Raw genomic sequence first — 57,671 nt, 5'->3', positions numbered from 1 at the left:
TGTCAAAAACGATGAGTTACAAAAAATCCTGATTTCTTTCTTTTATTGATCTTGTTCGAGTGGAGTCCGCCGTGTCACTTTCGCTTTGGCAGCAGTGTCTTGCCCGATTGCAGGATGAGTTACCTGCCACAGAATTTAGTATGTGGATACGCCCCCTACAGGCGGAACTGAGTGACAATACTCTGGCGCTTTACGCACCTAATCGTTTTGTACTGGACTGGGTCCGTGATAAGTACTTAAACAATATCAATGGCTTGCTTAATGATTTTTGTGGTTCCGAGGTTCCTTTACTGCGTTTTGAAGTAGGGAGTAAACCGGCGGTAAGAGCACATAATCATCCAGTTACAGCCAGCGTTAGCGCGCCTGTTGCTCCGGTTATCCGTAGCGCACCTGTGCGTCCGAGTTGGGATAGTTCGCCCGCTCAACCTGAACTTTCTTATCGTTCGAATGTGAACCCTAAGCACACATTTGATAACTTTGTTGAAGGTAAATCTAACCAACTGGCTCGTGCTGCTGCACGTCAGGTTGCTGATAATCCGGGTGGTGCGTATAACCCCTTATTCCTTTATGGCGGCACAGGTTTGGGTAAAACTCACCTGTTACACGCGGTAGGGAATGGCATTATGGCCCGTAAAGCCAATGCCAAAGTGGTTTACATGCATTCGGAGCGTTTTGTGCAAGACATGGTTAAAGCCTTGCAGAACAACGCGATAGAAGAATTTAAGCGCTATTATCGTTCGGTTGATGCATTATTAATCGATGATATTCAGTTCTTTGCCAATAAAGAGCGTTCTCAGGAAGAGTTTTTCCACACCTTTAATGCCTTACTAGAAGGCAATCAGCAAATCATTCTGACCTCAGATCGCTATCCAAAAGAGATCAATGGGGTTGAGGATCGTTTGAAATCGCGGTTTGGCTGGGGCCTGACGGTGGCGATTGAGCCGCCAGAACTGGAAACCCGTGTCGCGATACTGATGAAAAAAGCGGATGAAAATAATATTCGCTTACCGGGTGAGGTTGCGTTCTTTATTGCCAAGCGTCTGCGCTCTAATGTTCGTGAGCTGGAAGGGGCATTGAATCGCGTGATCGCCAATGCCAATTTTACGGGCCGGGCAATCACCATTGATTTTGTGCGTGAAGCTCTGCGTGACTTGCTGGCATTGCAGGAAAAGCTGGTTACTATCGATAATATTCAAAAGACGGTTGCTGAATATTATAAAATTAAGATCGCTGACCTACTCTCCAAACGGCGTTCCCGTTCGGTAGCCCGTCCGCGCCAAATGGCGATGGCATTGGCAAAAGAGTTAACCAACCACAGCCTGCCTGAAATCGGCGATGCGTTTGGTGGCCGCGACCATACCACGGTGTTGCATGCTTGCCGCAAGATTGAGCAATTGCGTGAAGAAAGTCACGACATCAAAGAAGATTTCTCTAACTTAATCAGAACATTATCCTCCTAGCGCTATGAAATTTATCATTGAACGTGAGCATCTGCTAAAACCGCTGCAACAGGTCAGTAGCCCGCTGGGTGGACGCCCTACGTTGCCCATTTTGGGTAACTTGTTGCTGCAAGTCACGGAAGGTTCTTTGCTGCTGACCGGTACTGATCTGGAAATGGAGATGGTTGCGCGCGTGGCGCTATCTCAGCCACATGAGCAAGGCGCAACCACGGTACCCGCCCGGAAGTTTTTTGATATCTGGCGTGGTTTACCGGAAGGTGCAGAAATTACCGTCGCATTGGATGGCGATCGCCTGTTGGTGCGTTCTGGCCGCAGTCGTTTCTCGCTATCCACTTTACCTGCGGCAGATTTCCCAAATCTGGATGACTGGCAAAGTGAAGTCGAGTTCACTTTACCGCAAGCAACTTTGAAGCGCCTGATTGAGTCGACTCAGTTCTCGATGGCCCATCAAGATGTGCGCTATTACTTGAACGGCATGCTGTTTGAGACCGAAGGCGAAGAATTACGTACTGTCGCCACAGATGGCCACCGTTTGGCGGTTTGTTCCATGCCAATTGGCCAAACATTACCTTCACATTCGGTGATTGTGCCGCGTAAAGGGGTGATGGAGCTGGTGCGTTTGCTGGATGGTGGTGACACGCCACTGCGCCTGCAAATTGGCAGTAACAATATTCGCGCGCATGTGGGTGATTTTATTTTCACCTCGAAGCTGGTTGATGGCCGCTTCCCGGATTATCGTCGTGTATTGCCAAAAAATCCGGACAAAACCCTGAAAGCAAGTTGTGATTTGCTGAAACAGGCTTTTGCTCGCGCCGCGATTTTGTCCAATGAGAAGTTTCGGGGTGTTCGGCTGTATGTGAGTCAAAATCAGCTTAAGATCACCGCGAACAACCCTGAACAAGAAGAAGCGGAAGAGATTCTTGATGTTAGCTACGATGGGGCTGAAATGGAGATCGGTTTTAACGTCAGCTATGTACTGGATGTGCTTAATGCACTCAAGTGCGAAGAGGTGAGTTTGCTGCTGACCGATTCAGTTTCCAGTGTGCAGATTGAGGATGGTAATAGTCAGGCTGCGGCCTACGTCGTAATGCCAATGCGTCTGTGATCTATAGCGGGTATTTTACTTGTCGACGTGGGATTGGGCAGTGCGCTGTTCGCACCCAATCTGTCTGCGACAATGACGCCCGAGGTCAGGGATAAGGCGATAACGCCCTCGATTATAATAAGAAGCAGTTTCATGGCTTTGACGCGTTTACTAATTAAAGATTTTCGCAATATCGAATCGGCAGACTTGGCGCTGGCGCCGGGTTTTAATTTTTTAGTTGGCCCCAATGGCAGTGGCAAAACCAGTGTGTTAGAGGCAATTTACACCCTGGGTCATGGTCGCGCTTTTCGCAGTTTGCAGGCTGGCCGCGTGATCCGCCACGATTGCCCTGAATTTGTGCTGCATGGCCGGGTTGATGCTAATGAGCGCGAATCCTCCGTGGGGTTGAGTAAAAGTCGGTTGGGTGATAGCAAAGTGCGCATTGATGGTACTGATGGCCATAAAGTGGCTGAATTGGCGCAACTGTTGCCAATGCAATTGATTACCCCTGAGGGGTTTACGTTACTGAATGGTGGGCCAAAGTTTCGGCGCGCTTTTTTAGACTGGGGTTGCTTTCATAATGAACCCGGTTTTTTTATGGCCTGGAGCAATCTGAAAAGATTACTTAAGCAGCGCAATGCCGCGCTGCGCCAGGTGAGTCGCTATACGCAAATCCGGGCTTGGGATCAGGAAATTATCCCGCTGGCTGAGCGTATTAGTGAGTGGCGGGCGGCATACAGCGACGCAATGGCGGCAGATATTTCAGCCACATGCGCCCTGTTCCTGCCAGAGTTCGCCCTGAGTTTCTCTTTCCAGCGCGGTTGGGATAAAGAGAGTGACTATGGTGAGTTGCTGGAACGCCAGTTTGAGCGTGACCGCGCGCTAACCTATACCGCCGTCGGGCCACATAAAGCGGATTTTCGCATTCGGGCCGATGGTACGCCGGTAGAAGATTTGCTATCGCGTGGTCAGCTGAAGTTGCTGATGTGCGCACTGCGGTTAGCGCAGGGTGAGTTTCTCACCCGACAGAGCGGGCGGCGTTGCCTGTATCTGCTTGACGATTTTGCTTCCGAATTAGACACCGGCCGTCGTCGATTATTGGCCGAGCGTCTGAAGGCTACCCAGGCACAGGTTTTTGTTAGCGCAGTGAGCGCTGAACAAGTGGCTGACATGGTAGGCGAAAAGGGCAAGATGTTCCGCGTGGAACATGGCAAAATAGAGGTTCAACCACAGGATTAAAAATGAGCGAGAAACGTTGATGTCGAATACTTATGACTCCTCAAGTATCAAGGTATTAAAAGGGCTGGATGCAGTTCGTAAGCGTCCGGGCATGTATATCGGTGATACTGATGATGGTACCGGTCTGCACCACATGGTATTCGAGGTTGTGGACAACGCTATCGACGAAGCCCTCGCTGGCCACTGTAAAGAGATTGTGGTGACCATTCATTCGGATAACTCCGTTTCCGTACAGGATGATGGTCGCGGTATCCCAACCGGTATGCATGACGAGGAAGGGGTATCGGCCGCTGAGGTCATCATGACCGTCTTGCATGCTGGCGGTAAATTTGACGATAACTCTTATAAAGTTTCCGGCGGTTTGCACGGCGTGGGTGTGTCAGTTGTTAACGCCCTGTCTGAAAAACTGGAGCTGGTGATTCGCCGTGAAGGTAAAGTTCACGAACAGACTTACAGAATGGGTGTGCCGCAGGCACCGCTGAAAGTTGTGGGCGAAACCGACCAGACCGGGACAACTGTGCGCTTCTGGCCGAGCTTCCAGACGTTCACCAATAACACCGAATTCCAGTATGAAATCCTGGCAAAACGCCTGCGTGAGCTGTCGTTCCTGAACTCCGGGGTTTCAATCAAACTGAGAGATAAACGCAACGACAAAGAAGACCACTTCCATTATGAAGGCGGTATCAAAGCGTTTGTTGAGTATCTGAACAAAAACAAAAACCCAATCCACCCGAAAGTGTTCTATTTCTCCACCATGAAAGATGATATCGGTGTAGAAGTGGCTTTGCAGTGGAATGACGGTTTCCAGGAAAATATTTACTGTTTCACCAACAATATTCCACAGCGCGATGGGGGGACTCACTTAGTGGGTTTCCGTACGGCAATGACCCGTACCCTGAACAGCTACATGGATAAAGAAGGCTACAGTAAAAAAGCGAAAATTAGTGCGACCGGTGATGATGCCCGCGAAGGCTTGATTGCTGTGGTTTCCGTGAAAGTGCCAGACCCTAAATTCTCCTCACAGACCAAAGATAAACTGGTTTCTTCTGAGGTGAAAACGGCGGTTGAAACGCTGATGAACGAGAAGCTGGTTGAGTATTTGCTGGAAAACCCAACTGACGCCAAAATCGTTGTGGGCAAAATCATTGACGCGGCCCGTGCTCGTGAAGCTGCGCGCAAAGCCCGTGAAATGACCCGCCGTAAAGGAGCGTTGGACTTAGGTGGCTTGCCAGGTAAGTTGGCTGACTGTCAGGAACGTGACCCAGCATTGTCCGAACTCTACTTAGTGGAAGGGGACTCAGCGGGCGGCTCTGCTAAACAAGGCCGTAACCGTAAAAATCAGGCCATTTTGCCGCTGAAAGGTAAAATCCTGAACGTTGAGAAAGCGCGCTTTGATAAAATGCTTTCTTCACAAGAAGTGGCGACGCTGATCACTGCGCTGGGTTGTGGTATTGGTCGGGATGAATACAATCCGGACAAACTGCGCTATCACAGCATCATTATCATGACCGATGCCGACGTGGATGGTTCTCACATCCGCACCTTGTTGCTGACATTCTTCTACCGCCAGATGCCGGAAATTATTGAGCGTGGTCATGTGTATATCGCTCAACCGCCATTGTATAAAGTGAAGAAAGGCAAACAAGAGCAATACATCAAAGATGATGACGCGATGGAACAGTACCAGATGACATTGGCATTGGATGGGGCGGCACTGCACATCAATGAACATGCGCCGGCACTGTCTGGTGAGCCATTAGAAAGATTGGTTACTGAACATTACAGTGTCCAGAAAACCATCGCTCGAATGGAACGCCGTTATCCGCGTGCTTTGCTGAATAACTTGATTTACCAGCCGACACTGCAAGAAGAAGAGTTAAGCAATAAAGAGGTTGTGACGCAGTGGATTGAGTCACTGGTAGCCTTGCTGAATGAAAAAGAGCAACACGGCAGCAGCTACAGCGCTGTGGTGCGCGAAAACCGTGAACGCCAACTGTTCGAGCCAATTTTACGTATTCGTACTCATGGTGTGGATACTGATTATGAGCTGGACTTTGACTTCATTCACGGTGGCGAGTATCGCAAAATCTGTCTGCTTGGCGACAAACTGCGTGGCCTGATTGAAGAAGGTGCCTTTGTGGAACGCGGCGAGCGCCGTGTGCCGGTCACCAGCTTTGAAGGTGCGCTGGATTGGTTGGTGAAAGAGTCACGCCGTGGTTTGGCCATCCAACGCTATAAAGGGTTGGGTGAGATGAACCCAGAGCAATTGTGGGAAACCACGATGGATCCAGAAGGCCGCCGTATGCTGCGGGTGATGGTGAAAGATGCTATTGCTGCTGACCAACTATTCACTACCCTGATGGGTGATGCGGTTGAACCTCGTCGTGCCTTTATCGAAGAGAATGCGCTGCGCGCAGCGAATATCGATATCTAGCCCGTCAGATAGCGTCGTAATCTGATAGCAAAAGCCCAGAGCAGGAAACTGCCTCTGGGTTTTTTTTGCCCCTAATGGCGCTATGCCGAATTTTTATCTCAACAACCTTTGTGCCGAGCACGGACTCACTAGCATTTGAGAGCTGAATCGCGCTAGCATGAGGTATTGGCTTTATAAATGTGAGGACCTATGGCTATTGAGTTAATCGCTATTGATATGGACGGCACTTTGCTGAACCCGCAGCATGAAATTACGCCACGGGTAAAACAGGCTATTGATGCCGCTCGGGCGAAAGGTGTTTGTGTGGTCTTGGCCACCGGGCGGCCTTATATCGGGGTTCAACGTTATTTACGCGAATTGAATATGGAAAACAGTGGCGATTATTGCATCAGCAATAATGGTGCGTTAGTGCAAAAAGCGGCTACTGGTGAATGTATTTTGCAGGAAACCCTCAGTTTTGAGGATTATCTCTATTTTGAAGCTTTATCGCGTGAGATGGGCGTCGGTTTCCATGCCTTTGATTTTAATACCTTATATACCGCCAATAAAGACATCAGCAAATATACATTGCACGAAGTGATGTTAACCGGCATTCCATTGAAATATCGTGCAGTGGAAGAGATGGATTCAACCTTGCGCTTCCCGAAAGTCATGATGATTGATGAGCCAGAACAACTGGATCGCGCTTTAGCGCTGATGCCAGCCGAGGCCTTTGAGCGTTTTACCATCATGAAAAGCGCGCCTTTTTTCCTGGAGATTTTAAGTAAGCGGGTTGATAAGGGCGCTGGCGTAAAAATGCTGGCAGAGCATTTAGGTATCGCGCGGGAAAACATCATGGCTTTGGGTGACCAGGGTAATGATATCGCCATGGTGAATTACGCCGGTGTGGGTGTGGCGATGGGCAATGCTATCCCCGAGCTAAAAGAAATCGCGCAGTTTGTTACCGGCACCAATACTGAAGATGGTGTGGCGATGGCCATTGAGAAGTATGTATTTTGATTGACTGATTAATTTGGTGATTGGTTTCGGTTGCCTGGAAATCTCAGCTTACCTCTACGCAGGTAAGCTGAGTGATGAGACCTTAACCGCCGATTCAGCTATTTACACTTCAATTACCTCATTAAAATCCCTTTCACTATTTGTACATCCTGAATACCTAACCCGGTTAAATCTGTCAGGGTAATTTGCTGCTGATTATCTCTGAAAGGCCGGTTTTGCAGTAGAGCAGTGCCAATTTCCACCAAGGCATGCTGGGCTAACAAGCCTTGCTGAAATGCTAGCGAAATCTCACCAAATTCAGTGCATTGCGCTAAGGAATCCACCAGGATTTTATCGGCTTTGGCGACTAATTCAGGGGCCAGTTCGTGCTTGCCAGTTCCATCCGCCCCGACCGCGGTAATGTGGGTGCCGGGCTGAATATCTGCCGCCGGTAAAATGGCCTCTCGGCTCGGTGTGGTGGTAACAATAAATTGGCAGTGGCGGGCTAACTCTGCGGCATCTTGTGTGGTATTGACCTCAAAACCTGCGGCTTGTGCATATTGCCGGTATTCCTCTAATGCGGCTTCACTGCGGCCCCAAACCCATACCTGGCGGCATGAAATCACATTTTTCAAATGCATGAGATGTAACCGTGCCTGCATACCCGTGCCGACAATGCCAATGGCGCTGATATGCTGTGGGGCGCAAAGCTCGGCGGCAATGCGCCCTGCCAGAGCCGTACGCAGGGCGGTGAGCCAGCCTTCATCCAGTAATAAAGCTTGCGGCTCGCCAGTTTGGGCAGAAAACGCCATCATCAGCCCCTGATTACTGGCCAGTCCTTGGGCCGGATTATGATAAAAACCCGCGGAAACCTTCACCACAAAGAGGCTGTCGCCCTGCAAATAGCCACTTTTAATGCAGCAGTCGCCATTGGCGGGTTCAAACCATAAATGTTGCACCGGCGGCAGTTGCACCTGTTGTTGGCTAAAAGCAATAAAACCCTCTTTGAGCAATAACGTGATGGCATCTGCATCGAACTTGTCTAGAATTTGCTGTTTATTCAGGATAATCATTCGCTGACTGCTCCCAAATATTTCTCCAGTACAATATTCTTGCCACACAGTACCACCGCCACTTTCTTACCTTGCCATTGGGGAGCCAGCTTTAGCGCTGCGGCTAAGGCCACCCCTGCCGCTCCCTCAATCATCCAGCGGTCAGTGCGGGCAATTAAGCGCATGGCATCTTTGATTTCCTGCTCCGTCACCAGTACTTTTTGGTCGATCAACTGCTGGCACAGTGCAAAGGTGACCGCCCCCGGCTCTACCCCGCCAGCGGTGCCGTCAGACAGTGTTTCTTGCTCTGCGACCTCTTCAATATACCCTTGTTGCAAACAGGTATACATGCTGGTGGCATTGGCCGGCCAGCAACCAATTACCTGAGTTTTATCAGAAAGTTTCTTCAGCACGGTCGCAATACCGGAAATCAGCCCACCGCCGCCCACCGCCACAAAGACAGCATCAAGGTCGGGCTGTTGCTCAACCATTTCCATGCCGCAGGTACCTTGGCCAGCAATAACTTGTTTATCGTTATAAGGGGAAATATAGATTTTACCTTGTTGCTGTGCAGCGGCACTTGCGGCTAGCTCCGCATCTAGCGCATCACCTGGGATAAGTGTGATATCACCACCCAGAGCGCGAATGGCTTCCAACTTGATAGCCGCAGCGTGTTCTGGTGCATAAATGGTAGATTTCACCCCCGCCAGTTTCCCCGCCAGCGCCATAGCTTGGCCGTGATTACCGGTCGAGGCGGTGATAACTCCCCGCTGGCACTGTTCATCAGTTAATAACCGCAGCTTGTTGCTGGCTCCGCGAAACTTAAAAGAACCGGTATGTTGTAGATGCTCACATTTAAGATAAATTTCACAACCGCTGTGTTGTGACAGCAATGGGCTGTATTCCAGCGGAGTGACTCTCACTTGGGGGCGTAATACTTGGTGAGCTTCTTTGATGGCATTGAATAACGAATTCATATCGGTTCCTATAAGTTTTATATTTTTTTAATATTTTTCAATTGGTTGTAAACAGTGGCTCGGCCAATGCCCAGGATTTTTGCAACATAGCCCGCAGCATTTTTGCCGTTAAATGCTCCCTGCTGATAGAGCGCCTCAATTAACTTACGGCGGCTAACATTATTCAGTGCTGCCAGTGTGAGTTGCTGCTGTTGCAACCAGTTATGGATGTAAGTATTGATTCGCTCCTGCCAGTCATCTTGGAATAAGACATCAGGTTGTGGTTGCAATTGATGCCCTGACAAGAGCATATCCAGCGCCGCTTTAGCATTTTCAAAGACAGTTATATCCAGATTAATACAAAGCAAACCAACAGGTTGGTTGCTGTCATCTCGCAATACAGTGCTGATAGATCGCAGTTGCCGACCATCCCAGTTGCGCTTTTGATATGGGCCGATAACTTGTGATTGCTGGTCAAATTGCAGCTCACTGAGATTGGAGTCTTCGCCTAATTCCCGCTGTGAATAGTTATTAGCGATATAAACCAGTTTCTGACTGGCTAAGTCGTGAAGGGCAACTTCCGCATAAGGGGAGAAAAGTGTGGCAATCGCATCAGCAATTGGCTGGTATCGGCTAAGCATAGGTGTTTTTTCTGGAATAAAAAATCTATATTAGACTTTTTATTCTAAATTACCATCATTTGTTGCTGGCAGGATTTACAGTAATTGGAAGTGTGGATGATATAATTGAGTGTAATGAGTCATAACCCGTCGGAGCCCGCATGACCTGCCAAGAACAGCAACTCACCTTTGCCCCTCGAGGTCATCAGCTTACTAATATCAATGTTTGGACGCCTGATAGCCAATGGCTGGTATATGATGTGCGGCCCAATGGCAGCACTTTTAGCGGCTTAACCATTGAGCGGGTTAATTGTGTAACTCGTGATATTGAGGTTATTTATCGTGCTCAGCATGGGGCGCATGTTGGGGTGGTGACGGTAAGCCCAGATGAACCGGCGCGCTATGTGTTTATTCATGGCCCAGAGTATCCGGACAGTCATTGGCATTATGATTTTCATCACCGGCGTGGGGTCATTGTGACTGAGCCGGACAGAGAACTGGCGGTGACGCTGGATGCGATGGATATCAGCGCACCCTATACTGCCGGTGCATTACGCGGTGGCAGCCATGTGCATGTTTTCAGCCCTGATGGCAGCCGTCTGAGCTTTACTTATAATGACCACGTGCTGCATGAGTTAGATCCCGCGCTGGATTGCCGCAATGTCGGGGTGGCCTTGCCGCTGCAAGGGGTAAACCCTCCCAAACAACATCCTCGTGAATATGATGGCAGCCATTTTTGTGTCTTAGTCACGCGCACCACTCCCACGCCACAAGCGGGCAGTGACCAAATAAACCGAGCTTATGAAGAAGGTTGGGTCGGCACTCATGGTTATGTAAAAACGGATGGTAGCCGCCAACGTTGGGCGCTGGCCTTTATTGGCGATACTCTTTCAGAGCAAGGCGAGCGCATTCCTGAAATTTATCTGGTTGATTTACCTGAACGCTACCGAGATTATGCCCGAGCCGGATCTGACCCCCTTGAAGGGACAAAAACCACCTTGCCGGCCCCCCCGATGGGGGTGACCCAGCGGCGAATTACCTTCACTGCGGGGCGGCGTTTCCCCGGCCTGGCTACCACTCCCCGGCATTGGTTGCGCAGCTCACCTGATGGCAGTGCTATTGCGTGTTTGATGGCAGATGATAATGGCGTGGTGCAGCTGTGGTTGGTTTCTCCTAATGGTGGTGAACCACGGCAACTGACGGCGACTGAGTCGGGAATTCAGTCTGCATTTAGCTGGCATCCGCAAGGGCAGAGCCTGGCTTTTATTAGTGATAACAGTGTGATGCAGTGTGAAGTTGCTACGGGGCAGTTACAGCGGCTGACGGCACGCAGCCTTCAGGCACCTTTGGCGGATGCGGTGGTGTTTTCACCAGATGGCAGCAAAATAGCTTTTATGCGGGAAATAGCCGGATTCACTCAGATTTTTACTGTGAATACATCTGAGTGAGAAAATTGCCAATTCATTTATGACAAAACCGGGTAGAAATAGGTGTGATTATTGCGCCGTCACATCACTGGCGTGTGCGGCAGTGTGATTCTCAGCTTCAGATTGGCGAACACGTTCACGTGGTGAGCTGGCCATCTTATCTTGGTGGTCAGACCGTAAATAATCATAAGGCAGCAGCAGGGTATCCATCACCGCAGAGAAAGGCAGGTCTACCGCCAGCAGCGGGCGCAGCGCCCAGCCGGTATCATCATCTTTGAGCATTGCCACATTGGCCTCAGTACCTGAGTAATAACCCTGGCTGCTGCTGGTGTGCGTCATAATGCTGGAGCAGCCGCTGGATAAAAGCAGCGAACAGCCGGTAACAAAAGGGATAACTGTATTTTTCATTATTTTGTTCAGCTCTCATCATACCGGGTGATTAGTACTTTCTAGCGTTCAGCAATTTATAGTATTCAGTACATTATAGTGTTTAGCACATTACACGGGTTAATAGGTTACCAGTGTCAGGTTTTGTCATGATTTTTACATCATCTTACAGACAGTTCCTATGGCCAAAGATTCAATTCTCTGGCGCCACACTTTGTTAAGTGTAAGTTATAGAAACATATTTATCGAATTATTAGATTAATAAACGTCTGATTGGGAGGTTTCTCAAAAAAATTTTTTTATTTTGCTCTTGAAAAGAACAAGGTCGGGCCCATTTTATTATTAGGTCAGAGAGAATACGCCGACAGGGTATTCAGACCGCCAGCCTGTCCATCGTGGAAGGCTTAATACAAACATCCTTGCTAATCTATTTAGGAGGCAGTTTTATGCGTAATTCCGAGCTTGCACCACTGTATCGTTCAGCTATTGGTTTTGACCGGCTATTCAATTTATTAGAGTCTGGCCAGAATCAAAATAATGGTGGTTATCCTCCTTATAATGTCGAGTTGGTCGATGAAAATAATTACCGCATTACCATCGCGGTAGCCGGGTTCTCAGAGCAAGAACTGGAGATCGTAACACAGGATAACCTATTGATTGTTCGTGGTTCACATGCCGGTGAACCGGCACAGAAAACCTATTTATACCAAGGTGTCGCCGAGCGTAATTTCGAGCGTAAATTCCAGTTGGCTGAGCACATTAAAATTAAAGGTGCCAACTTAGTGAATGGTTTGCTGTATATCGATCTTGAACGAATGGTTCCAGAAAGTTTAAAACCACGTCGTATTGAGATCAAGTAATCTACTGAGTTGTGTTAGTTAGCTATATTATTGTTTAAAAGTTTCCTGCCGTAATCGGGGGATAACCGGTCACGTATTGATGGCAGTAAATAATATAACGCCAGTATTTTGCGTTAGGGTTTTTTATATCGAAAATTCGTGACCGTCGATTGTTTTATATCTTATCTCGCTTCAAAGAAGGAGTATATATATGCGTAATTATGATTTGTCACCTTTGCTTCGTCAGTGGATTGGTTTTGATAAATTGGCGAGCACCATGCAGGGGACAACCGAGGCTCATGGGTTCCCTCCTTACAATATTGAAAAAACTGACGATAACCACTATCGCATCTCACTGGCATTAGCCGGTTTTAAACAAGATGAGCTAGAAATTGAAGTCGAAGGCCCGCGTTTGACTGTGCGCGGTAAGCTGACACCGGCCGAAAAACAGGTTGAATACCTGCATCAGGGGCTGGTTCGCAAAGAGTTCTCTTTGACCTTTACTCTGGCAGAGCATCTGAATGTGAATAATGCTCAATTTGAGAATGGGATGTTGCACATTGATTTGTTGCGCGAAGTGCCAGAAGCACTGCAACCACAGCGCATTAATATTGGCAGCGGTGCACCTCAGGATCGCCAGGTTATAGAGAACCAGCAAGCAACTGAGCAACAATTTGATCAACAACATAATCAACAGCAGCAGTATCAACCTCAGCAGTAATTATGATGACCGGCACCTCTCACCGGGGTGTCGGTAAGATTTACCCTCTCCTTGTTGTGTCCTTTTAGCTTGATGCTTTTTATTTTTCACCGGAGAGATTCCCGCTCTCCGGTGCATTTTGTGGTGCATCCCACATTCAACCGCCCCCCCTTCTGCCAGAATCCTTACTAATTGTAAGAATTTAAGGCCATGCATGACATTGACACTATTCCACATGGCCGACCCATTTTTAAACTTAGGCAAGGAAGTGATTTATGAGTGCTATCGCCCTTACCGTCAGTATGTTGGCGCTGGTCGCCGTATTGGGGTTATGGATCGGTAATTGGAAAATATATGGTGTGGGGTTAGGTATTGGCGGGGTGCTATTTGGCGGCATTATTGTTGGCCATTTTGCACAAACTTATCAGTTAGTTCTCAATGGAGACATGCTGCATTTCATCCAGGAATTTGGTCTGATTCTGTTTGTTTACACTATTGGTATTCAGGTCGGGCCGGGGTTCTTCTCTTCACTGCGGGTCTCTGGGCTGCGGCTTAACTGCTTCGCCATTTTAATGGTGCTGGTGGGGGGGTTAGTGACCGCCATTATTCACAAACTGTTTGCCGTGCCGCTGCCTATTATTCTGGGCGTATTTTCAGGGGCGGTAACCAACACGCCGGCACTGGGGGCCGCGCAGCAAATCCTGACTGATTTGGGGTCGCCACCTCAATTGGTCAGCCAAATGGGGATGGGCTATGCCATGGCTTATCCATTTGGTATTTGTGGCATTTTGCTGGTGATGTGGCTGATTCGTTTATTCTTTAAAATCAATGTCGATCGCGAAGCAAAAGAGTTTGATACCAGCCACGGACAAACCCGTGAGTTGCTGCAAACCATGAATGTGGCAGTACGCAACCCCAACTTGCATGGTTTATCAGTGCAAGATGTGCCCTTGCTCAACAGTGATGATGTGGTCTGCTCGCGGCTAAAACGGGGCGATTTGCTGATGGTGCCATTGCCCGCCACTGTGATTGAGTTGGGGGATTATCTGCATTTAGTCGGGCAGCGCGAAGCTTTGGAGCAAGTGCGGCTGGTGGTTGGGGATGAGGTGGATGTGACATTATCTACCGCCGGTACCATCTTGCAAACCGCCCGAGTGGTCGTCACCAATGAGGCGGTATTGGGCAAGAAAATCCGCGACCTTAATCTTAAACAGAAATATGACGTGGCTATCACCCGCTTAAATCGTGCGGGTATTGAGCTGGTCGCCAGTAACAATGCCAGTTTGCAATTTGGTGACATTCTTAACTTGGTGGGCCGTCCGGAAGCTATCGAGGCGGTATCCGCCGTGGTGGGTAACGCGCAGCAGAAACTGCAACAAGTGCAGATGCTACCGGTGTTTATTGGGGTCGGTTTGGGGGTGTTATTGGGGTCAATCCCACTCTTTATTCCGGGATTCCCGGCCGCATTGCGCTTAGGTTTGGCCGGCGGCCCATTGGTCGTGGCGCTTATTCTTGGGCGTATCGGCAGCATCGGAAAACTGTATTGGTTTATGCCCCCGAGTGCCAATCTGGCCTTACGTGAACTGGGAATTGTGTTGTTCTTGTCGGTGGTCGGGCTGAAATCTGGCGGCGATTTTATCAATACGTTGGTTAATGGCGATGGGCTGGCGTGGATTGGTTACGGCGCAATGATAACCGCAATACCTTTGCTTACAGTGGGGATTTTGGCGCGCATGTTGGCCAAAATGAACTACCTGACCTTGTGCGGTATGCTCGCCGGTTCAATGACGGATCCACCGGCACTGGCATTTGCTAATGGTTTGCACCCAACCAGTGGTGCGGCGGCCTTGTCTTATGCCACGGTTTATCCACTGGCCATGTTTTTACGAATAATGTCGCCGCAGATACTTGCCGTGCTGTTTTGGACACTATAGCTACCCTTCGTCCTTGAAGTTGCAGGGGTGTTAGCTGCACGCACCCACCCGAATCACTTACTTGTGTAAGCTCATCGGGATGTGTTTGCTGGCTGCCTACCTGCAACTCCAATGCCTTTGGGTATGGTTTTATTTCGTTAGAAAATTACTGCGTTTCCTGGAAGGCCAACTCAATCTCTTCAGCCAGAATAGCCACGCCTTTTTCGATTTGTTCGGGGTCTGGCACATAGTTCATCCGCATGCATTGATGAGTATGTGGCCAGTCATATCCCAGACCAGGGAAGAAATAGTGGCCCGGCACCATCAATACACCGCGTTTTTTCAGGCGCTGATAAAGCAGTTCAGTGCTGATGGGCAAATCTTTAAACCATAGCCACAGGAAAATGGCCCCTTCGGGCTTGTGGATTAAGCAGCGTTCCGGCGGTAAGTATTTGCGCAGAATAGCAATTGTTTGCTGTACCCGCTCAAAATAAAAGGGCCGGATTACCTCGTTGGATAAACGTAATAAATCACCGCGCTCAATCATTTCAGCCGCCATTGCGGGCCCCATGCTGCCCGGCGACAGGCTGATGATGCCATTCATATTGGTGATGGCAGATATCACTTTCTCATCGGCAATCACAATTCCACAGCGCGAACCCGGTAAGCCCAGCTTCGATAAGCTCATGCACAAGATAATATTCGGATTCCACAAGGGAGTGGCATCGGTAAAAATGATACCGGGGAAGGGCAAGCCATAGGCATTATCAATCAATAGCGGAATATCACGCTGTTGAGCAATAGTATCAAGGCGGATTAGCTCTTCGTCAGTAATGACATTGCCGGTCGGATTGGTGGGGCGCGACACACATATCAAACCAATATCATCAGTCACATTAAGGTGCTCAAAATCGACGTGATATTTGAATTGCCCCTCAGGTAGTAGCTCAATATTGGGTTTGGCAGAGACGAATAAATCTTCATCCAGACCGGCATCGGCGTAACCAAGGTATTCAGGTGCCAGTGGGAATAAGACTTGGCGGCGGCTGCCATCCGCATAGCGGCCAGCAAACAAATTAAATAAGTAGAAAAATGCGCTTTGGCTACCATTTGTCAGTGCAATATTCTGTGGCTCAATTTGCCAACCCAGCTCGTCACGCAGCATTTTTGCCAGCGCCTTAAGCAGCACATCTTTACCCTGTGGGCCGTCATAATTACACAGCGCTTCAGTCAGTTGCCCGCGTTCCAGCATCTCCTGACAGAGTTGCTGGAAGTAAGCATCCATCTCTGGGATTTTGGCCGGATTGCCCCCGCCCAACATGATAGAACCTGGGGTTCTCAGACCGTCATTGAGGTCGTCCATCAGTCTGGTTATGCCCGCGTAGCGGGTAAATTTGTCGCCGAAAAGTGAAAACTTCATAGATGAAAATTTATTGTTATCCGTAAGTGAACAAGTACCATACTCGCAGATAAAAGCGGGCGCAATGCGGAAAGATTTCTTCCTGCCGTGTGAAAGTAGCGTGAAATATGTTTATTGCAGCATAATTAACTAAATTGAGTTTAATGGCAAACCGACATTTTCAGTGCTGTGTGAGCCGGGGCGGTGGCACTCAGGGGCGCTCCTGCGCCCCATGCAGCACCTTGCCTCTCCAATCAAGGTTGTCAGCAGTCGCGCCGAATTATTCTTGGTTGTCTCCGACCCAAACTACCAAGACTTTATCGTCTTGGTGTTGGCGGCTAAAAGCATAATAATCAGCAGTTTGCTGCGACTTTTGCACTCCAGCACCAATGGCAGGATGGCGAGCACGGAACTGGCTGATTTTTTGCCAATGTGCCAGCAGCGCGCCTTTTGCGCCGGTCAACTCGCTCCAATTCATATCTGACCGAGTACCTTGCAAGGGATCGGAGCCTGTTGGGCCAAATTCACGGCCGCTTTCATCGCCATAGAAGATTTGCACCGCACCGGGTGCTAATAGCAGCAGATCGCCCGCCCGCTGCTGCTTGACCAAAGATTGTTGGGCATCATCTTTAAAAAATAACCGAGTATCGTGAGATGAGATATAGCTCAACACATTGAAATCTTGCAGTTTGTCAGCCATTTGCTGATAAGTCCCATCAATGGATGAGAAGCAGGTAAGTGCTTGTTTGGCTTGATCTTGGAAATCAAAGTTAATCATGGCGTCAAAGCCATTTTGGTAGTAATCACTTTTCATCACGCCATGACCCCAGGCCTCTCCGGTCATCCAGAAGGGCAAGTTATCCAGCGCCTGTTCAGGATGAGCGGCTTTCCAGGCGGCCAGTGCGGCGGTGGTTTGCTGCTTGAGCTGTTGCCAAGCGGGCTTTTCAACATGCTTGGCGGTATCGACACGAAAACCGTCGATGCCGTAATCGCGAACCCACTGGCTCAACCATTGCGTCAGGTAATCACGCGGGGTGGCACCGGCAATTTCCCGTGCCGCTGTATCGGGTTTGTGGCGGTAAAATACCGGCAGGCCGCTGGGTTGGGTAGATTCGGTTTTAATGTCCGGCAGGAAAGCCAGTGACATGGTCAAATCGTCATAGCCGGGGGCGTCATAATCGCCAATATCGGTGCGGATCCATGCTTTACCCCACCAGTTATCCCAAGCTTTTTTATCACTGAAGTTGATGTAATCATTAAAACTATGCCAGGTTTGCCCTGGGCCGGGTGTCCAATCATTCCAATTTTTACCCAGTGTGGTTTCTAATGGCTCACCTTGCAGATACAGCGCCCCGAACTGATAACTTTGCATATCAGCCAGAGTGGCATATCCGACATGATTCATTACCACATCAAATAGAATGCGAATGCCGCGCTTATGGGCTTGTTCAACCAGTGTGTGCAGCTCTTGCTCGGTGCCCATGTTGGCATCCAGCCGAGTCCAATCCAGCCCATAATAGCCGTGGTAAGCATAATGGGGGAAATCGCCTTTGGTGCCGCCACCCACCCAGCCGTGTATTTGCTCCAGCGGCGAACTTATCCACAATGCATTGACACCAAGCTGTTGTAGATAATCCAGTTTTTCAGTTAGCCCGGCTAAATCGCCGCCGTGAAAAGTGCCGATTTCCTGCATTCCATCGCCATGACGGCCATAGCTGTGGTCATTGGCTGGATTGCCATTATTGAAGCGATCGGTCAGGGCGAAATATACCGTGGCATTTTGCCAACTGAAAGGCGCGGCTTGCTGGGTTTGGGCTGATTCCAGTAACAATAATCCGCCGCTTTCAGGGGCCGGTTGCAGGGTGATTTTACCCAAAGAGACTGGCGCCGTTTGGCCGGAATAGAAATCCCGCACCTGTTCGCCATCAGCAAAGGTATTACTGACATCAATGGTTACCGGCTCGCCATCCCAGCGCTGACAAAGATGAGCCACGGCACTGACGGCTTGCGCCTTGGGTTCTTTGAGACTCAAGAGCAGGGTTGGGGTGCCGCTGCGGGTATCAATGCGCACCTGATACTGGCCATCACGAAATAGTCGCCATGAGATCTCGGCCTGATTTTGGCAAGGTTGCAGCGAAAATGTCTGGTTTAATTTGATAGGCCCGCTGGGCTGCCAGCATTGTTTATCTTGATAAAACCTCAGCGGATATTCCCCTTTGGTCAGTGGGCTGCTGCTAATAAAAACACCGCTATCTTGCTCGGAAAACGCCGGGAAATGCTGTAGTGACCAGTTCGCCATCGCCGCCGGCGAGAGGAGCAGCAGCAATGGGAGGCTGACATGAGATTTCATGACATATCGTCCTTGGGGCTGAGAATGGATAAAGACTGATAAATAGCAGTGTGCCGATTGGCGAAAAAACGACCTCATCCCTCGCTAAGTTTTAGAGGGAGGAGGGCGGTGGATGAGAGGATTTTGGCCTGCGAACAGGCCAGTCGCATTAGCGGTTTAACTTAGGATTTTTGCCATACCTGCGGATTAACACAATTTTCTGTTACGGTGCCGGTCAGCGCTGCAATCAGGTTATCGACAGCACAGGCCGCCATGTTGTAGCGCGTTTCGTGGGTGGCGGAACCAATATGCGGCACGGCAACCACATTAGGTAATTTAAGTAAGGGTGAACTCACCGACAGCGGCTCTTGTTCAAAGACATCCAACCCGGCGGCATGGAGAGTACCCTGTTGCAGGGCGGCAATCAGCGCCTGCTCATCGACCACCGGCCCACGGCCTGCATTGATCAAAATGGCGCTGGACTTCATTTTAGCCAACTGTTCGCGGCCAATCATATGGTAAGTCTGCTCGGTCATCGGCAATGTAATACAGAGGAAATCAACCTCGGCCAGCAAGGTATCCAGTGAGCAGCGGCGGGCCCCAAAACGTTTTTCAGCCTCTTCATGGGGTCGGCGGCTGGTGTACAGCACCGGCATACTAAAACCAAAATGTGCTCGCTGTGCCAGCGCCATACCAATGCGGCCCATACCGAGAATGCCGATGGTTTTATGATGAACATCAACACCATACCAGTCCTCGCCGATGCTATCTTGCCATTCACCAGCTTTGACTCGCTCCGCCAGCTCCACTACCCGGCGGGCCGTGGAAAGCAGCAGCGCCATCATGGTGTCTGCCACGGTCTCGGTTAGCACTGTTGGCGTGTCCATCAAGGCAATACCGCGTTGGCTTAGGGCGGCCACATCAAAATTATCATAACCAACAGAAATGGTTGAAATGGCACGCAGCTGTGGCGCTAATTGCAAAAAGTCCTGATCAATCTTGCCACCAGAACCGATAAGCCCCACGGCCTGTTGCAGAGTCGATAAAAGTTCGGGCTGATTATCCGGCGTTAGGCCCTCAAAACTGTGCACGGTAAAATGCTGTGCTAAGCGCTGATGCAGGTCGGCGGGAATACTTTTGTACAACAGAATAGAAGGCTTCATCACAAACACTCCAGTTATTTTGGCTCGGTGAGTTCTAAAACCAGCATAACAGTTACCCCAGCGGTGGGATCAAGCGCTAATCATCCTCATCATTTTACTTTGAATGAAAATACCAACCTGCGGTAACAGGTTGGTGTGGTGGTTTAGAGGGCTTAGTTGCTGGCGGTGCGGGCAGCTGACAAGGTTGATGACCGGATGGCGGCACAACGTAGCGCGGTTATAATCGCCAGCGCAGGGGCAATGGTATACAGGGTAAAGAGCCAGTGGGCGGTGTTTTCCGCCCCTGCAACGCCGCCAGGGGAATTGAGCCCCGAGAGGTTGGCCACCATACCGGCGATTGCTGCTCCCACTGCGGTAGCAAACATCTGAACCGTAGTAATCGACGCCCCGGCAATGTCTTTATCTTCTTCTGCCGCGACTTGCAAAATGCGGGTTAACAGGTGCGGCCAGCCAAAACCAATCCCAAATCCGACCAATGTCAGAGCAATGGCGATAGGTGCCATCGACTGCCAACTGCCCAGTGAGGTTGTCGGCATAAAGAAGGCCAGTGCCGCTATGCCCACCAGTACAATAACGGGGCCGCTGATAATGGCCCAACGCACCCCCGATTTTTTCCAGCCAGCACTCATCACCTCAGAAATAGTCCAGCCCGCCGCCATCGTGGCCGCAATATAACCAGAAATCAGCGGCGACTGCCCGTGCAGGGTTTGCAGGAAATAAGGGACAAAAATTTCGCAGGTGATCCCCATCGCTAACAGCGAAATGGTGATATAGAGCGCCGCCAATGGGGAGTTAAGGCGCAATGCCCCCTTGGGCAGTAAGCGCGAGGTCGCGCGCGATTCAATGCGCAATAATAGCAACAGCAACAATATGGCCAACACCATGCCCACTAAATTTATCAGCCCGCTGCTGGCAATGCTGCTGGCTGAAATAGTCAGGACAATGGCGGTTAATAACACTAATTGGGTGATGGGCAATGCAGATGTGACCGCAGTGCTGGAGCGGCCCGCGGGCAGAATTCGCCAGGTAAAAATGGCGTAAATCAATGTCACCGGCAGCAATGTCCAGAAAGCAAAACGCCAGGCGTTCATTTCAGCAAATATACCGCCAACAGCGGGGCCAATTAAGGTCGCAACGCCCCACATACCTGAAATAAGGGCCATTGCTCTTGGCCAGAGTGACTGTGGAAAAACCAGATTAATCATGGCGTAAGAGAGGGCGAACAGGAAACCGCCTCCCAAACCTTGCACGGTTCGGCCAACCAACATAAAGGGCATATTGGGTGCCATAGCACATAAGGCGCTGCCCAACATAAATGTCAGAGAGGCAAATAAATACGCGCTACGAGCGCCGTAACCACTGAGTAAACGGGCCGAAAGGGCGGAGCCAAGAATGGAGGCGGTAACAAATAAAGTGGTATTCCAGGCATACAGATTCAGGCCATTAATCTCCAGCACCACAGAGGGTAAAATGGTGGTGGCGATGTAGATATTGATGGCATGCAGTACCACGCCACCCGACAGGGCAATGGCAAAAGCCGCATTTTTACCGGAGAACAAATCACTCCATCGGCTTGTATCATTCATTATCACGTTTCCATCCTGTCAAATATCAAGTTATTGAGTTGAGATTGTGGCTAAGGTAGATTTAAACAAGGAAAATCTTGGAATAAGTTAGGCTTGTTACTAACAATAAGTCAAGTATATGCTTGTTAAATGTTATGCTGGAAATCATTCGTCAAAAAATAAAAAAAGCATTAACGATACTGGGGAAGATATGACAATCGATAGTTCGGCCCGCCAGCCGCAGTCTGTTGCTGAACATCTGCTGTTGCTGTTGAAGACTCGCGGCCCATTACAAGCTACGGAGGCGGGTAAAATCCTGGGAACAACCGGGGAAGCCGCCCGCCAACAATTTGTAAAATTAGCCAAAGAAGGGTTAGTTATTGCCGTCGCACAGACCAAGGGCGTTGGGCGGCCTATCCAGCTTTGGCAGCTGACCGAGGCGGCAAATTCACGTTTTCCTGATACTCACGGCGAGTTAACGGTGCAGTTATTGCGCATGGTGCGCACCAAATTGGGCGAAGAAGCGCTGAATGTACTGATTGATACTCGTGAGCATGAGACTCGCGAACAATATTGTTTAGCAATGGAAGGGGCTAATAGTATTGATGAACGGGTGAAGCGGCTGGTGGCTATTCGCTCACAGGAAGGCTATATGGCTGAGAGTCAAATTCAGGCCGATGGTTCGATATTATTGATTGAAAACCATTGCCCGATTTGTGCCGCAGCAGCGACTTGTCAGGGTTTTTGTCGGGCGGAATTGGATGTTTTCCGTCAAGTATTACAGGCACCTGTAGAACGAACTGAGCATATACTCTCCGGCTCCCGCCGTTGTGTATATTTGGTGTCGGTTTAACTATCACCCGCCCCGCGAACACTGCCTTGTGCATCTGCATCAATAATGAATTCGGGTTTAGTGAGAAAGTTCGCCAGATAATAGTGACTTTCTTGCAGATCAGAATTAATCGCATATTTCATAGCTTCCAATATATGCGCAATCTGCCCCTCTAATTTGACGATGACGAATAAATATCTAGCGATATTATTCTCTAAATGTATTTTTAGCGAGCCACTTGCAATACAAGCAGAATAAATAATTCTATTATGGGGAGTCATTGGGGCTCGAGTCTCTTGGTGGGTTATTTTATCTTGAGCTAACATGGTGCCATAGGTAATAAAAATAGAGCTGGTATTAATAAACTTAATTTATTATGCATGATAGCCTCTGGTTATTTAGGCGGTTCATTTTTCAGATGAGTGCAAATAGGCATGATTTACCCTCCACTATAGAAAATAGGGAAGGGATAAAGTCTTTAAATATCTCTCTATTTGTTTTTTATTCTCTTATGTAAAAATAAGCCATATTTTATGGTGGGAGTTATCTAAAAAGTTAACGTTGAGCGGAGTGGTATTATTCATTTAACCACTGCATGGTCAAAATAACATTTTGAGTTTCTGCATTGTAAGCTCGACCTACGACAAAAAATCCTTGATTACGATAGAAATGATAGGCGCGGAGATTTTTTTGATATACCTCCAGTGTCAGCGCCTGGTAATGCCGCTGGGCATGGTTCATCAAGCTTTTTCCAATCCCAACCCCAAGAAAAGAAGGGTCAACAAACAGCGCCCCTACACATTGTTCTTCAATAATACTGATAAACCCGCCCAACGTATTTTGTGGTGTTCCCTGCGGTAAATAGACCCAAGTGCGCGCAGCCGGAAGATAGGTATTTCGGACTAACGGGGCGCTCTCGTGCCAGTATTGTTCAGCAATAAAAGGATGGGCGGTAATCGTACTCGCTAGCCATAATGCCATCAGCGGCTCGAGATCGCTCGGTTGATAGGTTCTTATCATTTCACGGCATTATCTGGATGGCAGAAACAGCTGGCCAGATGATCGTTCACCAAGCCGCTGGCCTGCATATAAGCATAGCAAATAGTGGAGCCAATAAACTTAAATCCACGTTTTTTCAGTGCCTTAGACATGGCGTCTGAGATTGGGGTGGTAGTGGGTGCTTCATTCGTACACCACCAATGATTAATTTTGGGTTCTCCATCGACAAAGCTCCAGATAAAGCGCGAAAAATCTTCTCCATTGGCCTCCATTGCCAGATAGGCCTGTGCATTGGTGATAATCGCCTGGATTTTCCCTCGATGGCGGATAATGCCACTGTCCAGCACCAGTTTTTCTACCTCTTTTGGCCCCATTTTTGCCACTCGCAGTGGGTCAAAATTATGAAAACACTTGCGGTAATGTTCGCGTTTTTTCAGCACGGTTATCCATGAAAGCCCGGCTTGTTGCCCTTCCAGACACAGCATCTCGAATAGCGCCTGGCTATCAGTGCATGGAACGCCCCATTCTTCATCATGATAGGCCAGATAAAGCGGATCGGATGTGACCCAGCCACAGCGTTGTAAATCCATATTCATGACTCCAATAATAGGGGATATAGAGCAGGATGATCGCCGTTTGACCGGGGATTAGCAACCCATAGACTCACACTTTGCCGGTAAGGAAATGGGGCCGCGTGGTGGGTTGGCATGGTATTAATGGCTTATTTAATCAACAAATTCACTCTGATTCTTGCATCTTACCGGATTCTGGCTGTATATCTTACGGTCAACGGGTATACTGACCCATCCCTTTTTAATCCACTTGTATCGCGTGCGAATCCAACATGCAAAAGTTTGATACCAAGACCTTTCAGGGCCTGATCCTGACATTACAGGACTATTGGGCGCGCCAAGGCTGCACCATTGTTCAACCACTGGACATGGAAGTCGGCGCGGGTACCTCCCACCCAATGACCTGCCTGCGTGCACTTGGCCCAGAGCCAATCGCTGCCGCTTATGTACAACCTTCACGCCGTCCGACCGATGGTCGCTACGGTGAGAACCCGAACCGCCTGCAGCACTATTATCAGTTCCAGGTGATAATCAAACCTTCACCAGACAATATTCAGGAACTGTATTTAGGTTCATTGACTGAGCTGGGTCTGGATCCAACCATCCACGACATTCGTTTTGTCGAAGATAACTGGGAAAACCCAACACTGGGTGCCTGGGGTCTGGGCTGGGAAGTGTGGCTCAATGGCATGGAAGTGACTCAGTTCACTTACTTCCAGCAAGTGGGCGGTTTGGAATGTAAACCGGTCACCGGCGAGATAACCTATGGTCTTGAGCGCCTGGCGATGTACATTCAGGGCGTAGACAGTGTTTATGACCTGGTTTGGTGCGACGGCCCACTGGGTAAAACCACTTACGGCGATATTTACCATCAAAATGAAGTGGAGCAATCCACCTATAACTTTGAATATGCCGATGTGGACTTCCTGTTTTACTGCTTTGAGCAGTATGAGAAAGAAGCTCAGTCGTTGCTGGCACTGGAAGTTCCTCTGCCACTCCCCGCTTATGAACGCATTTTGAAAGCTGGCCATACGTTTAACTTGCTGGATGCCCGTAAAGCCATCTCGGTGACCGAGCGTCAGCGCTATATTCTGCGCATTCGTACCCTGACCAAAGCTGTCGCCGAGGCCTATTATGCCTCCCGCGAGGCACTGGGCTTCCCTATGTGCAAAAAGAATCAGAACTAAGAGGCTGTCATGACTCAACAGACTTTCCTGGTGGAAATCGGCACGGAAGAGCTGCCGCCGAAGGCTCTTCGTTCTCTGGCCGAATCTTTTGCTGCCAACTTTACCGCTGAACTGGACAATGCCAACCTGCCTCATGGTGAGGTTATTTGGTATGCCGCGCCACGTCGTTTAGCCGTAAAAGTCCTTAATTTAAGTGCCGCGCAGGCCGACCGTGAAGTCGAAAAACGTGGCCCAGCTATCGCGCAAGCATTTGATGCTGAAGGTAAACCAAGCAAAGCGGCTGAAGGTTGGGCGCGGGGTTGTGGTATTACCGTGGACGAAGCCGAGCGTCTGGTTACCGATAAAGGCGAATGGCTGCTGTATCGTGCTCATGTAAAAGGGCAATCTGCCCAATTACTGCTGGCGGGCATGGTCAATACTGCGCTGAGCAAACTACCTATTCCAAAATTGATGCGTTGGGGTGATAAAGAAACCCAATTCGTTCGCCCAGTCCATACCGTGACATTGCTATTGGGGAGCGAATTGATCCCCGGCACGGTGTTGGGTATTGATTCAGACCGCGTTATCCGTGGTCACCGTTTTATGGGCGAAGCCGAATTCACTCTCGATAATGCTGATCAATACCCGCAAGTATTGATGGAGCGCGGCAAAGTTATCGCTGATTATGAATTGCGTAAAGCCATCATTAAACGTGATGCAGAGCTGGCGGCTCAGAAAATTGGCGGTGTTGCTGATCTCAGTGAAAGTTTGCTGGAAGAAGTGGCGTCACTGGTTGAGTGGCCGGTGGTGTTGACTGCCAAGTTTGAAGAGAAATTCCTGGCCGTGCCGGCGGAAGCGCTGGTTTACACCATGAAAGGCGATCAGAAATATTTCCCGGTTTACGATACTGCCGGTAACTTGCTACCTAACTTCATTTTTGTTACCAACATTGAATCGAAAGATCCACAGCAGATAATTTCTGGTAATGAAAAAGTTGTGCGTCCACGTCTGGCGGATGCTGAATTCTTCTTTAATACTGACCTTAAAAAACGTCTGGAAGATAATTTACCGCGCCTGGAGACCGTGCTGTTCCAACAGCAGTTGGGCACCTTGCGTGATAAAACCGATCGTATCCAAGCGCTGGCGGGTTGGGTTGCCGCACAGATTGGTGCTGATGTTAACCATGCCACCCGTGCAGGTTTACTGTCCAAGTGCGACCTGATGACCAATATGGTGTTTGAATTCACCGACACCCAAGGTGTGATGGGGATGCACTATGCCCGTCATGATGGCGAAGCTGAAGACGTCGCTGTTGCGCTGAATGAGCAATATCAGCCACGTTTTGCGGGTGATGATTTACCATCAAACCCCGTTGCTTGTGCATTGGCAATTGCCGATAAAATGGATACGCTGGCCGGTATTTTCGGCATAGGCCAACATCCGAAAGGCGATAAAGACCCCTTTGCTCTGCGCCGCGCGGCGTTGGGTGTCTTGCGTATTATCGTCGAGAAGAACTTACCGCTGGATCTGCAAACCCTGACTGAAGAAGCGGTGCGCCTGTATGGTAGCAAGCTGACTAACGCCAAGGTTGTTGATGAAGTGATTGAGTTTATGCTGGGCCGTTTCCGCGCCTGGTATCAGGATGAAGGTCACAGCGTCGATACCATTCAAGCGGTATTGGCTCGCCGTCCAACCAAACCGGCTGATTTTGATGCGCGGGTGAAGGCGGTGACGTATTTCCGCACACTGGATGCTGCCGCTACATTGGCTGCTGCCAACAAACGTGTGTCGAATATTCTGGCCAAATCTACTGATAAGCTAAATGACCATGTTCATGCGTCGGTGTTAAAAGAGCCGGCAGAGCTGAAACTGGCAACACATTTGGTGGTGCTGCGCGATAAACTGGAGCCGGTATTTGCGGCAGGTCAATACCAGGAAGCACTGGTTGAACTGGCTGCGTTGCGGGAAACGGTCGACGAGTTCTTTGATAGCGTAATGGTAATGGCAGAAGACGATGCAGTGCGGGTTAACCGCCTGACTTTGTTGAGCAAGCTACGTGAGCTGTTCTTGCAGGTTGCTGATATCTCACTGTTACAGTAATTCTGTTCTCGGCTAGTCACAGGGGAGCGTATATCGCTCCCCTTAGCTATTCTTAGTATTAAGAATAGGATTTTGTGAAAATAAGTACTTATTACAGGAGTAGTTTCACATGACTTTTGCACTGAATACGACCCGATATTCTCGTTGGTTAGCGCCATTCCTGGCGTTACTGGTGGTGTTTCAATTGACCGCCTGCGGGGATAAAGAGCCAGAACAACGTAAGGCTTTTATTGATTATCTGCAAAACACGGTAATGCGCAGTGGGATGAAACTGCCGACATTGAGTGAAGATCAAAAGCAGAAATTTGGCCCTTATGTCAGCGAATACGCGATTTTGGTGACGTTTTCACAGCAACTCGCTAAATCTGTGGATGCTAGCCTGACGCCTGCTATTGCTCAAATCAATGAGCTTCGCATGGCGCAAGATTACCTTACTAAGCGCGATGCATTGCAGCAGTCTGCGGGAGCGTTGAATCTCTTAGTGCAACAGATTCGCACGGCGAAAACTCAGGCCGATACTGCCGTGGCCGCGTTGAAGCAGCCAGATGATTTGAAAGTGGTCTTTAATAAAGTCTTTGATAATGTGGTGACTCAACCAGCCAATGTATTGATCCCGGCAATTCCGGTTGTTTCTTCATTTGTCCAAGAGTTGGCACAGGTTGGGGATTTCCTGCAACAGCAGGGGGCGCAAGTCACCTTTAACAATGGCGGCGTTCAATTCCAGACCGCACAGCAGGCGGCGCAATATAATGCGATGATGGCGAGCCTGGTTGCCAAGTATCCTGCGATGGTAGCAGCACAGAAAAGTGTGATGAGCGTTATCCAGTAATTTTGGCATATAGAGTTTTGATGATGAGGGGCCAGTTGGCCCCTTTTGCTTTTTGAGCTTTAGATAAGTTGACGTTTTCTACTATTTGCCTGGATTGGATCTAGTTGATATTTGACCGGTTCTCTTTGCCAACTCGATAGCCTCAACCGAGCAGCAGGGCACTCCTACAGCTGCGGCTTGCACCCAAGGTCAACACTCAGTTTTGGGTTTTGGTGTTAAAAAACACCTTTGAGCAGCTGAAATAGATGAGAGCGGTGGGCTCGCGGGGGCAGATTTATGGCCCTTTGCCGGTTGGTTGACTCAGGATTAAGTGAGCGGGAAAGCTCTAACAACCCAATTAGTTAACGAGATTGAATATCAACCAAACTGCCAAAGTCCTCATTTGCTTTACGACTGTTGTTTTATTACACATTTGCCAAGTGACTTGCCCAGTTATAGACATTAGCTAGGTGAATGTCTCATCTCCCCTCTGCGAGCAAAAATAACTTGTGATATCGATCACACTTCAAAAACAAAACTCAAAATTAAAAGTGTGACAAAAATCACATTTAATGGGGTTTTTAGCTCAATAATCATCCGCTGTGGTTTTCTTACACCGCAATAATGTGATCTGCATCAACAAATCACCCCCTACGGTGGGGTATTTAATGTGATATGTATCACATGCTAAGGGTGAGTTACGCGTGAGTAAAAGAGCATGCTAAAGTTTGTTTTGCATACAGCGTGTTTGTATTCGATAACACCGGCGGGGTTTTGCAGAACTGCCTCAACAAAACAATTATATCGCGCTCTTATTGTTAGCGCGTACCAATAGGGGTGTTTTATGTTTTCACCAGACGCAAAGGTCAGAATTCAAAATTTTGGCCGATTCCTCAGTAATATGGTTATGCCCAATATCGGCGCATTTATCGCCTGGGGCATTATTACCGCACTGTTTATTCCTACGGGTTGGTTGCCGAATGAAACGCTAGCTAAGCTAGTTGGCCCGATGATCACCTATCTGCTGCCACTGTTGATAGGCTTTACCGGTGGCCGCTTGGTCGGTGGTGATCGTGGTGGTGTGGTCGGTGCTATCACCACGATGGGGGTTATCGTTGGTGCGGATATGCCAATGTTCCTCGGCGCGATGATTGCAGGCCCGCTGGGTGGCTGGGCAATCAAGCACTTTGACCGTTGGGTTGAAGGGAAAATCAAAAGCGGCTTTGAGATGTTGGTTAACAACTTCTCGGCTGGGATCATCGGTATGCTGTTGGCTATTTTGGCCTTCATGGCGATTGGCCCATTGGTAGAAGTGCTGTCTAAAGCACTGGCTGCTGGTGTGCATATCATGGTGCGAAATAACTTACTGCCATTAACCTCTATCTTTGTTGAACCGGCAAAAATTCTGTTCCTGAACAATGCTATCAACCACGGTATCTTCTCACCGCTGGGTATCCAGCAGGCGACTGAAACCGGTAAGTCTATCTTCTTCCTGATCGAAGCTAACCCAGGCCCAGGTTTGGGTGTGTTGATGGCGTATATGTTCTTCGGCAGAGGTAACGCCAAGCAGTCTGCTGGCGGCGCGGCTATCATCCACTTCTTTGGTGGTATCCACGAAATCTATTTCCCATACGTTCTGATGAACCCACGTTTATTGCTGGCGGTGATTCTGGGCGGTATGACTGGCGTGTTCACACTGACTGTGCTGAATGGCGGTCTGGTATCACCTGCTTCTCCTGGCTCTATCCTGGCGGTATTGGCGATGACACCTAAAGGTGCTTACTTCGCTAACATTGCTGCAGTTGCTGCGGCGTTTGCTGTGTCCTTTGTGGTCTCAGCTATCTTGCTGAAAACCTCTAAAGTTAAAGACGAAGACGAAGACAGCCTGGAAGATGCGACCCGTCGCATGCAAGACATGAAAGCGCAATCTAAAGGCGCACAAGCTGCTAATGCCGCTGCTGCCGCTGGCGACTTAAGTACTGTGCGTAAAATTATCGTTGCCTGTGATGCCGGTATGGGTTCCAGTGCGATGGGTGCCGGTGTGTTACGTAAAAAAGTACAAGATGCCGGCCTGAAGCATATTTCTGTCACTAACTGCGCTATCAACAATTTGCCAGATGATGTGGATTTGGTTATCACGCACCGTGATTTGACCGAGCGGGCAATGCGTCATGCACCGCAGGCACAGCATATCTCGCTGACCAACTTCCTTGACAGCCAGCTGTATACCAATTTGACCTTACGTCTGGTTGAAGCGGGCAAAGTTGCGGCAACCACCCAGAAAGTGATTGAAAAACTGGATGATAGCTTTGAGCCATCTGAAGCCAATCTGTTCCGACTGGGTGCTGAGAATATCTTCCTTAATCAACATGCAGCCACCAAAGAGCAGGCGATTCGCTTTGCGGGTGAGCAATTGGTGAAAGGCGGTTATGTCGAGCCGGAATATGTTGAAGCTATGCTGGATCGCGAAAAACTGACCTCCACCTATTTGGGCGAATCTATTGCTGTACCACACGGTACGATTGAAGCGAAAGATCGCGTACTGAAAACCGGTGTGGTGTTCTGTCAATATCCTGCCGGTGTGCGCTTTGGTGAAGAGGAAGACGAAGTGGCGCGCTTGGTTATTGGTATCGCCGCCCGTAATAATGAACACATTCAGGTAATTACCAGCTTAACGAATGCGCTGGATGATGAATCTGTCATTGAACGTTTATCTAAAACGACCAGCGTACAAGAAGTACTGGATTTACTGGGCGGTAAAAAGTAAACAGGTAATAACTGTGTCGTGATAGGGGTTATCCGGTGGTGCCGGATAACTACCGCAATCTGAATCGGGTCATTGGGAGTAAATGGCCCTTTTACAGCAAAAGGTAACGAATATGAAAGCATTGCATTTTGGCGCAGGTAATATTGGCCGGGGATTCATTGGTAAACTTCTAGCTGATGCCGGTGCGCAACTGACTTTCGCCGATGTTAACCAACCCCTGTTGGATGAGCTAAATAAGCGTAAGAGTTATCAGGTTAATGTGGTTGGCGAACAAGCGCGTGTTGAAGAAGTGAAAAATGTGAGCGCAGTGAACAGTGGCAGCCCAGAAGTGGTGGCCCTGATTGCTGATGCTGATATTGTCACCACTGCGGTTGGCCCACAAATTCTGGCTCGTATTGCTGGCACTGTGGCCCAAGGTTTGGTTACTCGTCATCAACAAGGTAATACTCGCCCACTGAACATTATTGCTTGTGAGAATATGGTGCGTGGCACCAGCCAGTTAAAACAGCATGTTTTTGCCGCGTTACCTGAAGATGAGCAGGCGTGGGTTGAGCAACATGTTGGTTTTGTCGATTCTGCGGTAGACCGCATTGTGCCGCCATCGGAAGCGGGCAGCACAGATATTCTGGCCGTGACGGTAGAAACATTCAGCGAGTGGATTGTCGATGGCACCCAGTTTAAAGGGCAGCCGCCGGAAATCGCCGGTATGGAACTCACTGATAATCTGATGGCCTTTGTTGAGCGCAAACTCTTCACATTGAATACCGGCCATGCCATTACCGCGTATCTGGGGCAATTGGCAGGTCACCAGACTATCCGTGATGCCATTTTGGATCCCGCAGTGCGCCAAACTGTAAAAGGCGCGATGGAAGAAAGCGGCGCGGTACTGATTAAACGTTATGCTTTTGACCCACAAAAACATGCCGCTTATATCAATAAGATTCTCTCCCGTTTTGAAAACCCTTACCTGCATGATGATGTTGAACGCGTTGGCCGTCAGCCGCTGCGTAAACTGAGTGCCGGTGACCGGTTGATCAAACCGCTGCTAGGGACGCTGGAATATCAGTTACCACATGATAACTTGATAACCGGTATTGCCGCTGCGATGAGTTATCGCAGTGAGCAGGATCCACAAGCTCAGGAATTGGTTGAATTATTGGCGAAATTAGGGCCGAAAGCCACCCTCGCTCAAATTTCTGACTTGCCCGCTGATAGCGAGGTTGTCGAACAGGCGGTGAGTGTGTATAACGCCATGCAGGACAAGCTGACACACTGATTCCGTTAAGAACCAAGACGGTTGTGTTAGCAGATAAATACCGTGTCGGATTGCACGGTATTTATCCTTTAGTCGCCTCATATCCAGTGATAAACAATGATTGAACAAACACAGGCATTTGAGAATCGGGTACTTGAACATCTGAACGCGGGGAAGACCGTTCGGAGTTTCCTGATGGCTGCTGTCGAATTATTAGCAGAAGCGCTCAATATTCTCGTGGTGCAAGTTTTTCGTAAAGATGACTACGCGGTGAAATATGCTGTGGGGCCCTTATTGGTCGGAGATGGCCCGCTAGGTGAGTTATCTGTCAGGTTGAAGTTGGTTTATGCTTTGGGGGTGATTACCCGGCATGAATATGAGGATGCGGAGCTATTAATGGCGCTGCGCGAGGAGCTAAACCATGATGGCACCGAGTATCGCTTTACTGACGATGAAATCCTCGGGCCATTTGGTGAATTACATTGTGTGGCTGAACTGCCGCCAGTGCCGACATTCTTACGCCCAGATGAAGCCGATGCTTTGCTGATTGCCATGCAACGCCAGCGTTATCAGCAAATGGTGCGCTCAACTATGGTGCTCTCCATCACCGAGCTGCTCTCCCGTATCAGTCAAAAACAAGTCTCCAAGCTCTCGCCACTCGGTCATGCCTGATTTAATGATGGACGACACTGAGCCATTCATCGGCTAACAACCACAATGCGGTAATTGCCATCAAGCCGCCCATCACGCCATTAAATAACCGCAACTTCCAATTGACGCGCAGCGCATGGCGCAATTGATCACCCAATACCGCCCACACCGCCACGCAAGGCAAATTCAATAAAGCAAAACCGGTCATAATCAGCAGCGTATGGCTGAGTGTCGCCCCTTCGCGCGGCGTAAATAATATGGCGACATTCATGGCCATCAGCCAGGCTTTTGGATTAATAGCTTGAAATAATGCCCCCTGAATAAATCCCATCGGTTGCTGGCTATCCCTGGCATTGGGGGTGCCAGAATTAAAAATCTTCCAAGAGAGCCACAATAAATAACCGCCCCCCAATGTCACTAAAGGCAGACGAATAACCCCCACCCAACTGAGAATCAGCGCCAGCAGTGTGGTCATCAACGCGCATTGTAATGCGCAGCCAAAGGTAATCCCCAGCATCATTGGCAGGGTGCGGCGTAACCCAAAATTGACGCCAGAGGCGGCTAACAACAGGTTATTGGGGCCGGGTGTTATCGACATAACGGTAACGTAACTGATAAAAGCACTGTCTAACATGGGGAATTCCTCTGCCCCCTTCGTGCTTGAAACTACAGGGCAGTTAGCCTGGGTCACTCACCCGAATCACTGACATAAATAAGTTCATCGGGATTTGTTCACTTGCTGCCGGTCTGCAATCCCAATGACGTTGGGTAACTAATTATATTGCCAAGGGATTTAGCATAAACAGCAATGGGCTGTGGCGTTAGACGCAGAAGTTATCTATTGTAATGGGTACAGTTTGCTTAACATAGAACTGTACCCATTGAACCTGCGGAGAACTGTCACCATGCCTGTTGTTATGAATGAAATTCGCTATTTGCAAGTGGCAGACAATTTGGCGCAGGCCATTAAAAATGGCAGTCTGCTAGCGGGCAGTCGTCTGCCTTCAGTGCGGGGTTACGCACAAAGTCACCAGGTGAGTATCAATACGGTGGTGGCGGCTTATCGTACGCTGGAAGACCGGGGCTTGATTGAGGCCCGCCCGCAGTCTGGGTTCTACGTCTGTAGCCCATCGACGGCGGTGGTGCCAACGGCCACCGTTGGCAAGCCGGTGGATGAGGTGCTGGATTTGATAGATACGGTTTTTGCCGCGCAACGCAATCCACGATTTACTAATATTTCACTCGCCTGCCCGCAAACCGGGGATTTTTACCCCAGTGCCAAATTGGGGCGTATCATGGCATCACTATTACGCCGAGAACCGCAGTTAATCAGCCAATATGCCTTACCCCCTGGCAGCCAGCGGTTACGTCAACAAATTGCTCGCCGCGCCATGACGCTAGGAATGCTGGCTTCCCCGGCTGATATCACCATTACTCATGGTTGCATGGAGGCGCTGCAATTGGCATTGCGGGTCACCACTAAGCCGGGGGATTGTGTCGGGTTGGAATCACCGACATATTTTTATCTCATGCCATTGCTGGCCAGCCTCGGCCTAAAAGCGGTGGAAATTCCCACAGATCCACAGCAGGGTTTATCGCTGGATGTGCTGGAATTGCTACTCGAGGAAGGGCGGTTAAATGCTCTGATTGCCATGCCAACGGTACAGAACCCTATGGGGTACACTATGCCGCTGGCGGCGAAAAAACGACTGGCACAGCTGATGAACGATCACCAAGTGCCATTAATTGAAGATGGGTTATATGCCGAAATTCAATTTGGTACGACATTATCTCCGGCAGTAAAAGCATTTGATCGTGACGGCTGGGTGCTGTTTTGTTCCAGCTTTACCAAAACACTGGCACCTGATTTCCGTGTCGGCTGGATTGACGGTGGGCGCTTTGCTGAAGCATTACATAAGCTAAAAGCGGTATCGTCGATGGCGGAGCCCGCATTGTTATCCGAAACTCTGGCACTGTTTCTGGAATCCGGTGGCTATGACCACCACTTGCGCAGTTTGCGCCGCCGCTATGCGCAGCAGGTACAGCTGGCCCAGCAATTGATTACCCGCAGTTTCCCCCGTGGCACCACAGTGACACAGCCCGCGGGCGGGTTTGTCTTTTGGGTGGAATTTCCGGCCGGTGTCGATACTGTCGCGCTATTTCATCAATTATTGCAGGAGCAAATTTGCTTGACGCCAGGCACGCTGTATTCGCCAAGTGGCCGTTATCGTAATGCTTTTCGCTTATCCTGCTGTTATCCATTCAACAGCCGCTATACCGGAGCATTAGAGCGGTTAGGGGCGGTTGCCTGTGAAATGAGTGGGCTACCGGCAGGAATGCAATGGCAGCCGTTACAGGAGGTTGCTGCCGAAAAGCAAACACCCTGATACACTATCTATCTTGATGCACAATCAGTGCTATTCTATCGCCAACTTTAGTGAAATATCGTGCCCATAGCGGCATGTACGGGCCAATACTATGAAAGAACATGCAGAAATCAAACGTCTAAGCGACATGCTGGATGCCATGAACCACAAAGATCCCGCTGTTATCCAGCAGGGTAATGTGGATTTAATCGCGCAGCATATGAAAGAAAAAGAAAAACTGGCCGTTGAAATTCAGCGTTTGAAAGAAGTGCGAGTCAAAAACCTGAGTGCAGAAGCGCAAAAACTGGCTCAATTGCCCTTTAGCCGCCCAATTACCAAAAAAGAGCAAGCGGATATGGGCACCTTGAAAAAAGCCGTGCGTGGTATTGTGGTAGTGCACCCAATGACCGCATTAGGCCGTGAAATGGGCTTGAAGGAAGTGACCGGTTACGCCAAAAAAGCGTTTTGATCGCTGCGCTCAATCAATTCGGGTGTGTGGCATTGCTGCCACCCGATTGGCTATTGTCAGAGTTTAATCGGATAATTTTGAATGTGTCCCAGTGCGGACAAAAACAATTTGGCTCATCTGGGTAGGGCTACTTAGTTTGTAGATGAGCAAAAAAAACCCTCCGATATGGCATTCGCGAAAGTAGCAATATTGCCTGACCCCCCTTAATACCTAGCTATTTCCCAGTAAACGCCGGTTAAAATCTTCGATTTTCCCTTCTTCAATGCGTGTCAGCATGGTTTTGCTCCAACTGGCAGATAACCCCGCAGCTGCCAATAAACGGCGATATTGTTCTTCATCAAATGGCATATGCCAGGCAATGGCGATGGCTTCAGATACCGAGATATCACTGGTTCGTGCTAATAATGCTAATGGATGACTTTCGCTGATTTTACCGGGCGAAATCACCCGATACAGCCAGCCGCAGTAACCGGTTTGCTGCATCATCACCGACATATCTTTGATGGCAAAATGGAAGTTGAGTTTGTAACAAGGCGAGCGCGGTTGGGTTACCTGAATGATGGCACCGCCCCAACGATAAATATCCCCTATATGTACATTTTGCTCTGTCATACCGAGGGTTGAGATATTTTCGCCATAAGCCGGTGCGGAGAAGATATCGGCTTGCTCAGGGAACTGCTGCGCCCAGTAAGCATAATGCTCGCGTGGATAGTGGCATAAGGCGCGATCCGGGCCGCCATGAAAGCGGGTTTCGGCTTGTTCATCGCCCTCTAACCCCAGCGGCGTGAGCATAATCCCACCCTGCACCTGACGTTTGCCAATCGCACTGGGCGAACTGCCGCTATAAGGTTCGATTTTACCGATATATACCTGTGGATTATTCATCTGTTCTCCTCATCTGCATCAGGCTGGGAGAGTCAGGATACCCTGCCTGATGGCAGGGTTCCAAGGTTTAGCCATCGGTCAAAAGGTTTCCCAGTTATCTTGTTGATTATTTTGACGAGTTTCTGAAGTTTGGCGCGCTGCTGTGCTGTTAGAGGCGCTGACGTGCCGAGCCATAACCGCTTCAGCATGTTGATGTTGTGGAGTTTCTGCCTCTGACTCGGACAATCGGAACACGGCAACCGCTTGTGCCAGTAAGATAGCTTGCTCAGCCAGCGAGTCTGCCGCCGCCGCAGATTCCTCCACCAAGGCGGCATTTTGCTGGGTGGTGCTGTCCATTTCGGCGATGGCTTGGCTGACTTGGGTGATACCACGGCTTTGCTCATCAGAGGCTGAGGCAATTTCTGCCATAATATCATGCACGTGAGTGACTGAGCGGACGATGTCATCCATGGTTTTCCCCGCATTTTGTACCAGTAACGTTCCTGCACTCACTTGAGATACCGATTCACCAATCAGCCCCTCAATCTCTTTCGCCGCCTGTGCACTGCGTTGTGCCAGATTACGTACTTCGCTGGCTACCACGGCAAAACCACGGCCTTGTTCGCCGGCACGAGCCGCTTCAACCGCGGCATTCAGTGCCAAAATATTCGTCTGGAAAGCAATGCTATTAATCACAGAGGTAATTTCAGAGATTCGTTTGGAACTGCCAGAAATATCATTCATGGTGCGCACGACATCGCTAACTAACTTGCCGCCCTGTTGTGCGGTTGTTGAGGCCTCGGTAGCCAGTTGATTAGCATGGTGGGCATTATCGGCATTCTGTTTCACTGTGGCATTCAGCTGCTCCATACTGGCCGCCGTTTCTTCTACGGCTGCAGCTTGTTGCTCAGTGCGCGAGGACAAATCTGTATTGCCGGCAGCAATTTCACCAGAGGCATGAGACACCTGACTGACGCCAACACGAATGTCATCAATCATAGCGCGCAGATTTTCATTCATCCGGGCGACAGCATTCATCAGCAAACCTAATTCATCAGTACGATTTGATTTAGTCGCCGTGGTTAAATCACCGGTAGCAATACGTTCAGCCATTGCCAGTGTGGTGCGCAATGGTAGGGTTATCTGGCGGGTCATTCGCCATGAAATCAGCAAACCACACAGCAAGGCTGCAAGGGCCGCAATTGCTAATAACCATTGCGCGTTATTAATTTCGAGGTGGGTACCTTGCAGCTCTTGGGTGAACAACTGGGTCGCGAGCTTATTCAATTCATTGGCACTGGCTTCCATCACTTTACCCACTTCCAGCTCTTGCCGATATGCCGGTAAATAGGCCAGCACATTGTCTTTATAGGTGGCGAGGCTGGAGATTACCGGGGCCATTAGCTGTTGCTGACTGGCTGATAAAACCGGCATAAAGGCATTGGCTGCGCTGTTGGCAACATTGATGGAGGTGATCAGCGAAGATTCTGCTTCCTGGTTGCGATCCAGCAATAAACCACGGGCGTTATAGCGCACGGTCATTAACTTCTGGTTCATTTCCGCCAACAGAATTTGGGTGTTGGTATCCGCCCCTTCATTGAGAAAATTTTGCTGTAACTCATTGAGATTTTTCTGGGTTTCGGAAATATTCCAACTTTTTCGCACATCGTCTTTATGGGCCACTGCATTGACAAAATTACTTTGCTGTTGCAGGTATTCTTCAGCGATATCACTAATACTATTAATTATTTTATGGTTTTCTGCCGACCAACTAAGTTTCTCACTTTCAGTCAGCAGGCTTTTTATTTCATTAATATGTTCAGAGTTTTCTTTTATATATTTCAGGTCATAAGTTCTTTCATATAGCGCACGGTTATATTTTGCCTGATTGGCTTCATCATTAATTTTGTAGCTTAGATCGACTTTATAAGCATGTTTTTCAATGGCAGAAAAATGATAAGCAGTCGTTCCAGCGATAATCCCAACTAACAACAACATCAGAAAAAAGCTTAATCCCAGCTTTTTACCTACTTTCACGTTTTCAAAGTTACCGAAAACTTTGCTAAATGCTGCCATGTTCTTCTCCGTTATGCAGTGTTTATGCTGCAAATCAATCAGCGTAGGTGAGTTTTGGAGGTCTTATTATTAGAGAGGTGAAAGGGACTGATTGAACGTGGGGGAGTCTTGGCAAGAGTACAATTCCCCGACGTTGTTATAACTGCACTCATGGATTCACGCCATAAATGCCAGTAACCTTCTTAGTACAATCTATCGGCAGAAATTGGCTAAACTTTAGCAATAAAAAATGCCAGCAAGGTCACCTTACTGGCATTTATACCCTGCGGCTTGAAGCCGTAGGGGTTAGCTATGCGGACGTATCCGAATTACTTAGCTTGAGCGAAACGGGCTGCTGCTTCGTCCCAGTTAACTACGTTCCAGAATGCTTTGATGTAGTCTGGGCGGCGGTTTTGGAATTTCAGGTAGTAAGCATGTTCCCAAACATCCAGGCCAATAATCGGGAAGCCTGATGCGCCAGAAACCGCTTCACCCATCAACGGGCTGTCTTGGTTAGCAGTAGAAACTACCGCCAATTTGCCGTCTTTCAATACCAGCCAAGCCCAACCAGAACCGAAACGGGTCGCAGCCGCTTTTTCGAATTCTTCCTGGAATTTCTCTACGCTACCGAAATCGCGTTCGATAGCAGCTTTCAGATCGCCACCAAGGCTAGTGCCCAATTTCAGGCCTTTCCAGAAGAAGCTGTGGTTAGCATGGCCGCCGGCGTTATTGCGCATAAAGGTGCGCTTGTCAGCAGGGACTTTGTCCAGATCTTTGATAAGATCTTCAACGCTATAGCTTGCCAGTTCCGGGTAGGCTTCCAACACCGTGTTTGCATTGTTTACATAGGTTTGGTGGTGTTTGGTGTGATGGATTTCCATCGTCTGCTTATCGAAATGTGGTTCCAGGGCGTCATAAGCATAAGGCAGGGATGGCAGTGAGTAACTCATAATCATCGTCTCCATAGGTGTAGGGCGGTGCAAAAAAAGTAAGCACCGCGTAAGCATTCGGATCATTATAGTTAATTAAATGATATTGAAAATGATTATCAATTCCTTACTAACTATGTGGCTTTTCTATTCAATGATGCGCTGAGGGTGGGTATACACTGTGGCTCTACCGGGCTTACTGAAGCCAACCAGGGTGAGATTACACCGAGTTGCAACTTCAACGGCTAAGGTTGTGGCAGCAGAAACAGCAAATAAAATCTCGGCACCGCACATCGCGGTTTTCTGCACCATCTCATAGCTGGCACGGCTGGAAACCAGCACCGCGCCTTGCTGCCACGGCTGTTTGGCCCGAATCCCTAGCAGTTTATCCAGCGCCACATGGCGGCCAACATCTTCACAACCGCCCAATAATTCCCCTTGAGGTGTAATCCAGGCCGCAGCATGGGTGCAACCCGTCAGTTGGCCCACAGTTTGTACCTGTTTGAGTTGCGCAAGCGCACTATCCAAGTGATTAAGGTTAAAAGTTTGTGTAAAAGGCAGGGGCGTGATTGGTCGGAAAATATCATCCAATTGTTCAATACCACAGACACCACATCCAGTGCGACCAGCCATAGCACGGCGGCGTTCTTTCAATCCGGCAAAACGGCGGCTGGATAGTTCAATATTAACTTCTATGCCATTGCAGCCAGGGGTGACATCAATGGCATAGATTTCTTGTGGTGCGGCAATAATGCCTTCCGATAGCGAAAATCCTAGAGCGAAGGCCTCTAAATCCTTGGGGGTTGCCATCATCACGACATGAGAAATGCCGTTGTACACCAGTGCTACTGGTACTTCTTCAGCCAGCCAATCCCGCTGTGGCTCTGCCATATGATGGCGCTGTAGCACGTTAAGTTGCTTGGCACCGCAAATTTCGGTGGGAAAGTCAGTTGTTGACGGTTTGATCTGGCTCACTATGTTGTCCTGAAAGTTATAACCCATAGTCACAATGTGGTAACATTCACATTAAGAATGGTGTGGCTATATTCTACTATTAAAGGAATGTATCTCACACTGACGAGCTGGATATCGCATAAGCGATTTTAGCGCCTCCCATTTCGTTGAGGGAAGCGCGAACTCAATTTTAAATTCATACCCAAAATAATTTGAGTTGCAGGAAGGCGGCAAGCGAATTAATCCCGATGAGCTTACTTAAGCAAGTGTTTCGGGTTAGTGAGAGCAGCCAACGCCCATGTAGCTCGGAGTATTAAGGGTAAAGCATTGTGACAATCGTGAAATGAAGGAGAGACCCATGCAGGTCAGCAGAAGGCAGTTCTTTAAGATCTGCGCTGGCGGTATGGCGGGAACCACGGTCGCGGCACTCGGCTTTACGCCGTCAGTGGCGCTAGCGGAAACGCGGCAATATAAATTGTTGCGCGCCCGTGAAACGCGGAATACCTGCACGTACTGTTCTGTCGGTTGCGGGCTTTTGATGTATAGCCTGGGCGACGGTGCGAAAAACGCCAAAGAGAGTATTTTCCACATTGAGGGGGATCCAGATCACCCGGTAAACCGTGGTGCACTTTGTCCAAAAGGTGCGGGGCTGGTGGACTTTATCCACAGCGAAAGCCGCCTGAAATACCCAGAATACCGCGCGCCAGGTTCCGATAAGTGGCAGCGAATCAGTTGGGATGATGCTTTTACGCGCATCGCCAAGCTGATGAAAGAAGACCGGGATGCTAACTTTATTGAGACCAACGACGCCGGTGTTACCGTCAACCGTTGGCTGAGTACCGGCATGCTGTGTGCTTCGGCATCCAGTAATGAAACGGGTTATTTGACCCAGAAATTTAGTCGCGCTCTCGGCATGCTTGCCGTAGACAACCAAGCACGTGTCTGACACGGACCAACGGTAGCAAGTCTTGCTCCAACATTTGGTCGCGGTGCGATGACCAACCACTGGGTTGATATCAAGAACGCGAATTTAATTATCGTCATGGGCGGTAATGCGGCAGAAGCGCATCCGGTGGGATTCCGCTGGGCGATGGAAGCCAAGATCCACAACAATGCCAAGCTGATCGTGATAGATCCGCGCTTTACCCGTACTGCGTCGGTGGCTGATTTTTATACGCCAATCCGCTCCGGTACTGATATCGCGTTCCTATCCGGTGTCTTGCTGTACCTGATAACCAACGAAAAAATTAACCGCGAATACGTCGAAGCCTATACCAACGCCAGCTTGCTGGTGCGGGAAGACTTTACCTTCGAAGACGGTTTGTTCAGCGGCTATGACGCCGATAATCGTAAATACGATAAAACCAGCTGGAACTACCAGTTGGATGAAAATGGCTTTGCGAAACGCGACGTCACCCTGCAAGACCCACGTTGCGTGTGGAACTTGCTGAAAGAGCATATCAGCCGCTACACGCCAGATGTGGTGTCTAATATCTGTGGCACACCGAAAGAAGATTTCATCACGGTTTGCGAATATATCGCAGAAACCAGTGCTGCAGATAAAACCGCATCGTTCTTGTACGCCTTGGGCTGGACGCAACACTCAGTTGGCGCGCAAAACATCCGCACTATGGCAATGATTCAGTTGCTGCTGGGCAATATGGGGATGGCGGGTGGTGGTGTGAACGCCTTGCGCGGTCACTCCAATATTCAGGGGCTGACTGACCTGGGCTTGCTGTCGCAAAGTCTGCCGGGTTATATGAATCTGCCGTCTGAGAAACAGCCAGATATTGAAACTTACCTCAAGGCCAACACGCCGAAAACCTTGTTGCCGGGCCAGGTAAACTACTGGAGCAATTATCCGAAATTCTTCGTCAGTATGATGAAGAGCTTCTATGGCGATAAAGCACAGAAGGAAAATGGCTGGGGCTACGACTGGTTGCCGAAGTGGGATAAAGGCTACGACGTCTTGCAGTATTTCGAGATGATGTCGCAGGGTAAAGTGAATGGCTATCTGTGCCAGGGTTTTAACCCGGTTGCTTCTTTCCCTAATAAAAACAAAGTGGTAGCGGCACTGTCGAAACTGAAGTTCCTGGTAACTATTGACCCACTCAATACTGAAACTGCGAACTTCTGGCAAAACCACGGTGAGTTTAACGACGTCGATTCGTCGAAAATTCAAACTGAGGTATTCCGCTTACCATCAAGTTGCTTTGCGGAAGAAAATGGCTCAATCGTTAACTCTGGTCGCTGGCTACAATGGCACTGGAAAGGTGCGGATTCACCGGGCGAAGCCATGAATGACGGTGGTATTTTGGCCGGTATCTTCCTGCGTCTGCGCGAAATGTATCAGCGCGAAGGCGGTGCGGTGCCAGAACAGGTGCTGAATATGACCTGGGATTACCTGACACCAGAAAATCCTGAGCCGGAAGAAGTGGCGATGGAAAGTAATGGTCGCGCCCTGGCTGATATAACTGACGCCGATGGCAAAGTGCTGGTCAAAAAAGGCGAGCAGCTTAGCACCTTTGCTCATCTGCGTGATGACGGCACCACCGCCAGTGGTTGCTGGATATTTGCGGGTAGCTGGACGCCAGCCGGTAACCAGATGGCACGACGCGATAACGCCGACCCATCAGGCCTGGGTAACACGCTGGGCTGGGCATGGGCATGGCCACTTAACCGCCGCATTCTGTATAACCGTGCTTCTGCTGACCCGCAGGGTAAACCTTGGGATCCGAAACGTCAGTTGCTGGAGTGGGATGGAGCGAAGTGGACGGGCATTGATGTCCCTGACTACAGCGCAGCTCCTCCGGGCAGTGATGTCGGGCCATTTATTATGCAGCCTGAGGGGATGGGGCGTCTGTTTGCCATTGATAAAATGGCAGAAGGGCCGTTCCCAGAACACTATGAGCCATTCGAAACACCATTGGGCACCAACCCACTGCACCCGAATGTGATATCCAACCCGGCGGCCCGCGTCTTTAAAGACGATTTGGCCACGATGGGTTCTCATGAGCAATTCCCATATGTCGGTACCACTTATCGTCTGACCGAGCATTTCCACTACTGGACGAAGCATGCATTGCTTAATGCCATTATGCAGCCGGAACAGTTTGTAGAAATTGGCGAAAAACTGGCAGCGAAAAAGGGCATCCAGCATGGGGATACGGTAAAAGTCAGCTCTAACCGTGGCTATATCAAGGCCAAGGCAGTGGTGACCAAACGTATTCGCACACTGAATGTCAACGGACAAGAAGTCGACACCATTGGTATTCCGATCCACTGGGGATTTGAAGGGGTGGCGAAAAAAGGCTTCCTGGCCAATACACTGACGCCATTTGTCGGTGATGCTAATACGCAAACGCCAGAGTTTAAGGCGTTCTTGGTCAACGTGGAAAAGGTGTAACGGAGAGAATCTATGTCACTGCAATCTCAAGACATTATCAGGCGCTCCGGCACCAACTCCCTGACGCCGCCGCCGCAGGATCGTAATTTCCAGGCAGAGGTGGCGAAGCTTATCGATGTCACCACCTGTATTGGTTGTAAAGCTTGTCAGGTGGCGTGCTCGGAGTGGAACGACATCCGCGATGAAGTCGGTTACAACGTCGGGGTGTACGATAACCCCGCCGATTTGACCGCCAAATCATGGACGGTGATGCGCTTCTCTGAAGTTGAGGAAAACGGCAAGCTGGAGTGGCTTATTCGTAAGGATGGCTGCATGCATTGCGCCGACCCAGGCTGCCTGAAGGCATGTCCGTCGGAAGGGGCAATAATTCAGTATGCCAATGGCATCGTCGATTTCCAATCAGAGCATTGTATCGGTTGTGGTTATTGCATCGCGGGTTGCCCGTTTGATGTGCCGCGCATGAATAAAGACGATAATCGGGTGTACAAATGTACCCTGTGCGTCGACCGCGTGGGTGTTGGCCAGGAACCTGCTTGTGTGAAAACTTGCCCGACTGGGGCGATTCACTTTGGTACTAAAGAGTCGATGAAAGAAGTGGCTGCTGGCCGAGTTGCGGAACTGAAAACCCGTGGCTTTGATAACGCCGGGTTATATGACCCTGCGGGTGTCGGTGGTACCCACGTGATGTATGTTCTGCATCATGCGGATAAACCTCAGCTTTATCATGGCTTGCCGGAAAACCCGACCATCAGCCCGACCGTGACTTTCTGGAAAGGCGTCTGGAAACCACTGGCGGCGGTAGCCTTTGCCGCCACCTTTGCTGCCAGTATTTTCCATTACGTTGGTGTCGGCCCGAACCGGGTTGAGGAAGAAGAGGAGGAAGACGATAAATCAGATTCCACGCCTTCTGATACCGCATCTAAGGCGCCAGAGCAGACTACCGCTGAGCACTCAGACGACGGGGAAACGCGGAAATGAAAAAAGAAAAGCGGATCCAGCGCTACAGTGCGCCGGAGCGAATCAACCACTGGATAGTCGCCTTCTGCTTTATGCTGGCAGCTATCAGTGGCTTGGGGTTCTTCTTCCCGTCATTTAACTGGTTGATGAATATTTTTGGTACTCCCCAGCTAGCGCGCATCCTTCACCCCTTCGCAGGGGTGATTATGTTCGCGGCCTTCCTCATCATGTTTTTCCGTTACTGGAAGCATAACCTGATTAACAAGGAAGACCTGGAGTGGGCAAAAAATATCCACAAAATCGCCATGAATGAGGAAGTGGGCGATACTGGGCGCTATAATTTCGGTCAGAAGTGTGTATTTTGGGCTGCTATTATTAGTCTGGTGCTGCTACTGGCCAGTGGTGTGGTTATTTGGCGGCCTTACTTTGCGCCCTCTTTCCCGATCCCGCTGATTCGCCTGGCACTGCTGGTGCATTCGCTGGCGGCGGTGGGGTTAATCCTGGTGATTATGGTGCATATCTATGCCGCCCTATGGGTGAAAGGCACGATTACCGCGATGGTGGAAGGTTGGGTACCGGCAGCATGGGCTAAAAAGCACCATCCGCGCTGGTATCGTGAGGTTGAAAGTAAGCGTCAGAAAAGACAGGAAGAGAAACCCTGATGAGTATTCGCATTGTCCCTAAAGATCAATTAGGAAAACAAAGCGAAAAAGGTTCAACGGCGGGGAATATCCCGCCGTTACTTTTCGCTAATTTAAAAAGCTTGTATACCCGGCGAACCGAACGTTTGCAGCAGTTAGCGCTGGATAACCCGCTGGCTGATTATCTGGATTTTGCGGCTAAAATTACCCAAGCACAGCAAAAAGCACTGCATGACCATCCGCTGGTGTTGGATATGCAAGCTGAGCTGGAGCAATCTGCGATTAGCGGTAAGCCGCCACTGGATTTGAGTGTTTTTCCGCGAACAGAGCACTGGCGCAAGCTGTTGTCAGCGCTGATTGCCGAGTTACGCCCAGAGGCACCAGATCATATTGTGGCGGTGCTGGATAATCTGGATAAGTCTTCAGTACATGAGCTGGAGCTGTACGCCGATGCTCTGCTAAACCGCGAGTTTGCGAAGATTGGCAGCGAAAAAGCGCCATTTATCTGGGCTGCGCTGTCATTGTATTGGGCGCAAATGGCCAGCCAAATCCCAGGGAAAGCTCGGGCTGAATATGGCGAACATCGCCAATTTTGCCCTGTATGCGGCAGTATTCCGGTATCCAGTGTGGTGCATATTGGCACTAACAATGGCTTGCGCTATTTACACTGTAATTTGTGTGAAAGCGAGTGGCATGTGGTGCGGATTAAGTGCAGCAACTGCGAGCAGACAGGTGATTTGAATTATTGGTCGCTGGACAGCGAATTGGCGGCAGTGAAGGCTGAAAGCTGTGGTGATTGTGGCACTTACCTGAAAATTTTATATCAGGAAAAAGATCCGCAGGTAGAAGCTGTGGCGGATGACTTAGCCTCGCTGATTCTCGATGCTAAGATGGAAGGCGAGGGTTTTGCTCGCAGCAGTATTAATCCGTTTTTGTTCCCAGGGGAATAATGCGGGTTTATTAATATTGATTGTGCTGAAGATAAAAAAGTCGTTCAGCACAATCAAATAATAACGAGTTAGTTATCACCAAATAAATCACGGGTATAAACTTTATCTTTTACATCATTTAATACATCAAGCATCCGGTTACTGATAATAATATCGGACTCTTGTTTGAACTTATCTAAATCAGTTAATACACGAGAGTTAAAAAACTCAGTTTCTTGTAATGTCGGTTCATAGATAATGACTTCAACGCCCTTAGCCTTAATGCGCTTCATAATCCCTTGAATACTCGACGCCCGGAAGTTATCAGACCCACTTTTCATGATGAGGCGATAGACACCAACAACTTTGGGGTTGCGCTTTAGAATATCAGCGGCGATAAAATCTTTGCGAGTGGTATTGGAGGCAACAATGGCATTAATAAGATTTTGCGGAACATGGTTGTAATTTGCCAAGAGTTGCTTGGTATCTTTAGGTAAGCAGTAGCCGCCATAGCCGAAGGATGGATTATTATAATGTGGCCCAATTCGAGGGTCGAGGCAGACACCATCAATAATTTGGCGGGTATCTAAGCCATGTGAAGCCGCGTAAGTATCCAGCTCATTAAAATAAGATACTCGCATCGCCAAATAGGTATTAGCGAAGAGTTTAATTGCCTCGGCTTCTGTGGAATCTGTAAATAAAGTCGGTATATTCTCTTTAATTGCGCCTTCTTTTAATAAATTAGCAAAGACCTCTGCCCGCTCGGAGCGCTCGCCAACAACAATACGAGAAGGGTGTAAATTATCATAGAGAGCAAGCCCTTCCCGCAGGAATTCCGGGGAGAAGATGAGATTATTACAGCCAAATTTTTCTTTGGTTTTAGCAGTATAGCCGACAGGTACAGTTGACTTAATAATCATTACTGCATCGGGGTTAATCGCCATAACATCCTGAATGACAGCTTCAATAGATTTGGTATTGAAATAGTTCTTTTCAGGATCGTAATCAGTCGGTGTGGCAATAATGATATAACTTGCGCCTTCATAAGCATCACGTTTATCTAGCGTAGCTCGGAAATTTAGCGCTTTATTTTGTAAATAATCTTGTAGCTCTGTATCAATGATGACCGATTCTCTACGGTTCAGCATCTCCACTTTTTCTGGAATGATATCTAAGGCCACGACCTCATGATGCTGTGACAACAAGATACCATTTGATAACCCGACATAACCTATACCCGCTATTGCAATTTTCATTATAAATATTCTCAGTAATTCAACTCGCTAATAATTAAAGTAAATGTTTTCATTTCTTTAATAATTTAAAATAATTGCGACGTCTAAAATATCTAATAACTCTTCAGATATATTGTTACAAATAATAGAGGTTTTCTGAGCGTTTTGCTGATTGTTAGGAGGGAGTAGGAGCACTCATGCTATTATCTTCATCCTATTGATTTTTCTGACTAACATACAGGCCGTATGTTCAACAAATCTTCAATATAGCTAAATTTGTGGCGATATTATTCCATATTTAAAGACCTGTATAGCGCCATCCATCAAATTATCTTGGCAAGGCGTGAAAGATAAGTGTGATGTTAAATTGACACTATCCGCTGCGCGGCGGTCAGGTTGGCGGCTGCGATGAGTGCGACCATGGGTTGCACCATTGTTTTTCTTTGTAATAACAATGGGTGCGAGTGATTAGCTCAACATGGCGCACAGTTCTTCGCCAGCTGGGGTATCTTGATCTAAACTTTCCGCCAATTAACGGCAGATAAACCTATTTGATGGTAAGGTTACCCCTGTGCCGCCAGATAAAAAGCCATTACCGAGTGGCTGTACGCAGTATCAGAATCTGACCCTGTTAGGGTAAATAGGCACCCTGGTTGATGGCTAACGAGTCAACTTTTACTACTAAGTGTTAGTGTCCAACGCAGCTAAATGAATCGTGTGGCATTAATTAATTCGTCAGAGTACCCGACCTTGTTGGGGGCTTTTTTGACCTCACTATCACTAATACCTGAGTGACTATGAGCGCAGAATCACATCTGTTATACCGCCAGTTACCGGCAATTGACCGCCTGCTGCACCAACCTGAAATGGCAACATTGCTGGCCGAGTATGGCCCTGTTTTATTGACCGAAACCTTGAGAAAATTACAGCTGGAGGCCCGTGAGCATATTCGCCAATTTGATACTCTGGCGGATTGGTGCACCGATTGGCCCGCTGCTTTACGTCAACGATTGAATCAACGCCAGCCCGCATTAAAACCTGTCTTTAACCTTTCCGGTACTGTTTTGCACACCAATTTAGGCCGTGCCCCCTTGGCTGAATCTGCCATTTCCGCTGTGAATGACGCGATGCGCGGTGCTGTGACATTGGAATATTCGCTGGATGGTGCGCGGCGCGGTCATCGTGATCGGGCGGTTGCCGATTTGCTCTGTGAACTTACCGGGGCTGAAGATGCTTGTATCGTCAATAATAACGCCGCAGCGGTATTTCTGATGCTCAGCGTCATGGCTGCTGGCAAACAGGTGGTCGTTTCTCGCGGTGAATTAGTAGAGATTGGCGGGGCTTTTCGGATTCCTGATGTGATGCGCCAAGCCGGTTGTGAACTGGTAGAGGTGGGCACCACCAACCGCACTCATCTGAAAGATTATCGTCAGGCCATCAGTGAACATACGGGTCTGCTGATGAAAGTTCATACCAGCAATTACAGTATTGAGGGCTTTACCGCCTCAGTGGCAGAGTCACAGCTGGTCGCCTTGGGCCATGAGTTTGCGATTCCTACCGCGACGGATTTAGGCAGTGGCTCACTGGTTGATATGACTCGCTATGGTTTACCGGCGGAACCCATGCCACAGCAATTGATAGCCGCTGGGGTCGATTTGGTGACTTTCTCCGGCGATAAACTCTTGGGTGGCCCTCAGGCGGGGATTATTCTCGGTAAAAAACAGTGGATTGACCAATTACAGCAGCATCCACTCAAACGGGTGCTTCGCGCCGATAAAATGACGCTAGCCGCACTGGATGCCACTTTACGTCTGTATCAGCAACCAGACCGACTAACCGAACTGTTGCCGACCATGCGGTTACTGACTCGCCCGGCAGAGGCCATTGCCGAGAGCGCCCAACGGGTGCTGGCCGCACTGGCAGGCAACTATGACACTGATTTTACCCTGGCGGTCGAGCCGTGTTGGTCACAAATCGGGAGTGGTTCATTACCGGTAGATAGATTACCCAGTTGGGCGGTGACTTTTGCCCCCAAAGACGGCAGTGGCAGTACTTTGGCGGCGCTAACCGAGCGCTGGCGTGGTTTGGCTAAACCGATTATTGGCCGCGTGACCGACGGACGTTTATGGCTGGACTTGCGCTGTCTTGAGAATGAAGCCGCACTGCTCCAGGAGTTAGCACCATGATTATTGCAACCGCAGGCCATGTCGATCACGGCAAAACGACATTGTTACAGGCAATTACCGGGGTAAATGCAGATCGTCTGCCGGAAGAAAAGCAGCGCGGGATGACCATTGATCTGGGCTATGCCTATTGGCCGCAACCTGACGGCAATATTATTGGCTTTATTGACGTACCCGGCCATGAAAAGTTCTTAGCCAATATGTTGGCGGGTGTGGGCGGTATTGACCATGCCTTATTGGTGGTGGCCGGCGATGACGGTGTGATGGCGCAAACCCGTGAACACCTGGCTATTTTACGGCTAAGTGGGCATCCGACCCTGACTGTCGCACTGACGAAAGCAGATGCTGTCGATGACGAGCGCATTGCGCAAGTAAGCCAGCAGGTGATGGCCGAACTGGCCGCGCAAGGCTGGTCGGCGCAGCAGGTCACTGTGTTTGTCACAGCGGCGACCACGGGCCTTGGTATCAGTGAATTGCGCGAACATTTGGCGCAATGTCATCAGCAAGATGAAAATAATGGTCGGTTGCAGCGGCGTTTCCGCCTGGCTATTGACCGCGCATTCAGTGTGAAAGGTGCCGGTTTAGTGGTGACCGGCACCGCATTGGCGGGGCAAGTGGCGGTGGGCGATACCTTATGGCTCACCGGCGGTAATTGCCCTGTGCGAGTGCGAGGAATTCATGCCCAAAACCAAAAGACGCAACAGGCGCAGGCGGGCCAGCGTATTGCTCTGAATATCAGCGGCGATATCAGTAAGCAACAGATTAACCGTGGCGACTGGCTATTAGCGCAACAGCCGCCAGAGGCCCTTGACCGCGTGTTGGTGGCCGTTGATGCGGATACGCCGATACAACATTGGCAGCCTCTGCATATACATCATGCCGCTAGTCATATTACTGGGCGCTTTTCGCTACTGACGAACCCACAATCCATTAGCTCACAATCCATTAGTTCACAATCTATTAATCTAGAATCCACTGATGCCACATCCCCATTAATACTGGCCGAATTGCTGCTGGATACCCCGCTCTGGCTGGCTGAAAATGACCGGCTGATTCTACGGGATATTGCGGCGAAAAAAACCTTGGGCGGGGCGCGGGTTATCCATCTGGCGGTGCCCAAACGGGGTAAACGCCAACCGGCATTTTTGGCGTGGTTAACTGCCCTGGCACAAGCCAAAAATTGTCGTGAAATCTTGGGATTACATTTGTCGCAAGGGCCGGTTTCGGTCTCCCGATTCAGTTGGGCACGTCAGCTTACAGGCCAAGACACCGCCGAGTTACTGGCCAGCACTGATAGTGTTGTGGCAGGTGATATCGCGCTGTCACTCCCTCATGCTCAGCAAGCCCAGCAAACCTTATTGCATGTTTTATGTCTGTATCATCAGCAACATGGCGACCAAATGGGGCTAGGGCGGGCGCGGCTACGGCGTATGGCATTGCCGACACTGGATGAAGGCCTGGTATTTCGTTTAATTGATAACCTGTTGGCTCTGGGGGAATTAAAAAATACCCGTGGCTGGCTGCATCTCCCGCAGCACGGGCTGGCATTTACTGAACAGGAACAGCTGTTATGGCAGCAAGTTGCCCCCCACTTTGGGGATTCTCCGTGGTGGGTTCGTGATATCGCCACGACACTGCAAATAGATGAAGCTGAGATGCGCAACTTGTTACGAAAAGCGGCGCAACTGGGCCACATTACCGCCATTGTCCCAGACCGCTATTATCTGAGTCAGCGCATTACGCAGTTTGCGGATTTAATTCGTGAGCTGGATGCCAGCCAAGGTAGCGCCAGTGCTGCTGATTTTCGTGACCGGCTTGGCATTGGCCGCAAACTGGCAATTCAAATCCTGGAATTCTTTGACCGCAGTGGATTTACCCGGCGTCGGGGTAATGACCATCTACTGCGCGACCGGGGATTATTTTCTTCAATAGCTTGAGATCTAAAATCGAGCCGCACCGAGAATAATTTGTTTAATTATTAATCATCGTTACATAGCCGCTAGCACTATCAATGATTTTGCTAGCGGCAGTAATGAGGGGGTAATTTTCTACTCTGGCTTGCGAAACTAAAACTCGACCACAAGGGTTTTGATGCATATCGGGGAGTTTCAGGGTATTGAGCACCTGCTCCCCTTTCAAGATTGATTCTGTAAAACCATTGTTAAACAACATGTTGCGTAACATTTCAGGATCAATTTCTATCTTTTCAATACTTCCTTGTTGCGTTTTTCAGGTTGGGCAGCAAGCCAGATGAGTATCAAGTAAATAAATCATTTTCATCCTTAGCTCCAAACAGATTAATGACAGCCTTGTCTTCATCATCGAAATTATCTGGGCAAGAAACCTTACCCGCCAGAAACCCTAACTGGCGTTTTGGCTGTTCCTCAATATCTACAACAGGGAGGCCATTGTATTATGCTGGCCAAACCAACTTGACCAGACCATCTTTGCATTACTCTGCTGCTAGTGTTTCCGGCTGTTTGCGAATAAATATTGCTACCAAGCTCAACCACAATAAGCCACTGATCAAATTGAACAAGTTGAATACGCCGCTATTGCCCCACAGGTAAGCGACTTTGGCGAACTCAATCCCCAAGGTGAAGACCATCATACTTATCATCCCCATGGCGGCGGATACTGTCCCTTTACTGATATCACTGGAGAACAGAGTGAGTCGCACCAAACCCGCATTTGCCAGGCCAATACCAAAAGCATAAAGACTCAGCCCTGCCGTCATCCACAAATAAGCATGGGATGAATAAAGTGTTGAGGCGGCGGCAATCATCAGGCCAATAAGCATCGGGCCGGCACCATAGCGGATAAGCTTGGGAATACTGGTTTTACCGCTCAATCTTGCCAGAGTCAGGTTACCAATAATCAGCGCCCCAAAGATGGGCACCTGCAAGATGCCATATTCAACTGTCGAGAGCTGTTCGCCACTGATCAAGATGACCGGGGATTGAGCAATCCACGCCAACAGGGGGAGGCTGGCAAAACCCAGGGCCAGGGAACCACACAGGAAGCGGCGGTTAGCGAGCACCAACTTATAGTCGTGCCACATGGCCCCCACAGACAGTTTTTCTCCTTTCCGTGAGGCGGTTTCCGGCATGGCGCGCCACAAACCAGCAAATGAAATTGCACCCAACACGGCAAATAACACAAACATTGTCTGCCACGGCGCAACATGAATCAGCGCCGCGCCGCCCAAGGGGCCAAGCAGCGGGGCGATTAATGCCACGTTTGCCATCAACGCGGTAATTTTAATGCACACCGCTTCGTCAAATGATTCCTGGATGGTGGCGTAGCCAACCGCGCCAATAAAGCACAAGCCAATCCCTTGCAAGAAGCGCATGGCGATAAACTGCTCAATGCTATTGACCAGCAAAATGGCAAGGCAGGTCACCACAAAGAAGGCGACACCAACCAGCATGACCGGGCGTCGCCCACGGCGATCCGATAAAGGGCCCAGCAGCCATTGCAGGAACATACCCCCGGCCAGATACGCGGTCATGGAGGTCGGAACCCATTCAACACTGGCATTAAAATCGGCCACTACCGCCAGCATACCTGGCTGAATCATATCGTTGGCGATATACGCGGTAAATTCGAACAATACTAAACACAAAGGAAATAAAAGCGCCCGTCGACCTAAACGCGTCGCGGGTGAAAATGAAGTTTGCATAGGTTAAGCTATTAATAGTAAACATAAAAAAACGGGTTGCTCAGACGGGATGTGCAGCCAGAGCATATTGGGATGGCTATTCTGCCGCCAATATAACCTTATAGCAACAATTACCCTTCCTCCTGGGTGGTGACAGCGGAGCTAGCTGCGCGCTTGCCCTCTCATCACTGACGGGTATCAGCTTATCACTTGCTACCTAGCTGTAATGCCAATGACTTTGGGGAATTACTATGGGTATGTATTCAAATTTACGCTATTGTTTGCAACCTGATTGTTTGTAACCTGATAATTTGCGGGATTAATATGTTGGCGCGGGTGGGTAAGGTAGTGAGGAAATATGCATGACCAATAAGATTGGCTGGATTGATAATCTGCGGGCCGTGGCCTGCATTATGGTGGTCATGATCCACGCCACGACTTATTATGTTACCAGCGGTGCGCAGGTTGGTGAGGTTAACTGGGATATTGCTAATCTGCTGAATTCAGCTTCTCGCGCCTGTGTGCCACTGTTCTTTATGATCTCCGGCTATCTGTTTTTTGGTGAAAAAAGCGCGCAATCAAAGCACTTTACCCGAATCGGGCTCTGTCTGGTTTTCTACAGCGCCATTGCACTGATTTATATTGCGACACTGACTCATATCAATGGCTGGGCGTCATTGATGAATATCCTGCAAAAGCCGGTGTTTTATCATTTGTGGTTTTTCTACGCCATTATCGTGGTTTATTTGGTGTCGCCGCTGATTAATGTTAAACCGGCATCAGGCCGCTATTTGGCGATTGTCATCCTGTTATTGGCGGTGTTTGCCAACCCACAAACCAGTAAATACTCCATTGATGGCTTCCAGTTACTGCCGATAAACCTCTATATCTATGGCGATACTTTTTATTATTTGCTGTATGCGCTGCTGGGGCGGGCAATAGGCATGCTGAATACGCAAGGGCGGGCCATCAGTTGGGGCGCGGGATTGTTATTTATTGCCAGTATCATCTTTATTGCCATTTCGACGGAAAAACAGACGCGAATTAATGGCAGTTTTGCGGACACTTTTTATATGTATTGCGGCCCACTGGTATTTATTGCTGCCACTTCATTATTGGTGTGGTTTAAAAACTGCCTTAATAAACCTGTCGCCTGGTTGAGTTGGCTGGCGGGGCATTCACTGGCAATTTATGGTTTCCACGCGCTGATTATCCATTTTATCCGCACCCATGGTTATGATTTTACTGATTATCCGATATTAGATATTTTCTATGTCTTTGCGCTCGCCTTGGCGCTGAGCACATTATTATCTATGGGGTTACAGCGCATTGACCGGCGGCGTTTGGTCAGTTAATTACAGCCAACCCACGTTGCTGGGCACGACGCAACTGGCGAGCGGAAGAAAATCCGGCGGCCAGTGCGGCTTGCTCCAGATTAAACCCTTCTTGCAAACGCACCATCGCCACTGCTACCCGTAATTGTTCATGAAACTCACGGACACTAATCCCCACATGCTCGCGGAATAATCGGGTTAAATGGCGGCTACTGACATGGGATTTTTGCGCGACTTGGTGCAGTGACCATTCCTCCTGTGGTGCGGCGGACATCACATCTTGTGCCCGGTGAACCGCCGGATGGAGGTGATTGCGGTAACGTAACCAGGGCGAAAGTTGCGGGTCATCGCCAGAGCGGCGAAAATAAACCACCATCTCCCGTGCGACTTCCAGCGCGGTTTGCGGGCTGCAATAGCGACTAATCAGATGTAAAGACAAATCAATTCCCGCCGTTATCCCCGCACTGGTGTAAACCCCGCGATCTTCAACAAAAATGCGATTTTCTTTGGTGTGTGCTCGCGGCGCTTGTTGGCGTAACCGCTCCAGCACATGGTGGTGGGTGGTGCACTGATAACCATCCAGTAGCCCGGCTTGTGCGGCCAACAAAGCACCGGAGCAGACACACACCAAGATTATTTTTTCCTGCGTAATGGCCATTTTCTGCTGCTGCAACCACCGGCGGGCAGTGGCTGCCGGCTCAGTCGCAAAGTAGTGCTGCGAATCGCTCACCCCCGGCACCACCAATAAACTGCCTTCCGGCAAGCTGTCTGGCAGCGGCTGTAACTGGCCCAACAGCATTTCGGTGGAGGACATCACTTCCGCTAACGGGCTGATATAGATAAGTTTAAATGCCCCTGCCAGTCGTAACGTTTCGGCCGGGCCAGTTAAATCCAGCGACAGTACGCCGGGCAGCAAGAGAAAATAGACATTGCGTTGCATAATTAATCCACAGTTACCGTCAGAAAACGGTTCATATAAGCCGGAATATCCGGAGTATGCTGTAGCAAAGTATCAACAAAAGCATCGCGCTCAAAGGCCATTACCTGCAAATCCCACACACAGAAAGATTCACCCTGTGCCGCACGCCAAATATCCTGCTCCTGCACCCAGACGTTTACGCGCAATTCATTTTCGTTATCCCACCACCCCACAATCAGATAATTCAGCGTTTTTCCCTGATGCTCAATCACAAAACCGACACCGGGACGTTCCGCTGTTTCTGCATCACGGGGTAACCACTGGCTAACTAACTGATAAGCAGAGGTATAATCCGGTGTGGCTCCCTGTGCTTGTGAGTAGCGAATTACATAGCGCTTCAATTGCCAGTGGCTAAGGTTTTTGATGCCAGCAGGGGTGATGGCTCTTGGCAAATAGGGTTGCGGCTGCCAGCGGGCGGTATTTTCAGCGGCCACGACGGCGGGTAATGAATCCAGGGCATCCAGAGTTTGTGCCACTGTGCTAATGGTGGCAAACCGGTCGACGAGCACGGTTTCAGTGCGCAGTTTCAGTTCCGCACAGCTCAAAGGCACGCCATTCGGTTGGGTCATCGGGAAGGTTAGGGTCGCTTCTGTCACAAAAGTCACCTGATAGCCTAAATCTGATGCTACCCGTGCAGTGGTTTCGCAGCACTGTTCAGTGCGCATCCCCGCAATAATCAGGTGATTTATCTGCCGCTCTTTGAGCCATTGATCCAGACCTGAATCAGTCAGCGCGTTATGCACGCGTTTTTGTACCCTGACATCCGCCTGGTGGGACACCAATGACATAGGCTTAACATAGCCAGAAGCCAGAGAAAACGGGCCTTCGGCAGCAACATGAAACACATCTACCAGCGCCACGCCCCGCTGTTTGCACCCGGCAATAAGCTGATTTAATGCAAGGGTGAATGCAGGTAAATCCTGTTGTTGCCAAAAAGATTTATGCTCGAAAGATTGTTGGACATCAATGATAAGTAATGCGCTGTTAGTCATTTCCGGCCCTCCGCCGTATGGGTAGAGGGCCATCATCACCGGGTTTTGCTGTTATTGGAATGCCAAATCAGGCCATCATTGGGAGTAAAAGAGACCAGATTGAGTTTGATGACAAATCGACATGACAAGCTTCGAGTCAGTCGGGGCGACTGCACCGATGGGTGCTGCGACGGCTTACGCCGTTACGACCCATTCGGCACATTTTTCCTCTAATTCACTTTGTCTGTAGTCTGAGATTTATTTTTTATATAAATACGATTACTCACATAAAGGCAGTAATTGCTGGTAGAGCTTTTTAAAGTTGATCCGCCGCGCCGCGTAATCGCTATGGCGCTGGGCATCAGGAAAATGAGTTTGTTCCAGTGGCAGTGGCGGTAATAAGTCTGCTAAGGGAACCGCCGGATTCAGGGCAATTTGTGCCAATCGGGCAGCACCCAGTGCTGGGCCGACATCCCCTCCGGTGCGATATTCCAAAGTTTGGCCGCTGATATCCGCCAGCATTTGCCGCCAATAAGGGCTGCGGGCCCCGCCACCAATTAAGGTGACTGATGTGGGCTGCAATCCACTGGCATGCAGGGCATCCATACCATCGGCCAAAGCAAATCCTACCCCTTCCAGCACTGCGCGGGCTAAATCTGCCCGACCATGTTGGTGAGTAAATCCCCAGAAAGCGCCTTTGGCATTCGGGTTATTGTGCGGTGTCCGCTCGCCGGAAAGATAAGGCAGGAACCAGACCGGAGTCTCGGCGGGCGGGGTATTCTCTACTTCATCAATTAGCGCAGGAACACTTGGCGCGCCGGTAAGCTGGCAAGCCCAATCCAGACAGGATGCGGCACTCAGCATCACAGACATCAAGTGCCAGGTATTTGGCAATGCATGACAAAAGCTGTGAACCGCGCTGGCAGGATTACTAAGGAAACCCTCACTGACGGCAAAATACACGCCAGATGTGCCCAGCGACAGCATCGCTTGCCCGGTTTGATACAAGCCGACACCTATGGCTCCGGCAGCATTATCGCCCC

General features: G+C 49.4%; 47 protein-coding genes and 1 pseudogene (1 of these 48 only partly in view). 25 read left to right on the top strand and 23 right to left on the bottom strand.

Annotated features, from left to right (window positions below):
- The first annotated feature begins 71 nt into the window (after nt 1-71).
- The 5 genes from dnaA (at nt 72) to yidA (ending at nt 7,216) form a co-directional block, all read left to right on the top strand.
- A complete protein-coding gene (gene dnaA, locus YROHD0001_RS12665; protein WP_004713879.1) occupies nt 72-1,460 on the top strand; it encodes a chromosomal replication initiator protein DnaA in 1,389 nt (462 codons plus the stop codon).
- A 4-nt stretch (nt 1,461-1,464) separates the two neighbouring features.
- Nucleotides 1,465-2,565 (top strand): DNA polymerase III subunit beta, encoded by a 1,101-nt coding sequence (gene dnaN, locus YROHD0001_RS12670; RefSeq protein ID WP_004713878.1) that lies wholly within the window; start codon nt 1,465-1,467, stop codon nt 2,563-2,565.
- Nucleotides 2,566-2,697: 132 nt separating this feature from the next.
- Nucleotides 2,698-3,783, top strand: coding sequence for a DNA replication/repair protein RecF (gene recF, locus YROHD0001_RS12675; protein ID WP_004713877.1), 1,086 nt, complete (start codon nt 2,698-2,700; stop codon nt 3,781-3,783).
- A 19-nt stretch (nt 3,784-3,802) separates the two neighbouring features.
- Nucleotides 3,803-6,217, top strand: coding sequence for a DNA topoisomerase (ATP-hydrolyzing) subunit B (gene gyrB / locus YROHD0001_RS12680; RefSeq protein WP_004713876.1), 2,415 nt, complete (start codon nt 3,803-3,805; stop codon nt 6,215-6,217).
- Between the two features lie 189 nt (nt 6,218-6,406).
- Nucleotides 6,407-7,216, top strand: coding sequence for a sugar-phosphatase (gene yidA / locus YROHD0001_RS12685; protein WP_004713875.1), 810 nt, complete (start codon nt 6,407-6,409; stop codon nt 7,214-7,216).
- Between the two features lie 113 nt (nt 7,217-7,329).
- On the opposite strand, the gene YROHD0001_RS12690 is transcribed toward yidA, so the two are convergent.
- From YROHD0001_RS12690 to YROHD0001_RS12700, 3 genes are read right to left on the bottom strand one after another with little or no spacing between them, the layout of a single operon-like run.
- Entirely contained in the window at nt 7,330-8,268 is a 939-nt protein-coding gene (locus tag YROHD0001_RS12690) for an ornithine cyclodeaminase family protein (protein ID WP_032816352.1), read from the bottom strand.
- Nucleotides 8,265-9,224 (bottom strand): threonine/serine dehydratase, encoded by a 960-nt coding sequence (locus YROHD0001_RS12695; RefSeq protein WP_004713873.1) that lies wholly within the window; start codon nt 9,222-9,224, stop codon nt 8,265-8,267. The genes YROHD0001_RS12690 and YROHD0001_RS12695 overlap by 4 nt, the downstream gene beginning before the upstream one ends.
- 17 nt (nt 9,225-9,241) lie before the next feature.
- The gene (locus tag YROHD0001_RS12700) at nt 9,242-9,844 is read right to left on the bottom strand and encodes a helix-turn-helix transcriptional regulator (protein WP_004713872.1); all 603 of its coding nucleotides are present in this window, start codon (nt 9,842-9,844) and stop codon (nt 9,242-9,244) included.
- 140 nt (nt 9,845-9,984) lie between these two features.
- Between YROHD0001_RS12700 and YROHD0001_RS12705 the strand changes: the two genes are divergently transcribed.
- A complete protein-coding gene (locus tag YROHD0001_RS12705; protein WP_004713871.1) occupies nt 9,985-11,271 on the top strand; it encodes a YidR family protein in 1,287 nt (428 codons plus the stop codon).
- 48 nt (nt 11,272-11,319) lie between these two features.
- Here the strand turns inward: YROHD0001_RS12705 and YROHD0001_RS12710 are convergent, their stop codons facing one another.
- Nucleotides 11,320-11,658: a YceK/YidQ family lipoprotein gene (locus YROHD0001_RS12710; RefSeq protein ID WP_004713870.1), complete on the bottom strand. Its 339-nt coding sequence runs from the start codon at nt 11,656-11,658 to the stop codon at nt 11,320-11,322.
- Between the two features lie 425 nt (nt 11,659-12,083).
- On the opposite strand from YROHD0001_RS12710, the gene ibpA reads away from it, so the two are divergent.
- From ibpA to YROHD0001_RS12725, 3 genes are all read left to right on the top strand, one after another.
- Nucleotides 12,084-12,497, top strand: coding sequence for a small heat shock chaperone IbpA (ibpA, locus tag YROHD0001_RS12715; RefSeq protein ID WP_004713869.1), 414 nt, complete (start codon nt 12,084-12,086; stop codon nt 12,495-12,497).
- Nucleotides 12,498-12,687: 190 nt separating this feature from the next.
- Nucleotides 12,688-13,197: a small heat shock chaperone IbpB gene (gene ibpB / locus YROHD0001_RS12720; RefSeq protein ID WP_004713868.1), complete on the top strand. Its 510-nt coding sequence runs from the start codon at nt 12,688-12,690 to the stop codon at nt 13,195-13,197.
- A 254-nt stretch (nt 13,198-13,451) separates the two neighbouring features.
- Nucleotides 13,452-15,110, top strand: a complete 1,659-nt coding sequence (locus tag YROHD0001_RS12725; protein ID WP_004713867.1) for a putative transporter — start codon at nt 13,452-13,454, stop codon at nt 15,108-15,110.
- 145 nt (nt 15,111-15,255) lie between these two features.
- Here YROHD0001_RS12725 and YROHD0001_RS12730 read toward each other — a convergent pair whose 3' ends face one another.
- The 4 genes from YROHD0001_RS12730 to YROHD0001_RS12745 form a co-directional block, all read right to left on the bottom strand.
- Nucleotides 15,256-16,509 (bottom strand): valine--pyruvate transaminase, encoded by a 1,254-nt coding sequence (locus YROHD0001_RS12730; protein WP_004713866.1) that lies wholly within the window; start codon nt 16,507-16,509, stop codon nt 15,256-15,258.
- 259 nt (nt 16,510-16,768) lie between these two features.
- Nucleotides 16,769-18,838, bottom strand: coding sequence for an alpha-amylase (locus YROHD0001_RS12735; protein WP_004713865.1), 2,070 nt, complete (start codon nt 18,836-18,838; stop codon nt 16,769-16,771).
- 161 nt (nt 18,839-18,999) lie between these two features.
- A complete protein-coding gene (gene ghrB, locus YROHD0001_RS12740; RefSeq protein ID WP_032816350.1) occupies nt 19,000-19,980 on the bottom strand; it encodes a glyoxylate/hydroxypyruvate reductase GhrB in 981 nt (326 codons plus the stop codon).
- A 152-nt stretch (nt 19,981-20,132) separates the two neighbouring features.
- The gene (locus YROHD0001_RS12745; RefSeq protein WP_004713863.1) at nt 20,133-21,566 is read right to left on the bottom strand and encodes an MFS transporter; all 1,434 of its coding nucleotides are present in this window, start codon (nt 21,564-21,566) and stop codon (nt 20,133-20,135) included.
- A gap of 190 nt (nt 21,567-21,756) precedes the next feature.
- Between YROHD0001_RS12745 and YROHD0001_RS12750 the strand changes: the two genes are divergently transcribed.
- Nucleotides 21,757-22,398 carry a helix-turn-helix transcriptional regulator gene (locus tag YROHD0001_RS12750; protein WP_032816377.1) on the top strand — a complete coding sequence of 214 codons (642 nt, stop codon included), beginning with the start codon at nt 21,757-21,759 and terminating at the stop codon, nt 22,396-22,398.
- Here YROHD0001_RS12750 and YROHD0001_RS0117470 read toward each other — a convergent pair.
- From YROHD0001_RS0117470 to YROHD0001_RS12760, 3 genes are all read right to left on the bottom strand, one after another.
- Entirely contained in the window at nt 22,395-22,703 is a 309-nt protein-coding gene (locus tag YROHD0001_RS0117470; protein WP_042542324.1) for a hypothetical protein, read from the bottom strand. The genes YROHD0001_RS12750 and YROHD0001_RS0117470 overlap by 4 nt on opposite strands.
- A 250-nt stretch (nt 22,704-22,953) precedes the next feature.
- On the bottom strand, nt 22,954-23,397 hold the full coding sequence (locus YROHD0001_RS12755) for an N-acetyltransferase (protein WP_032816347.1): 444 nt from the start codon (nt 23,395-23,397) through the stop codon (nt 22,954-22,956).
- Entirely contained in the window at nt 23,394-23,966 is a 573-nt protein-coding gene (locus tag YROHD0001_RS12760) for a DNA-3-methyladenine glycosylase I (RefSeq protein WP_032816345.1), read from the bottom strand. The genes YROHD0001_RS12755 and YROHD0001_RS12760 overlap by 4 nt, the downstream gene beginning before the upstream one ends.
- Nucleotides 23,967-24,220: 254 nt before the next feature.
- Here YROHD0001_RS12760 and glyQ point away from each other — a divergent pair, with 254 nt between their 5' ends.
- The 6 genes from glyQ (at nt 24,221) to YROHD0001_RS12790 (ending at nt 32,716) form a co-directional block, all read left to right on the top strand.
- Nucleotides 24,221-25,135, top strand: coding sequence for a glycine--tRNA ligase subunit alpha (glyQ, locus tag YROHD0001_RS12765; protein WP_004713858.1), 915 nt, complete (start codon nt 24,221-24,223; stop codon nt 25,133-25,135).
- A gap of 9 nt (nt 25,136-25,144) precedes the next feature.
- Nucleotides 25,145-27,214, top strand: a complete 2,070-nt coding sequence (gene glyS, locus YROHD0001_RS12770; protein WP_004713857.1) for a glycine--tRNA ligase subunit beta — start codon at nt 25,145-25,147, stop codon at nt 27,212-27,214.
- A gap of 109 nt (nt 27,215-27,323) precedes the next feature.
- A complete protein-coding gene (locus YROHD0001_RS12775) occupies nt 27,324-28,043 on the top strand; it encodes a DUF3053 domain-containing protein (RefSeq protein ID WP_004713856.1) in 720 nt (239 codons plus the stop codon).
- An 823-nt stretch (nt 28,044-28,866) separates the two neighbouring features.
- The gene (locus YROHD0001_RS12780) at nt 28,867-30,789 is read left to right on the top strand and encodes a PTS mannitol transporter subunit IICBA (RefSeq protein ID WP_032816343.1); all 1,923 of its coding nucleotides are present in this window, start codon (nt 28,867-28,869) and stop codon (nt 30,787-30,789) included.
- Nucleotides 30,790-30,901: 112 nt separating this feature from the next.
- On the top strand, nt 30,902-32,065 hold the full coding sequence (locus YROHD0001_RS12785) for a mannitol-1-phosphate 5-dehydrogenase (protein WP_004713854.1): 1,164 nt from the start codon (nt 30,902-30,904) through the stop codon (nt 32,063-32,065).
- A gap of 96 nt (nt 32,066-32,161) precedes the next feature.
- On the top strand, nt 32,162-32,716 hold the full coding sequence (locus YROHD0001_RS12790) for an MltR family transcriptional regulator (RefSeq protein WP_004713853.1): 555 nt from the start codon (nt 32,162-32,164) through the stop codon (nt 32,714-32,716).
- Between the two features lies 1 nt (nt 32,717).
- Here YROHD0001_RS12790 and YROHD0001_RS12795 read toward each other — a convergent pair whose 3' ends face one another.
- Nucleotides 32,718-33,329, bottom strand: a complete 612-nt coding sequence (locus tag YROHD0001_RS12795) for a LysE family translocator (protein WP_004713852.1) — start codon at nt 33,327-33,329, stop codon at nt 32,718-32,720.
- A 271-nt stretch (nt 33,330-33,600) separates the two neighbouring features.
- Between YROHD0001_RS12795 and YROHD0001_RS12800 the strand changes: the two genes are divergently transcribed.
- Entirely contained in the window at nt 33,601-35,082 is a 1,482-nt protein-coding gene (locus YROHD0001_RS12800) for an aminotransferase-like domain-containing protein (RefSeq protein ID WP_032816342.1), read from the top strand.
- Between the two features lie 91 nt (nt 35,083-35,173).
- On the top strand, nt 35,174-35,530 hold the full coding sequence (locus tag YROHD0001_RS12805) for a YibL family ribosome-associated protein (RefSeq protein WP_004713850.1): 357 nt from the start codon (nt 35,174-35,176) through the stop codon (nt 35,528-35,530).
- A gap of 63 nt (nt 35,531-35,593) precedes the next feature.
- On the opposite strand, the pseudogene YROHD0001_RS19590 reads toward YROHD0001_RS12805, so the two are convergent.
- From YROHD0001_RS19590 to fdhD, 5 genes and pseudogenes are all read right to left on the bottom strand, one after another.
- A pseudogene (locus YROHD0001_RS19590) lies at nt 35,594-35,710 on the bottom strand (type II toxin-antitoxin system YafQ family toxin); the annotation flags it as partial.
- 30 nt (nt 35,711-35,740) lie between these two features.
- On the bottom strand, nt 35,741-36,415 hold the full coding sequence (gene yiiM, locus YROHD0001_RS12810; protein WP_004713849.1) for a 6-hydroxyaminopurine reductase: 675 nt from the start codon (nt 36,413-36,415) through the stop codon (nt 35,741-35,743).
- 78 nt (nt 36,416-36,493) lie between these two features.
- Nucleotides 36,494-38,470, bottom strand: coding sequence for a methyl-accepting chemotaxis protein (locus tag YROHD0001_RS12815; RefSeq protein WP_004713848.1), 1,977 nt, complete (start codon nt 38,468-38,470; stop codon nt 36,494-36,496).
- A gap of 308 nt (nt 38,471-38,778) precedes the next feature.
- Nucleotides 38,779-39,399 carry a superoxide dismutase [Mn] gene (gene sodA, locus YROHD0001_RS12820; protein WP_032816341.1) on the bottom strand — a complete coding sequence of 207 codons (621 nt, stop codon included), beginning with the start codon at nt 39,397-39,399 and terminating at the stop codon, nt 38,779-38,781.
- A gap of 126 nt (nt 39,400-39,525) precedes the next feature.
- Nucleotides 39,526-40,380: a formate dehydrogenase accessory sulfurtransferase FdhD gene (gene fdhD, locus YROHD0001_RS12825; RefSeq protein ID WP_004713846.1), complete on the bottom strand. Its 855-nt coding sequence runs from the start codon at nt 40,378-40,380 to the stop codon at nt 39,526-39,528.
- Between the two features lie 310 nt (nt 40,381-40,690).
- Here fdhD and fdnG point away from each other — a divergent pair, with 310 nt between their 5' ends.
- The 4 genes from fdnG to fdhE are packed head-to-tail and all read left to right on the top strand — an operon-like array spanning nt 40,691 to nt 46,286.
- The gene (fdnG, locus tag YROHD0001_RS12835; protein WP_086023428.1) at nt 40,691-43,738 is read left to right on the top strand and encodes a formate dehydrogenase-N subunit alpha; all 3,048 of its coding nucleotides are present in this window, start codon (nt 40,691-40,693) and stop codon (nt 43,736-43,738) included.
- A 12-nt stretch (nt 43,739-43,750) separates the two neighbouring features.
- Complete coding sequence (gene fdxH / locus YROHD0001_RS12840; RefSeq protein ID WP_004713843.1) at nt 43,751-44,716, top strand: formate dehydrogenase subunit beta; 966 nt, start codon at nt 43,751-43,753, stop codon at nt 44,714-44,716.
- The gene (gene fdoI / locus YROHD0001_RS0117465; protein WP_032816337.1) at nt 44,713-45,357 is read left to right on the top strand and encodes a formate dehydrogenase cytochrome b556 subunit; all 645 of its coding nucleotides are present in this window, start codon (nt 44,713-44,715) and stop codon (nt 45,355-45,357) included. Before fdxH ends, fdoI begins: the two co-directional genes overlap by 4 nt.
- Nucleotides 45,357-46,286, top strand: coding sequence for a formate dehydrogenase accessory protein FdhE (gene fdhE, locus YROHD0001_RS12845; RefSeq protein WP_004713842.1), 930 nt, complete (start codon nt 45,357-45,359; stop codon nt 46,284-46,286). Before fdoI ends, fdhE begins: the two co-directional genes overlap by 1 nt.
- A gap of 68 nt (nt 46,287-46,354) precedes the next feature.
- On the opposite strand, the gene YROHD0001_RS12850 is transcribed toward fdhE, so the two are convergent.
- Nucleotides 46,355-47,521, bottom strand: coding sequence for a nucleotide sugar dehydrogenase (locus tag YROHD0001_RS12850; RefSeq protein WP_004713841.1), 1,167 nt, complete (start codon nt 47,519-47,521; stop codon nt 46,355-46,357).
- A 776-nt stretch (nt 47,522-48,297) separates the two neighbouring features.
- Here YROHD0001_RS12850 and selA point away from each other — a divergent pair.
- Both selA and selB read left to right on the top strand, forming a co-directional pair.
- Nucleotides 48,298-49,686: an L-seryl-tRNA(Sec) selenium transferase gene (selA, locus tag YROHD0001_RS12855; protein ID WP_004713840.1), complete on the top strand. Its 1,389-nt coding sequence runs from the start codon at nt 48,298-48,300 to the stop codon at nt 49,684-49,686.
- Nucleotides 49,683-51,620: a selenocysteine-specific translation elongation factor gene (gene selB, locus YROHD0001_RS12860; RefSeq protein WP_032816335.1), complete on the top strand. Its 1,938-nt coding sequence runs from the start codon at nt 49,683-49,685 to the stop codon at nt 51,618-51,620. Before selA ends, selB begins: the two co-directional genes overlap by 4 nt.
- Before the next feature lie 34 nt (nt 51,621-51,654).
- Here the strand turns inward: selB and YROHD0001_RS20655 are convergent, their stop codons facing one another.
- Together YROHD0001_RS20655 and YROHD0001_RS12870 are read right to left on the bottom strand one after the other, a co-directional pair.
- Nucleotides 51,655-51,867 (bottom strand): PIN domain-containing protein, encoded by a 213-nt coding sequence (locus YROHD0001_RS20655; protein WP_004713838.1) that lies wholly within the window; start codon nt 51,865-51,867, stop codon nt 51,655-51,657.
- A gap of 268 nt (nt 51,868-52,135) precedes the next feature.
- On the bottom strand, nt 52,136-53,365 hold the full coding sequence (locus tag YROHD0001_RS12870) for an MFS transporter (protein ID WP_032816333.1): 1,230 nt from the start codon (nt 53,363-53,365) through the stop codon (nt 52,136-52,138).
- A 341-nt stretch (nt 53,366-53,706) separates the two neighbouring features.
- Here YROHD0001_RS12870 and YROHD0001_RS12875 point away from each other — a divergent pair, with 341 nt between their 5' ends.
- On the top strand, nt 53,707-54,699 hold the full coding sequence (locus tag YROHD0001_RS12875) for an acyltransferase (RefSeq protein ID WP_004713836.1): 993 nt from the start codon (nt 53,707-53,709) through the stop codon (nt 54,697-54,699).
- On the opposite strand, the gene YROHD0001_RS0117460 is transcribed toward YROHD0001_RS12875, so the two are convergent.
- From YROHD0001_RS0117460 to xylB, 3 genes are all read right to left on the bottom strand, one after another.
- Nucleotides 54,692-55,618: a GlxA family transcriptional regulator gene (locus tag YROHD0001_RS0117460; protein WP_032816331.1), complete on the bottom strand. Its 927-nt coding sequence runs from the start codon at nt 55,616-55,618 to the stop codon at nt 54,692-54,694. The two genes, YROHD0001_RS12875 and YROHD0001_RS0117460, sit on opposite strands and share 8 nt — an antisense overlap.
- Before the next feature lie 2 nt (nt 55,619-55,620).
- The gene (locus tag YROHD0001_RS12880) at nt 55,621-56,649 is read right to left on the bottom strand and encodes an isochorismatase family protein (RefSeq protein ID WP_032816330.1); all 1,029 of its coding nucleotides are present in this window, start codon (nt 56,647-56,649) and stop codon (nt 55,621-55,623) included.
- Between the two features lie 258 nt (nt 56,650-56,907).
- Nucleotides 56,908-57,671, bottom strand: the 3' portion of a protein-coding gene (gene xylB, locus YROHD0001_RS12885) for a xylulokinase (protein WP_004713834.1). Its footprint extends 691 nt past the window's final position; 764 of the gene's 1,455 nt are visible here — the last part of the coding sequence; its start codon lies off the right edge, out of view; its stop codon occupies nt 56,908-56,910.

Origin of the sequence: Yersinia rohdei ATCC 43380 (assembly GCF_000173775.1) — a bacterium.
GTDB classification, from domain to species: Bacteria; Pseudomonadota; Gammaproteobacteria; order Enterobacterales; family Enterobacteriaceae; genus Yersinia; species Yersinia rohdei.
The sequence above is the reverse complement of the archived record's forward strand: the minus strand, read 5'-3'. Positions and strand labels throughout refer to the sequence as shown.

Bases quoted from the DNA above. Each gene is read 5' to 3' on its own strand.
- dnaN (WP_004713878.1), top strand. From the start codon at position 1,465: ATGAAATTTATCATTGAACGTGAGCATCTGCTAAAACCGCTGCAACAG.
- recF (WP_004713877.1), top strand. From the start codon at position 2,698: ATGGCTTTGACGCGTTTACTAATTAAAGATTTTCGCAATATCGAATCG.
- gyrB (WP_004713876.1), top strand. From the start codon at position 3,803: ATGTCGAATACTTATGACTCCTCAAGTATCAAGGTATTAAAAGGGCTG.
- yidA (WP_004713875.1), top strand. From the start codon at position 6,407: ATGGCTATTGAGTTAATCGCTATTGATATGGACGGCACTTTGCTGAAC.
- YROHD0001_RS12690 (WP_032816352.1), bottom strand. From the start codon at position 8,268: ATGATTATCCTGAATAAACAGCAAATTCTAGACAAGTTCGATGCAGAT.
- YROHD0001_RS12695 (WP_004713873.1), bottom strand. From the start codon at position 9,224: ATGAATTCGTTATTCAATGCCATCAAAGAAGCTCACCAAGTATTACGC.
- YROHD0001_RS12700 (WP_004713872.1), bottom strand. From the start codon at position 9,844: ATGCTTAGCCGATACCAGCCAATTGCTGATGCGATTGCCACACTTTTC.
- YROHD0001_RS12705 (WP_004713871.1), top strand. From the start codon at position 9,985: ATGACCTGCCAAGAACAGCAACTCACCTTTGCCCCTCGAGGTCATCAG.
- YROHD0001_RS12710 (WP_004713870.1), bottom strand. From the start codon at position 11,658: ATGAAAAATACAGTTATCCCTTTTGTTACCGGCTGTTCGCTGCTTTTA.
- ibpA (WP_004713869.1), top strand. From the start codon at position 12,084: ATGCGTAATTCCGAGCTTGCACCACTGTATCGTTCAGCTATTGGTTTT.
- ibpB (WP_004713868.1), top strand. From the start codon at position 12,688: ATGCGTAATTATGATTTGTCACCTTTGCTTCGTCAGTGGATTGGTTTT.
- YROHD0001_RS12725 (WP_004713867.1), top strand. From the start codon at position 13,452: ATGAGTGCTATCGCCCTTACCGTCAGTATGTTGGCGCTGGTCGCCGTA.
- YROHD0001_RS12730 (WP_004713866.1), bottom strand. From the start codon at position 16,509: ATGAAGTTTTCACTTTTCGGCGACAAATTTACCCGCTACGCGGGCATA.
- YROHD0001_RS12735 (WP_004713865.1), bottom strand. From the start codon at position 18,838: ATGAAATCTCATGTCAGCCTCCCATTGCTGCTGCTCCTCTCGCCGGCG.
- ghrB (WP_032816350.1), bottom strand. From the start codon at position 19,980: ATGAAGCCTTCTATTCTGTTGTACAAAAGTATTCCCGCCGACCTGCAT.
- YROHD0001_RS12745 (WP_004713863.1), bottom strand. From the start codon at position 21,566: ATGAATGATACAAGCCGATGGAGTGATTTGTTCTCCGGTAAAAATGCG.
- YROHD0001_RS12750 (WP_032816377.1), top strand. From the start codon at position 21,757: ATGACAATCGATAGTTCGGCCCGCCAGCCGCAGTCTGTTGCTGAACAT.
- YROHD0001_RS0117470 (WP_042542324.1), bottom strand. From the start codon at position 22,703: ATGTTAGCTCAAGATAAAATAACCCACCAAGAGACTCGAGCCCCAATG.
- YROHD0001_RS12755 (WP_032816347.1), bottom strand. From the start codon at position 23,397: ATGATAAGAACCTATCAACCGAGCGATCTCGAGCCGCTGATGGCATTA.
- YROHD0001_RS12760 (WP_032816345.1), bottom strand. From the start codon at position 23,966: ATGGATTTACAACGCTGTGGCTGGGTCACATCCGATCCGCTTTATCTG.
- glyQ (WP_004713858.1), top strand. From the start codon at position 24,221: ATGCAAAAGTTTGATACCAAGACCTTTCAGGGCCTGATCCTGACATTA.
- glyS (WP_004713857.1), top strand. From the start codon at position 25,145: ATGACTCAACAGACTTTCCTGGTGGAAATCGGCACGGAAGAGCTGCCG.
- YROHD0001_RS12775 (WP_004713856.1), top strand. From the start codon at position 27,324: ATGACTTTTGCACTGAATACGACCCGATATTCTCGTTGGTTAGCGCCA.
- YROHD0001_RS12780 (WP_032816343.1), top strand. From the start codon at position 28,867: ATGTTTTCACCAGACGCAAAGGTCAGAATTCAAAATTTTGGCCGATTC.
- YROHD0001_RS12785 (WP_004713854.1), top strand. From the start codon at position 30,902: ATGAAAGCATTGCATTTTGGCGCAGGTAATATTGGCCGGGGATTCATT.
- YROHD0001_RS12790 (WP_004713853.1), top strand. From the start codon at position 32,162: ATGATTGAACAAACACAGGCATTTGAGAATCGGGTACTTGAACATCTG.
- YROHD0001_RS12795 (WP_004713852.1), bottom strand. From the start codon at position 33,329: ATGTTAGACAGTGCTTTTATCAGTTACGTTACCGTTATGTCGATAACA.
- YROHD0001_RS12800 (WP_032816342.1), top strand. From the start codon at position 33,601: ATGCCTGTTGTTATGAATGAAATTCGCTATTTGCAAGTGGCAGACAAT.
- YROHD0001_RS12805 (WP_004713850.1), top strand. From the start codon at position 35,174: ATGAAAGAACATGCAGAAATCAAACGTCTAAGCGACATGCTGGATGCC.
- yiiM (WP_004713849.1), bottom strand. From the start codon at position 36,415: ATGAATAATCCACAGGTATATATCGGTAAAATCGAACCTTATAGCGGC.
- YROHD0001_RS12815 (WP_004713848.1), bottom strand. From the start codon at position 38,470: ATGGCAGCATTTAGCAAAGTTTTCGGTAACTTTGAAAACGTGAAAGTA.
- sodA (WP_032816341.1), bottom strand. From the start codon at position 39,399: ATGAGTTACTCACTGCCATCCCTGCCTTATGCTTATGACGCCCTGGAA.
- fdhD (WP_004713846.1), bottom strand. From the start codon at position 40,380: ATGGGTTATAACTTTCAGGACAACATAGTGAGCCAGATCAAACCGTCA.
- fdxH (WP_004713843.1), top strand. From the start codon at position 43,751: ATGTCACTGCAATCTCAAGACATTATCAGGCGCTCCGGCACCAACTCC.
- fdoI (WP_032816337.1), top strand. From the start codon at position 44,713: ATGAAAAAAGAAAAGCGGATCCAGCGCTACAGTGCGCCGGAGCGAATC.
- fdhE (WP_004713842.1), top strand. From the start codon at position 45,357: ATGAGTATTCGCATTGTCCCTAAAGATCAATTAGGAAAACAAAGCGAA.
- YROHD0001_RS12850 (WP_004713841.1), bottom strand. From the start codon at position 47,521: ATGAAAATTGCAATAGCGGGTATAGGTTATGTCGGGTTATCAAATGGT.
- selA (WP_004713840.1), top strand. From the start codon at position 48,298: ATGAGCGCAGAATCACATCTGTTATACCGCCAGTTACCGGCAATTGAC.
- selB (WP_032816335.1), top strand. From the start codon at position 49,683: ATGATTATTGCAACCGCAGGCCATGTCGATCACGGCAAAACGACATTG.
- YROHD0001_RS20655 (WP_004713838.1), bottom strand. From the start codon at position 51,867: ATGTTACGCAACATGTTGTTTAACAATGGTTTTACAGAATCAATCTTG.
- YROHD0001_RS12870 (WP_032816333.1), bottom strand. From the start codon at position 53,365: ATGCAAACTTCATTTTCACCCGCGACGCGTTTAGGTCGACGGGCGCTT.
- YROHD0001_RS12875 (WP_004713836.1), top strand. From the start codon at position 53,707: ATGACCAATAAGATTGGCTGGATTGATAATCTGCGGGCCGTGGCCTGC.
- YROHD0001_RS0117460 (WP_032816331.1), bottom strand. From the start codon at position 55,618: ATGCAACGCAATGTCTATTTTCTCTTGCTGCCCGGCGTACTGTCGCTG.
- YROHD0001_RS12880 (WP_032816330.1), bottom strand. From the start codon at position 56,649: ATGACTAACAGCGCATTACTTATCATTGATGTCCAACAATCTTTCGAG.